The organism is Streptomyces albicerus, from assembly GCF_008905045.1.
Lineage (GTDB): Bacteria > Actinomycetota > Actinomycetes > Streptomycetales > Streptomycetaceae > Streptomyces > Streptomyces albicerus.
Genome location: NZ_VWMY01000007.1, coordinates 9601 through 67271, shown reverse-complemented (window position 1 = coordinate 67271; position 57671 = coordinate 9601). Strand labels below are relative to the sequence as shown.

41 protein-coding genes and 1 tRNA gene (1 of these 42 running past the window's edge) are annotated in these 57671 nt (G+C 71.2%); 11 read left to right on the top strand and 31 right to left on the bottom strand.

The window, feature by feature from the left end; translation table 11 throughout:
• A protein-coding gene (locus GAS53_RS07600) for a FadR/GntR family transcriptional regulator (RefSeq protein WP_151476686.1) crosses the window boundary here: on the top strand, positions 1-394 show its 3' portion. 278 nt of this gene lie to the left of the window's left edge; only the last 394 of its 672 coding nucleotides appear in the window; its start codon lies off the left edge, out of view; it ends in the stop codon at positions 392-394.
• Between the two features lie 86 nt (positions 395-480).
• On the opposite strand, the gene GAS53_RS07595 is transcribed toward GAS53_RS07600, so the two are convergent.
• Genes GAS53_RS07595 through GAS53_RS07580 form a run of 4 tightly spaced genes read right to left on the bottom strand, consistent with a single transcriptional unit; the run spans position 481 to position 5436 of the window.
• The gene (locus GAS53_RS07595; RefSeq protein ID WP_151476685.1) at positions 481-1500 is read right to left on the bottom strand and encodes an ABC transporter permease; all 1020 of its coding nucleotides are present in this window, start codon (positions 1498-1500) and stop codon (positions 481-483) included.
• A gap of 36 nt (positions 1501-1536) precedes the next feature.
• Positions 1537-3081, bottom strand: a complete 1545-nt coding sequence (locus GAS53_RS07590) for a sugar ABC transporter ATP-binding protein (protein ID WP_151476684.1) — start codon at positions 3079-3081, stop codon at positions 1537-1539.
• 1 nt (position 3082) lies between these two features.
• Positions 3083-4114 (bottom strand): sugar ABC transporter substrate-binding protein, encoded by a 1032-nt coding sequence (locus GAS53_RS07585; protein WP_151476683.1) that lies wholly within the window; start codon positions 4112-4114, stop codon positions 3083-3085.
• A gap of 14 nt (positions 4115-4128) precedes the next feature.
• Positions 4129-5436, bottom strand: coding sequence for an enolase C-terminal domain-like protein (locus tag GAS53_RS07580; protein ID WP_151476682.1), 1308 nt, complete (start codon positions 5434-5436; stop codon positions 4129-4131).
• A 275-nt stretch (positions 5437-5711) separates the two neighbouring features.
• Here GAS53_RS07580 and GAS53_RS07575 point away from each other — a divergent pair, with 275 nt between their 5' ends.
• Positions 5712-6755 (top strand): PAC2 family protein, encoded by a 1044-nt coding sequence (locus tag GAS53_RS07575; RefSeq protein WP_151476681.1) that lies wholly within the window; start codon positions 5712-5714, stop codon positions 6753-6755.
• Between the two features lie 97 nt (positions 6756-6852).
• On the opposite strand, the gene GAS53_RS07570 is transcribed toward GAS53_RS07575, so the two are convergent.
• Positions 6853-7815, bottom strand: a complete 963-nt coding sequence (locus tag GAS53_RS07570) for an SMP-30/gluconolactonase/LRE family protein (protein ID WP_151476680.1) — start codon at positions 7813-7815, stop codon at positions 6853-6855.
• A 359-nt stretch (positions 7816-8174) separates the two neighbouring features.
• Here GAS53_RS07570 and GAS53_RS07565 point away from each other — a divergent pair, with 359 nt between their 5' ends.
• On the top strand, positions 8175-9923 hold the full coding sequence (locus GAS53_RS07565; RefSeq protein WP_151476679.1) for a S8 family peptidase: 1749 nt from the start codon (positions 8175-8177) through the stop codon (positions 9921-9923).
• A 59-nt stretch (positions 9924-9982) separates the two neighbouring features.
• Positions 9983-10762, top strand: a complete 780-nt coding sequence (locus GAS53_RS07560; RefSeq protein WP_225858791.1) for a hypothetical protein — start codon at positions 9983-9985, stop codon at positions 10760-10762.
• 72 nt (positions 10763-10834) lie between these two features.
• Here GAS53_RS07560 and mshC read toward each other — a convergent pair whose 3' ends face one another.
• The 4 genes from mshC to GAS53_RS07540 all read right to left on the bottom strand — a co-directional run bounded on the left by mshC (position 10835) and on the right by GAS53_RS07540 (position 14345).
• Positions 10835-12064, bottom strand: a complete 1230-nt coding sequence (mshC, locus tag GAS53_RS07555) for a cysteine--1-D-myo-inosityl 2-amino-2-deoxy-alpha-D-glucopyranoside ligase (RefSeq protein ID WP_151476678.1) — start codon at positions 12062-12064, stop codon at positions 10835-10837.
• A 121-nt stretch (positions 12065-12185) separates the two neighbouring features.
• Positions 12186-13001 (bottom strand): SCO1664 family protein, encoded by an 816-nt coding sequence (locus GAS53_RS07550; protein ID WP_192583007.1) that lies wholly within the window; start codon positions 12999-13001, stop codon positions 12186-12188.
• Positions 12965-13555, bottom strand: coding sequence for a DUF3090 domain-containing protein (locus GAS53_RS07545; protein ID WP_151476676.1), 591 nt, complete (start codon positions 13553-13555; stop codon positions 12965-12967). The genes GAS53_RS07550 and GAS53_RS07545 overlap by 37 nt, the downstream gene beginning before the upstream one ends.
• Positions 13556-13658: 103 nt before the next feature.
• Positions 13659-14345, bottom strand: a complete 687-nt coding sequence (locus tag GAS53_RS07540) for a histidine phosphatase family protein (protein ID WP_151476675.1) — start codon at positions 14343-14345, stop codon at positions 13659-13661.
• A gap of 107 nt (positions 14346-14452) precedes the next feature.
• Here GAS53_RS07540 and corA point away from each other — a divergent pair, with 107 nt between their 5' ends.
• Positions 14453-15451 carry a magnesium/cobalt transporter CorA gene (corA, locus tag GAS53_RS07535; protein ID WP_192583006.1) on the top strand — a complete coding sequence of 333 codons (999 nt, stop codon included), beginning with the start codon at positions 14453-14455 and terminating at the stop codon, positions 15449-15451.
• 64 nt (positions 15452-15515) lie between these two features.
• Here the strand turns inward: corA and GAS53_RS07530 are convergent, their stop codons facing one another.
• Positions 15516-16307, bottom strand: coding sequence for a ferritin-like domain-containing protein (locus GAS53_RS07530; protein ID WP_151476674.1), 792 nt, complete (start codon positions 16305-16307; stop codon positions 15516-15518).
• A gap of 229 nt (positions 16308-16536) precedes the next feature.
• Complete coding sequence (locus GAS53_RS07525) at positions 16537-17592, bottom strand: LLM class F420-dependent oxidoreductase (RefSeq protein WP_151476673.1); 1056 nt, start codon at positions 17590-17592, stop codon at positions 16537-16539.
• Between the two features lie 152 nt (positions 17593-17744).
• Here GAS53_RS07525 and GAS53_RS07520 point away from each other — a divergent pair, with 152 nt between their 5' ends.
• Positions 17745-18728, top strand: a complete 984-nt coding sequence (locus GAS53_RS07520) for an aldo/keto reductase (protein WP_151476672.1) — start codon at positions 17745-17747, stop codon at positions 18726-18728.
• The gene (locus GAS53_RS07515; protein ID WP_151476671.1) at positions 18725-21175 is read left to right on the top strand and encodes a helix-hairpin-helix domain-containing protein; all 2451 of its coding nucleotides are present in this window, start codon (positions 18725-18727) and stop codon (positions 21173-21175) included. Before GAS53_RS07520 ends, GAS53_RS07515 begins: the two co-directional genes overlap by 4 nt.
• A gap of 97 nt (positions 21176-21272) precedes the next feature.
• Here the strand turns inward: GAS53_RS07515 and GAS53_RS07510 are convergent, their stop codons facing one another.
• Positions 21273-22001, bottom strand: coding sequence for a hypothetical protein (locus GAS53_RS07510; RefSeq protein WP_151476670.1), 729 nt, complete (start codon positions 21999-22001; stop codon positions 21273-21275).
• A gap of 47 nt (positions 22002-22048) precedes the next feature.
• On the opposite strand from GAS53_RS07510, the gene GAS53_RS07505 reads away from it, so the two are divergent.
• Positions 22049-22237, top strand: coding sequence for a DUF5703 family protein (locus GAS53_RS07505; protein WP_033323315.1), 189 nt, complete (start codon positions 22049-22051; stop codon positions 22235-22237).
• A 134-nt stretch (positions 22238-22371) separates the two neighbouring features.
• On the opposite strand, the gene GAS53_RS07500 is transcribed toward GAS53_RS07505, so the two are convergent.
• The 3 genes from GAS53_RS07500 to GAS53_RS07490 form a co-directional block, all read right to left on the bottom strand.
• Positions 22372-23127, bottom strand: a complete 756-nt coding sequence (locus tag GAS53_RS07500; protein ID WP_151476669.1) for a chaplin — start codon at positions 23125-23127, stop codon at positions 22372-22374.
• A gap of 191 nt (positions 23128-23318) precedes the next feature.
• Positions 23319-23552, bottom strand: coding sequence for a chaplin ChpH (gene chpH / locus GAS53_RS07495; RefSeq protein WP_151476668.1), 234 nt, complete (start codon positions 23550-23552; stop codon positions 23319-23321).
• Positions 23553-23733: 181 nt separating this feature from the next.
• Complete coding sequence (locus GAS53_RS07490) at positions 23734-25059, bottom strand: M20/M25/M40 family metallo-hydrolase (RefSeq protein ID WP_151476667.1); 1326 nt, start codon at positions 25057-25059, stop codon at positions 23734-23736.
• A gap of 200 nt (positions 25060-25259) precedes the next feature.
• Between GAS53_RS07490 and GAS53_RS07485 the strand changes: the two genes are divergently transcribed.
• From GAS53_RS07485 to GAS53_RS07475, 3 genes are all read left to right on the top strand, one after another.
• Positions 25260-25344, top strand: a tRNA-Leu gene (locus tag GAS53_RS07485).
• 339 nt (positions 25345-25683) lie between these two features.
• On the top strand, positions 25684-29559 hold the full coding sequence (locus GAS53_RS07480; protein WP_151476666.1) for a Pls/PosA family non-ribosomal peptide synthetase: 3876 nt from the start codon (positions 25684-25686) through the stop codon (positions 29557-29559).
• Positions 29547-31007: a M1 family metallopeptidase gene (locus GAS53_RS07475; RefSeq protein ID WP_151476665.1), complete on the top strand. Its 1461-nt coding sequence runs from the start codon at positions 29547-29549 to the stop codon at positions 31005-31007. The genes GAS53_RS07480 and GAS53_RS07475 overlap by 13 nt, the downstream gene beginning before the upstream one ends.
• A gap of 95 nt (positions 31008-31102) precedes the next feature.
• Here GAS53_RS07475 and GAS53_RS07470 read toward each other — a convergent pair whose 3' ends face one another.
• From GAS53_RS07470 to GAS53_RS07395, 16 genes are all read right to left on the bottom strand, one after another.
• Positions 31103-32005, bottom strand: coding sequence for a peptidoglycan-binding protein (locus tag GAS53_RS07470; protein ID WP_151476664.1), 903 nt, complete (start codon positions 32003-32005; stop codon positions 31103-31105).
• A complete protein-coding gene (locus tag GAS53_RS07465; RefSeq protein WP_151476663.1) occupies positions 32005-33555 on the bottom strand; it encodes a DUF6519 domain-containing protein in 1551 nt (516 codons plus the stop codon). Before GAS53_RS07465 ends, GAS53_RS07470 begins: the two co-directional genes overlap by 1 nt.
• Before the next feature lie 111 nt (positions 33556-33666).
• Positions 33667-35808, bottom strand: a complete 2142-nt coding sequence (locus GAS53_RS07460; RefSeq protein ID WP_151476662.1) for a hypothetical protein — start codon at positions 35806-35808, stop codon at positions 33667-33669.
• Between the two features lie 55 nt (positions 35809-35863).
• Positions 35864-39775: a putative baseplate assembly protein gene (locus GAS53_RS07455; RefSeq protein ID WP_151476661.1), complete on the bottom strand. Its 3912-nt coding sequence runs from the start codon at positions 39773-39775 to the stop codon at positions 35864-35866.
• Positions 39772-42918 carry a putative baseplate assembly protein gene (locus GAS53_RS07450; RefSeq protein WP_151476660.1) on the bottom strand — a complete coding sequence of 1049 codons (3147 nt, stop codon included), beginning with the start codon at positions 42916-42918 and terminating at the stop codon, positions 39772-39774. The genes GAS53_RS07455 and GAS53_RS07450 overlap by 4 nt, the downstream gene beginning before the upstream one ends.
• Positions 42915-43301, bottom strand: coding sequence for a GPW/gp25 family protein (locus GAS53_RS07445; protein WP_151476659.1), 387 nt, complete (start codon positions 43299-43301; stop codon positions 42915-42917). Before GAS53_RS07445 ends, GAS53_RS07450 begins: the two co-directional genes overlap by 4 nt.
• Positions 43298-43651: a hypothetical protein gene (locus GAS53_RS07440; RefSeq protein ID WP_151476658.1), complete on the bottom strand. Its 354-nt coding sequence runs from the start codon at positions 43649-43651 to the stop codon at positions 43298-43300. Before GAS53_RS07440 ends, GAS53_RS07445 begins: the two co-directional genes overlap by 4 nt.
• Positions 43652-43671: 20 nt before the next feature.
• A complete protein-coding gene (locus tag GAS53_RS07435; protein ID WP_151476657.1) occupies positions 43672-44208 on the bottom strand; it encodes a phage baseplate assembly protein V in 537 nt (178 codons plus the stop codon).
• A 66-nt stretch (positions 44209-44274) separates the two neighbouring features.
• Positions 44275-45414: a hypothetical protein gene (locus GAS53_RS07430; protein WP_151476656.1), complete on the bottom strand. Its 1140-nt coding sequence runs from the start codon at positions 45412-45414 to the stop codon at positions 44275-44277.
• Positions 45407-45787, bottom strand: coding sequence for a hypothetical protein (locus GAS53_RS07425; RefSeq protein WP_151476655.1), 381 nt, complete (start codon positions 45785-45787; stop codon positions 45407-45409). Before GAS53_RS07425 ends, GAS53_RS07430 begins: the two co-directional genes overlap by 8 nt.
• 9 nt (positions 45788-45796) lie before the next feature.
• Positions 45797-46519: a hypothetical protein gene (locus GAS53_RS07420; RefSeq protein ID WP_151476654.1), complete on the bottom strand. Its 723-nt coding sequence runs from the start codon at positions 46517-46519 to the stop codon at positions 45797-45799.
• Entirely contained in the window at positions 46516-47220 is a 705-nt protein-coding gene (locus GAS53_RS07415; RefSeq protein ID WP_151476653.1) for a hypothetical protein, read from the bottom strand. The genes GAS53_RS07420 and GAS53_RS07415 overlap by 4 nt, the downstream gene beginning before the upstream one ends.
• Before the next feature lie 50 nt (positions 47221-47270).
• Positions 47271-54089, bottom strand: coding sequence for an eCIS core domain-containing protein (locus GAS53_RS07410; protein WP_151476652.1), 6819 nt, complete (start codon positions 54087-54089; stop codon positions 47271-47273).
• Complete coding sequence (locus GAS53_RS07405) at positions 54086-54370, bottom strand: hypothetical protein (protein ID WP_151476651.1); 285 nt, start codon at positions 54368-54370, stop codon at positions 54086-54088. The genes GAS53_RS07410 and GAS53_RS07405 overlap by 4 nt, the downstream gene beginning before the upstream one ends.
• Positions 54361-56427, bottom strand: coding sequence for an ATP-binding protein (locus GAS53_RS07400; protein ID WP_151476650.1), 2067 nt, complete (start codon positions 56425-56427; stop codon positions 54361-54363). The genes GAS53_RS07405 and GAS53_RS07400 overlap by 10 nt, the downstream gene beginning before the upstream one ends.
• 33 nt (positions 56428-56460) lie before the next feature.
• Positions 56461-57411 carry a DUF4255 domain-containing protein gene (locus GAS53_RS07395; RefSeq protein WP_151476649.1) on the bottom strand — a complete coding sequence of 317 codons (951 nt, stop codon included), beginning with the start codon at positions 57409-57411 and terminating at the stop codon, positions 56461-56463.
• Positions 57412-57671: the final 260 nt, after the last annotated feature.

Genomic DNA, 57671 nt, shown 5'->3' with positions numbered 1-57671 from the left:
TCTCGCGGTGCGCCGCATCCTGGAGCCGGCCGCGACGTCGATGGCGGCGCTGCGGATCAGCGAGCAGCAACTGGACGCGCTCACCGCCCAGTTGGACGCGCTCGGCGCGGAACCCTCCGTGGAGGAGCTGGTCGCCTGCGACCTGGAGTTCCACCGCGGCATCGTGCAGAGCTCCGGGAACTCGGTGCTGTGCTCCCTGCTCGACGGTCTCTCCGGCCCCACGACCCGCGCCCGGATCTGGCGCGGGCTGACCCAGGAGGACGCGGTCAGCCGCACGCTGCACGAGCACCGCGCGATCCTCAGCGCGCTGCGCGACCGCGACGCGGAGGCGGCCCGCTCATGGGCGACCGTGCACATCGCGAGTGTGGAGCAGTGGCTTCGCTCCACGCTGTGACCGCACCGTGACCGCATTCTGAGCGACCAGTCCCGTCGGCCCTGTTCGTCCCTGTTCAGTTCCGTTCAGTCCTGCTTCTCCCCGCTTCAGTCCTGCTTCTCCCCGCTCGCGAACCGCGAGATCACCAGCGCCACGATGATGATCGCTCCGTTGAGGAACTGGTTCCACAGCGCGGGCACGCCGCCGAGCGTCATGACGTTGACGACGAGTTGCAGGGTCAGTACGCCGGTGAGGGCGCCGAACAGCGTCCCCCGCCCGCCCTTCAGGCTGATCCCGCCGATCACCGCGGCCGCGAACACCTGGAAGATCCACCCGTTGCCCTGGGTGGCCGCGACCGAGCCGTAGTGGCCGGTGTAGAGGACGCCCGCGAAGGCGGCGAGCAGGCCGCCGATGGCGAGGACGATCCAGGTGATGCGGTCGACACGGATGCCGGCCGCGCGGGCCGCCTCCGGGTTGCCGCCGATCGCGTACAGCGCGCGCCCGTGCCGCAGCCAGGCGAGCGCGCAGCCGCCGACGGCGAAGAGCGTGAGGCAGATCCAGACGGCGGCGGGGGCGCCGAGCCAGTCCGTCTTGCCCAGGTAGCGGAAGGACTCGGGGACGTCGGTGATCGACTTGCCCTCGGTGATGCCGATGTGTAGGCCGCGCAGCATGGTGAGCATGCCGAGGGTGGCGATGAAGCCGTTGACGCGCAGTTTCAGCATCAGGAAGCCGTTGACACCGCCGATCAGCAGGCCGGCGAGCAGGCAGACCGGGATGGCCGTCCACACCGGCAGCAGGTCCAGGCCCGCGAAACGGCTTCCTTCCGTCGGCAGCACCAGCCACATCGCGATCACCGGTGCGATGCCGATCGTCGACTCCAGCGACAGGTCCATCCGGCCGCAGATCAGGATCAGCGCCTGGCCGAGCACCAACAGGCTGAGCTCGCTGGACTGCTGGACGACGTTGATGAGGTTCGTGGAGGTCAGGAACACCGGCGAGACGATGTAGCCGATCACCATCAGGACGAGGATCACGGGCACGAGGGAGAGGTCGCTCCAGCGGACGTACCGCACGAACTGCGGCGTGCGTGTCTTCTGCGCCGTCTCGGGCCGCAGGGTCTCCGTCATGGACTCACCTTCCCCGTCATGACCGCTCCCTCTCCGTCATGGCCCGTCCTCCCGCTCGGCCACGCCCTCCCCCTCGGCCACGCCCTCCATCGCGGCCACGCCCTCCATCGCGGCCACCAGTTCCCGGTCGGTCCAGCCGACGCCGTACTCGCCCACGACGCGCCCGTGGAAGAGCACCAGCAGCCGGTCGCACACCCGCAGATCGTCGAGTTCGTCGGAGACGATCACCGCGGCCCGCCCCTCGTCCGCGACCCGGCGTACGACTCCGAGCAGCGCCTCCTTGGCACGCACGTCGACCCCCGCGGTGGGCCGCAACGCCACCAGGACGTGCGGGCGGCGGGCCAGTGCCCGGGCCACGACGACCTTCTGCTGGTTGCCACCGGAGAGCCCGGAGACGGGCTGGTCGGGCCCGCGGGTCTTGATGTCGAGCGAGCGGATCATCGTGGCCGCGAACTCCCTTGTCCGGGACGGGAGTACGGTCCCCCAGCGGCCCAGCTGGTCGGTCACCGTGAGCGTGGCGTTCTCGGCGACGCTGCGGTCGACGACGAGGCCCTGGCGGTGACGGTCCTCGGGGATGTAGCCGATGCCCGCTTCGAGGGCGTGCGGCACACTGCCGGTCCGAACGCCCCTTCCCCGCACGGCGATTGAGCCCGCCGTCGGGGCCCGCATGCCCACCAGCGTCTCGCCGAGCGCCGTGTTGCCGCTGGCCGCCGCGCCCGCGAGGCCGAGCACCTCGCCGGGGCGCACCGCGAAGTCGAGCGGCTCGAACTGCCCTTCCAGGGCGAGCCCTTGGGCCCGCAGCAGCGGCTCACCGGTGTGCGCGGAGCGCTTCGGCTCCCAGTCCGGTACGACCGACGCGTCCTCCCCCGTCATCGCCGCCACGAGGTCCGATTTGGCCAGCCCCGCGACCGGAGCCGTCAGCACCCGGCGGGCGTCCCGCAGCACCGTCACGGTGGCGCACAGCTCGTACACCTCCTGGAGGTGGTGCGATATGTAGAGGAACGCGACGCCCTGCGCCTGGAGGTCGCGGAGCTTCTCGAAGAGGCGTTGGATGCCGCGTGCGTCGAGCTGTGCGGTCGGTTCGTCCAGGACGATGAGCCGGGCGCCGCAGGAGAGGGCCTTGGCGATCTCGACGAACTGCCGTTGCTCAACGGCGAGTTCCTTGGCCCGCAGGCCCGGGTCGACGTCGACTCCGTACTCGGCGAGGAGAGTTCGCGCGCGTGCTCTCAGCTTCGACCACCGGATGAACCGGTCGTGTTCGTCGAAGCGGTTCAGGAACAGGTTCTCGGCGACGGTGAGTTCGGGCACGACCATCGACTTCTGGTAGACGCAGGCCACCTTGGACCGCCAGGCCGCCGTGTCCCCGAAGGAGGGAGCCGGTTCGCCGTCGAAGCGCACCCTGCCGGACTCCGGCCTGTGCAGCCCGGTCAGCACGCCCACCAGGGTGGACTTGCCCGCGCCGTTGCGCCCGACGAGCGCGTGCGACTCGCCGGGCCGGACGGTGAGGTCGACGCCGTCGAGCGCGAGGGTCGGCCCGAAGCGTTTGAGGATGCCCTGTGCCTCGACTGCCGGTGCGGGCATGTCACTTCTCCAGCTGGTTGGCCCACAGCTTCGGGTCGTCCACGTTGTCCTCGGTGACCAGGGGCGCCGGCAGCTGGTCCTCGAACCCGCCCGGAATCTTGATGATGGTGGAGTCGTGGTCGGTCGGCCCCGGCTTGACCTCCACCCCGTCCAGGGCCTGCTTCGCCCAGTGGAGTGCGTACTTGGCGTACAGGTCGACGGGCTGCGAGACCGTCGCGTCGATCTTTCCGTCGCGGATGGCGTCCAGTTCCTGTGGGATGCCGTCGTTCGAGATGATCGTGATGTGCCCCTTCGATCCCGGCGGCTTGAGCAGTTTCTTCTGTTCGAGGAGGGCCAGCGTCGGCTCGAGGAAGACGCCGCCGGCCTGCATGTAGATGCCGTTCAGATCGGGGTGGGCGGCGAGCGTCGACTGGAGTTTCGCCGACGCCACCTCGCCCTTCCACTCCGTGGCCAGCTCGAAGACCCTGATGCCGGGATAGTTCTTCGTCATGCACGCCTTGAAGGCCTCGGAGCGGTCCCGCCCGTTGATGGACGCCAAGTCGCCCTGGAACTCGGCGACCTTGCCCTTCCCCTTCAGCTGCTCGCCGAGGAACTCGCAGGCCTTCTGGCCGTACGCGCGGTTGTCGGCCCGCACCACCATGTAGACCTCGCCCTTGTCGGGGCGGGTGTCGACGCTGACCACCGGGATGTCCTTCTCCGCGAGGTTGTTGAGGGTCTCGGCGACGGCTCCGGTGTCCTGCGGGGCCATCACGACGGCCTTCGCACCCTGGTCGGTGAAGGTCTGGACGTTGGCCGCGAGCCGCCCGATGTCGTTCTGCGAGTTGGTGAGCGGCAGGGCGTCGATGTCCTCGGCCTTGATGTCCTTCTTCACGTAGTCCTGGTAGGAGTTCCAGAAGTCGCTGTCGTTGCGGGGCATGTCGATGCCGACCTTGCCGCCCGAATCCCCGCTGCCCGAGTCCCGGTTGCAGGCCGTGAGCACGGTCGAGGCCAGAAGTGCGGCACAGGCGACGGCAGTTGGCGTACGCAGTCTCATCGGGGATCACTCCTTCACGAAGGATGCTTCGGGGTCTGCCAGACGGGCCCGTCCGGATAGGTGTGCGCGGCCACCGACTCGGGGCGCATGCGGGCCGAGAACCCCGGTGCGCCCGGCGCCCGGTAGCGCCCGGCCACGACGACGGCCGGGTCGGTGAAGTGCTCATGGAGGTGGTCGACGTACTCGACGACCCGGTCCTCGCGGCTGCCGGAGACGGCGACGTAGTCGAACATCGCGAGGTGCTGGACCAGTTCGCACAGCCCGACACCGCCCGCGTGCGGGCAGACGGGCACCCCGAACTTGGCGGCGAGCAGCAGGATCGCGAGATTCTCGTTGACGCCCGCGACCCGGGCCGCGTCGATCTGCACGAAGTCCACGGCGCCGGCCTGGAGGAGCTGCTTGAAGACGACGCGGTTGGCGACGTGCTCGCCGGTGGCGACGCGCACCGGCTGCCCCGCGCGCACGGCGGCGTGCCCCAGGACGTCGTCGGGGCTGGTGGGTTCCTCGATCCAGTACGGGTCGTACGGCGCGAGAACGGCCAGCCACCGCAGTGCTTCGCCGACGTCCCAGCGCTGGTTGGCGTCCACGGCGATCCGTATGTCCGGGCCGACCGTCTTGCGGGCCAGACGCAGGCGCCGTACGTCCTCGTCGAGGTCCGCGCCGACCTTCAGCTTGATCTGCCGGAAGCCGTCCGCGACGGCCCGCTCGGCGAGCCGGACCAGCTTGGCGTCGTCGTAGCCGAGCCAGCCGGGGCTGGAGGTGTATGCGGGATATCCCTCGCGCAGGAGCTTCCGGGTCCGCTCGGCGCGTCCCGGCTCGGCCGCGCGGAGGATGTCCAGGGCCTCGTCCGGGGTGAGCGCGTCGCTCAGGTAGCGGAAGTCGACCAGCGCCACCAGCTCCTCCGGGGTCATGCCCGACAGGTATCGCCACACGGGCGCCCCGGCCCGCCGCGCCGCCAGGTCCCACGCGGCGTTGACGACCGCGCCCGCCGCCATGTGCATCACGCCCTTCTCGGGGCCGAGCCAGCGCAGCTGGGAGTCGTGGGTGACCGCGCGATGGACGGCGGCGAGATCCGCGGCGGTACAAGGCACGGGGCGCCCCACCACGTACGGGCGAAGCGCGTCGATGCCCGCCGCCACGACCTCGTTGCCGCGCCCGATGGTGAAGCAGAAGCCGTAGCCGGCCGATCCGTCGGAGGTGTGCAGCACCAGATACGCCGCCGAGTAGTCGGGGTCGGGGTTCATCGCGTCCGAGCCGTCCAGCCGCTCCGACGTGGGAAACCGGATGTCGTGGACCTCGAAGCCGGTGACGGTCGCCCGCATGCGCGCCCTCATCCCCTTGGTAGGCCCGGGATCCCCTTGGTAGGCCCGGGAACATCGGACCTCTGGCGGTCATCCGACGTATATCGCCGCTCCCGAACAACGTCCAGGCCCGCGGTCGAAGTTGGCCCGGGACAGCTCGGATGACTGCAGGGTGTTCCGAGGTGGCGAACGGGGCAGTCATCCGGTCACTCCCCCATGCAAGGGGGCTGCGGGCGCCCCCTGCGCAAGCCGTAAGGTTGGGGCGTACGCGAGGGCACGTCGGAAGGAGGCGCTGGGTGATCGAGCTCGAGGGGGTTCCCGAGCTGGTCGACCCGGTCATGGTGGCCGCGTTCGAGGGCTGGAACGACGCCGGCGACGCCGCCTCCACCGCGGTCGCGCATCTGGACAGGGAATGGAAGGGCGAGGTGTTCGCGGCGCTCGACGCCGAGGACTACTACGACTTCCAGGTGAACCGGCCCACCGTGTGGCTGGACGGCGGCGTACGCAAGATCACCTGGCCGACGACAAGGTTGTCGGTGGTCCGGGTCGGCGGGGAGAAACCGCGTGACCTGGTGCTGGTGCGGGGCATCGAGCCGTCGATGCGCTGGCGCTCGTTCTGCAACGAGATCCTCGGCTTCGCCCATGAGCTGGGCGTGGAGCTGGTGGTGATCCTGGGCGCCCTGCTCGGCGACACCCCGCACACGCGTCCGGTCCCGGTCAGCGGAGTCACGTCCGACCCGGACCTGGCCCGCACCATGGACCTGGAGGAGACCAAGTACGAGGGCCCCACGGGCATCGTCGGCATCCTCCAGGAGGCGTGCACGCACGCGGGCGTACCGGCGGTGTCACTGTGGGCGGCCGTGCCGCACTACGTCTCGCAGCCGCCGAACCCGAAGGCGACGCTGGCCCTCCTGAACCGCCTGGAGGACCTGATCGACATGCGGATCCCGCTGGGCGAGCTGGCCGAGGACGCGCGGGCCTGGCAGCTGGGCGTGGACCAGTTGGCCGCAGAGGACAGCGAGGTCGCCGAGTACGTGCAGACGCTGGAGGAGGCCCGGGACACCGCCGAGCTGCCGGAGGCGTCGGGCGAGGCGATCGCCCGCGAGTTCGAGCGCTATCTGCGCAGACGGGACGGGAGTGGTCCGGCGACACCGCCGGGCGGCCACGCCACGGAGAGCGGCGAGTCCGCCACGTTCCTCCGGGACAACCCGGGCGGCCGGACCCGGCCGCCGAAGCCGCAGCGGCCGGAGACCGCCGACGGCGTCGACGGCAACGACGGCACTTCCAATGACTCCTCCGACGACTCCTCCGACTCTCCCGAGGACTCCTCGGAGGACTGAAACGGGCGAGGAAGCCGAGCGGGCGGGGAAGCCGAGCGGGCGGGAAGGCTGATCCGGCGAAGGGGCGATGCGCGTCGAGCGCACCGCCCCTCACCCGTCACACCTGACGCACCGCCACCGCGTCGTACTCCGTGTCGGGCGTCGGCTGCTCGACGTCGAAGCGCGCGTTCGGCAGGTACAGACGGTCGCCCCACGCCGCGGCCGTCGTCGGGATACGGAAGCGCGGGTCGGTGATCCGCGCGATCGCCGTGCCCCTGGTGCCGGCCGCGTTCAGCCGGAACACGTCGATCGCGTTCTGCTGTTGCTGGACGACATAAAGGATCCTGCCCAGGAGCAACAGCCCGTCACCGTTGGGGATTTTGGCTCCGCCGAGGTCGACGGCGGTGGCGACTCCGGTGCGCGGCTCGACACGCATCAGCGTGCCGCCGTCCACGAAGATGTTCACCACCAGGAGCGCACTGCCGTCCGGTGTGCGCTCGATGCCGTTGGCGGTGAAGTCCGGGCCCTGCGCCCAGTCGCGGCTCAGCGGCACGGTCGTGACGGCTCCGGGCTTCCCGTGCCGGTCGAGCGCGAGCCGGTAGAGCTGGGGCTTGAACGAGTCGGTGAACCAGGCGGCGCCCGGAGTCAGGATCACGTCGTTCACGAACGTGCCGCCGACGTCGTACACCTTCTCGATCTTCCCCGTACGGGCATCGACGGTGCGCAGTTCGCCGCCGCTCCCGCCGCCGATGAAGAGCCGGCCGTGCCGGTCGATCTTCAGGCCCACGCTGGGGTGTCCGGGGCCGGGCCCCTTGCTGATGACGGAGCCGCGCCCGGTGGCGAGGCTCGCCCGGTAGATGTCGCCGTTGGCAAGTGATCCGAAGTAGGCGAACGGGGCGGAGCCGATGGCGATGCCCTCCGGCTGGAAGCCGTTCGGCAGCGGGAACTGCGTGGGCCGGCTCTTCTTCGTCTTCGGCGTTTCGGCCGCGTGGGCCGTGCCGCCCAGTAGTGCCGCTCCTCCCAGGGCCGCGGCCGTGGTGAGGAGTCTTCGACGTGCGAAGGAACGTGCTGTGGGTGCCACTGTGCGTCCTTCCGCGAAACGGCCGACGCGTGGCCGGCCCGACGGTCAACAGACGCTCTCACCCCATCACATGACAACCGTCTCCGCAGCGTTTGGCCGGATTGTGCCGTGACATCGTTTTCCGGACGGATTGCGCACGGTACCCAATTCAACTTGTTTTCAAACACAGTTGGCGAACTCGGGGGTGGACGAGTCGGCTCGGGAGGAGCAGGGTGTGCCCCGAAGGCCCGACCGGAGGAACGCGGCCGGAGCAACGCGACCGAAGGAAACACAGCAGTAACAGATCGCCGCACAGCGACAAGTGGACAGCGGATTTCGACAACTCCAGCACCTGCACGGACCGAAGGGAGCGGCACGCGATGACCGACCAGGTACAGCCGGCGCAGGGCCCGGGAGCGTCCGGGCCAGGGCCCGACGGAGCGGGATTCAGTTACCGAGGAGCCGAGCAGGAGCTGATCGTCGTCGCACGGCCCGCGGCCCGGCTGCGCGCCGAGGCCGAGGGTGTCCGTTCGGCGGCCGGCGCCGACGTGTCGGCACTCAATATGTTCCTCAGCGACGAACAGCTCGCCCTGGAACCGTTGTTCGGCAGCGAGGAGCGGCTGCAGTCCGCGGCGCAGCCGCCGGGCTCGGGCGCCGAGACGCTGCCCGACCTCGGGCTCTTCTACCGGGTACGCGGCGCCGACGACCGGGCCCAGGAACTGCGTTCGCGGATCTCGGCGCTGCCGGAGATCGCCACGGCGTATGTGAAGCCCGGTGCCGTACCGGCCTCGGTGGGGTCCGTCGGCCAGAGCACCGACGAGACCCGGCGGCGCAAGGAAGGCGCCCCGGTCACACCCGACTTCACCAGCCGCCAGGGCTACTTGCGCCCCGCGCCCGAGGGGGTGGACGCCTACTGGGCCTGGCAGCGGCCCGGTGGATCCGGCCAGGGCGTCACCGTGATCGACGTGGAGGGTGCCTGGCAGCTCGGCCACGAGGACCTGGCCGCGAAGCTCGCGGGCGTCGTGGTGGGCACCCCGATCCAGGACGTGGCCTGGCGCAACCACGGCACCGCCGTCATCGGCGTGATCGGCGGCGACCGCAACGAGTACGGGATCACCGGCATCGTCCCGGACACCGTGACCGCGGCCGCGTCCTTCCAGGGCATCGGCACCGCGGCCGCGATCCACGCGGCGGCCGACCGGCTGAACGCCGGCGACATCATCCTGATCGAACTGCACCGCCCGGGACCGCGGTTCGACTTCGAGGTGCGCGACGACCAGCGCGGCTACATCGCGCTCGAGTGGTGGCCGGACGACTACGCGGCCATACGGTACGCGGCCGCCAAGGGTGTCCTCGTGGTGGAGGCCGCGGGCAACGGCGGCGAGTCGCTCGACGACGCGGTGTACGAGCGCCGGCCCGACGAGTTCCCCGAGTGGTGGCGCAACCCGTTCAACCCGTCCAACCAGTCCTCCGGCGCGGTCCTGGTCGGCGCGGGCGCTCCACCACCCGGCACACACGGCCGCGACCACGGCCCGGACCGCTCACGTCTGGCGTTCTCCAACTATGGGGCGCGCGTGGACGCGCAGGGCTGGGGCCGTGAGGTCACCACGACCGGCGGCTTCTGGGACAGGCCCGGTGATCTGCAGGGCGGCGCCGAGGAGATCGCCTGGTTCACGGACACCTTCTCCGGGACCTCCTCCGCCTCCCCGGTGGTGGTCGGCGCCCTGGCCGCGCTGCAGGGCATGCTCAAGGCGGCGCAGCAGGAGCCGATGTCCCCGGAGCGCGCCCGTGCGGTGCTGCGGGCCACGGGTTCGCCGCAGCAGGACGCGCCGGGCCGGCCCGCGTCCCAGCGGATCGGGAACCGGCCGGACATCAAGGCGGCGGTCACCCGTCTGCTGCCGGAGGCGGTCGGCTCGGGCCAGGCCGAGCGGTACTGGGACGAGCTGCTGCCGTATCCGCGTGAACTCCCGCCGAGGCTCCGGCTGTTCGTGGCCGGTGACTGGCGGAGCCTGAACAACCCGTCCGCCGAGATCCGCCAGGCGGTGCACACCGCCTTCGCGGGCGGACGCCCCGACGTACGTGTCTGGTTCTCGGACGACGAGATCGTCGGCCTGGTCATCACGGGCTGAGGCCCTGTCGTCAGGGACCGACGGACCGCAACCAACCATTGACGGAAGGTGGCACCCGCATGAGCATCACCCCGCAGATGGGCCAACAGGGACAGCAGGGACAGCAGGGACAGCAGGGCCAGCAGGGCCAGCAGGGACAGCAGTTCCCGAGCACCTCGCCGTACCAGCAGCCGTTCGGACAGCAGGGTCAGCAGCAGCAGCCGTTCGGACAGCAGGGTCAGCAGCAACAGCCGTCCGGGCAACAGGGTCAGCAGCAGCAGCCGTTCGGGCAACAGGGTCAGCAGCCCTTCGGTCAGCAGCAGCAGCCGTTCGGACAGCAGATGCAGCAGCCCTACGGACAGCAGCAGCAGCCGTTCGGACAACAGGGCCAGCAGCAACAGCCGTCCGGACAGCAGGGCATGCCCGGTTCGCTCGAGCAGCTCCAGCAGCTCGGCCAGCAGCAGCCCTACCAGCAGCTGCTCCAGCAGCTCGGCCAGGAGCAGCCGCTCGGGCAACAGGGCCAGCAGCAGGACCAGCAGGCGCAGCAGGCCGAGCAGCAGGCACAGCAGCAGCTGTACCAGGTCTCGCAGGCCGCGCTGCAGCAGATGGCCCAGCAGGTCTCGAGGCAGCCGCTGGCCTCCGGTGTGGCGAACGGTTTCATCGACATCGTCCACCCGCTCCAGGGGCAGCCGCGACAGATCTTCCTGCGCATCAACAACCAGTTCCGGGTCCTCAACAACCCGACCCCCCAGGCCCATGACGAGATCCAGGAGGCCTTCGCGTTCGGCCACCAGGTGGTGGGCGTCTGGGACACCCAGTCTCCGAACATCCTGCGGAGCGTCCGGGTCCAGAGGATCTGACCGCATGTGAACGCAAGGGGCGCTTCCTCCGCGCGGAGGAAGCGCCCCATTCCGTGAATGCCGCTGTCTAGCTCACAGAGCCACGCCCAACAGGGCGTCCACGGCACGCGACACGACGCCGGGGGCGCCCTCGTCCGTGCCACCCTCGGTGTGCTGCCGCACGGCCCAGCGATCGACCGCGGCGAGCGCGGCCGGCGCGTCCAGGTCGTTCGCGAGGGCCTCGCGGATCTCCTCGACGAGTGCCTCGGCGGACGGGCCGTCGGGGCGCGACACCGCGGCCCGCCAGCGGTCGAGCCGCGCGAGGGCGTCCTGGAGCACCTGGTCGGTCCACTCCCAGTCGGCCCGGTAGTGGTGCGAGAGCAGGGCGAGCCGGATGGCCGCCGGGTCGACGCCGTCACGGCGGAGTGCCGACACGAAGACCAGGTTGCCCTTGGATTTGGACATCTTCTCGCCGTCGAGCGCGACCATGCCGGCGTGCACGTATGCCTTGGCCATCGGGAACTCGCCGGTCAGCACCTGTGCGTGGGAAGCGCCCATCTCGTGGTGCGGGAAGACGAGGTCGGAGCCGCCGCCCTGAACGTCGAAGCCCATGCCCAGGTGGTCGAGCGCGATCGCGACGCACTCGATGTGCCAGCCGGGCCGGCCGCGGCCGAGTGAGGCGCCGTCCCAGCTGGGCTCGCCCTCGCGGGCGGCCATCCACAGCATCGGGTCGAGCGGGTTCTTCTTGCCCGGACGGTCCGGGTCGCCGCCGCGCTCGGCGGACAGCAGCCGCATCGCCGCGGCGTCCAGGTTGGACACCTTGCCGAAGTTCGGGTCCGACTCGACGGAGAAGTAGACGTCGCCCTCGAGTTCGTACGCGGCTCCGGCGTCCCGCAGCCGCTCGACCAGCGGGACGATCCCGGGTATGGCCTCGACGGCGCCGATGTAGTGCTTCGGGGGCAGCATCCGCAGGGCGGTCATGTCCTCGCGGAAGAGGGCGGTCTCCTTCTCGGCGAGACCGACCCAGTCGATGCTGTCCCGCGCGGCGCGCTCCAGCAGCGGATCGTCGACGTCCGTCACGTTCTGGACGTAGTGAACCTGCCGCTTGGTGTCGAGCCACACGCGCTGCACGAGGTCGAACGCGTTGTAGGTCGCCGCGTGACCGATGTGGGTCGCGTCGTACGGAGTGATGCCGCAGACGTAGATACGGGCGACGGGACCGGGGTCGAGGGTGACAGGATCCCCGGACGCGGTGTCGTGGATCCGGAGGTCGCGGCCCTTGCCGGGCAGGGCGGGGACCTCAGAAGCGGGCCAGGCATGCATGTCTCGAGCCTAACCGGACGGATGTTCCGTATACGAACCGGACCAGGCCGATGGCCGGGAAGGCACTCTTGCGTACGGGTCCGGAGTGTGCGTCGTCGACCGACCGGACCGTTCCTGGTGGTTATACGGGCGGCCACGGGATCGCGGGCCACTCCCCCGAGGGCTCCGGGTGCCGTCCGGATCTGAGGAGAGCGGCTACACGCGCGCGCGTGGCGTCCAGTTCGGCCTCGGTGATCAGCTCCCCCAGCCGCACGCCCAGCGTCCCGCCCAGGGCGTCCCTGAGCCGCTCCAGGACCTCGACCGCCTCGGGGGTGAGCTTCTCCCCCGCCCAGCCCCACAGCAGCGTCCGCAGCTTGTTCTCGGCGTTGAAGGTGACCCCGTGGTCGATCCCGTACAGCCGGCCCTCGGGCGCGGGCAGCAGGTGCCCGCCCTTGCGGTCCGCGTTGTTGATCACCGCGTCGAGGACGGCGAGCCTGCGCAGCCGCTCGTCGTCGGCGTGCACGAGAAGCGCCGTCCGCCCCTCGCCGATCTCGGCGAAGCCGACGGCCTTCCAGCCCTCGCCCGGCTCCTCGCCGTCGACCAGCGCGAGCAGCTCCGCACCGCCGGGCTCCGGTTCGATCCACAGCTGGCACATGCCTTCGCCGTACGGCCCGTCGCGCAGGACGGTGGTCGGGACGAGCCCCCAGCCGGTCGCCTCGGACACCTCGTACGTGGCGACCTCCCGCTGGGCGAGGGTCCCGTCGGGGAAGTCCCACAGCGGGCGCTCACCGGCGACCGGCTTGTAGACGCAGGACACCTTCCGCCCCTCGTACGTCACATCGCACAGCAGTACCGCGTTGGAGGCCTCACGGATGCGTCCGCGCACCGTCAGCTCGCCCTCGGCGAGCAGCTCGGCCGTGGTCACGCTTCGCGGCGGTATCCGTTCTGGCGCGGACATACGTGTCCTTCCGGGTCGAGCGGGAGACTGCACAGCGGACAGGGCGGCCGGCCGGCGTTGACGACGTCGAGGGCGCGCTTGGCGAAGGCGCGGGCCTGGGCCCCGGTGAGACGGACCCGCAGCATCGGCGGACCGTTCTCCTCGTCCTGCAGAAGCCTTTCCTCGGCGGCGGCGAGGTCTTCGTCGGTGTCGGCGTCCAGCTCCACGAGCGCCTGCGCCTCGACGATCATCCGCTGTTCGTCGCCGTCCCAGGCGAGCGCCATGGTGCCGACCCGGAACTCCTCTTCCACGGGAGTTTCCAGAGGGGCGGTGTCGGAGACCTCCGCCGGGGCCATCGCCGGGACGGGAGCGCTGCCCCCGGTACGCCGTACGACCTCGTCGAGAAGCTCGTCCATCCGTTCAGCGAGCGCCGCGACCTGCGTCTTCTCCAAGGCCACACTGGTCACCCGGGGTCCTGTGGAGGCCTGCAGGAAGAAGGTACGGCGCCCTGGCAGCCCGACCGTGCCGGCCACGAAACGGTCCGGCGGGTCATAGAGGAACACCTGACGGGACACGTCCTGTCTCCATTGGATCGATCGACTGCTTCTGCCGTCGACTGCGTCTGCTGCTGACAACTGCTGCGCTGCTTCGACCGCTTCACCCTACTGCGGCCGACGATCACGGTGCGCCCGCACCGCCCCCGACCGTGGCGTCGCCGCCCGGAGGCTCCTCGCGCGGCGCGAGTGACGTCAAATCGCCGGTGTCCCCGAGGCGAACGAGAAATGGCCGCAGTCGTGTGTAACGGATCGCGGTGATGGAACACGGTTCTACGGAGATCCGCTGGAAGAGGTCCAGATGAAGGCCGAGCGCGTCCGCGACAAGGGACTTGATGATGTCGCCGTGCGAGCACATCAGGTACACGGCGTCACCGCCGTGATCGCGCTCCACGCGCGCGTTCCACTCCCGTACCGCCTCGGCGGCCCGGGTCTGCATGGCCCGCATCGACTCCCCGCCGGGGAACGCGGCCGCGGACGGATGCGTCTGGACGACCTCCATCAGTGGTTCGTCCCTCAGCTCGGCGAGCTTGCGGCCGGACCAGTCCCCGTAGTGGGCCTCGCCGATGCGCTCGTCGGTGTGCACGCGCAGCTCGGGGCGGGCGTCGAGGAGCGGCTGAATCGTTTCCTGACAGCGTTGCAGGGGGCTGCTGACGACCTCGGCGATCGGCAGTTCCGCGAGGCGCCCGGGCAGCTCGGCGGCCTGTGCGGCGCCGCGTTCGTCGAGGGCGACGCCGGGTGTCCACCCGGCGAGCAGTCCCGCGGTGTTGGCGGTGGAGCGTCCGTGCCGGACGAGGATCAAGGTGGGCATGCCGCCCAGAGTAGGTCCTGCCGTGGCGGGGCAGACGGGAGTGCGGCGACAGGACCCGGGCGGCGGCCGGAGTGCACTGCGGGCCGAACGGCGGGAGAATACGCTCCGTGATCGTCGACTGTGCCATCTACCGCGACGGGCGCCGGACGGAGGGTCCCGAGGACCTCTCCGAGGCCTTGGCACAGTGCCGCTCCGGGCGGGACGCCTTCGTCTGGATCGGTCTGTACGAGCCCACGGAGAAGGAGTTCGACCGGGTCACCGAGGAGTTCGGGCTGCACCCGCTGGCCGTCGAGGACGCCCTGAAGGCGCATCAGCGCCCCAAGCTCGAGGTGTACGACGACTCACTGTTCATGGTCCTCAAGCCGGTGGGGTACGAGCCGAAGAGCGACATCGTCTCCTCCGGCGAGGTCATGGTCTTCATCGGCGACTCGTTCGTGGTGACCGTGCGGCACGGTGTGGAGTCGCCCCTCGCGGCCGTGCGGCACCGGCTGGAGGACGAGCCCGAGATGCTCCGGCACGGCCCCACAGCGGTGCTGTACTCCATCGCCGACGCCGTGGTCGACCACTACGTGGATGTGGCGGGCGAGCTGGGGACCGACCTGGAGGAGCTGGAGGCGGAGGTGTTCTCGCCGGCCGGCGGGGGCTCGCGGCACTCGGCCTCCAGGATCTACGCCTTCAAGCGGCAGATCCTGGAGTTCCGCAGGGCCACGGGCCCGCTGGCGCAGCCGCTGACCCGGCTCTCGGGCACAGGTCTGTTCACCACCGGCGTGCCCTTCGTCCACGACAAGGCACAGCCCTTCTTCCGTGACGTCAGCGACCATCTGACGCGCGTGAACGAGTCCGTGGAGGGCCTGGACCGGCTGGTCTCGGACATCCTGTCGGCGCATCTCGCGCAGATGAGCGTCCGGCAGAACGACGACATGCGGAAGATCTCCTCGTGGGCGGCCATGGCCGCGGTCCCCACGATGATCGCGGGCATCTACGGCATGAACTTCGACCACATGCCGGAACTGCACTGGCAGTGGTCGTATCCGGCCGTGGTGCTGGCGTTGGTCCTGCTGGAGATCGGGCTCTTCCGGCTCTTCAAGCGGCGCGGCTGGCTGTAGGCGCGCTCTTCGAGCTCCACGCGCGCGTGCCGCGTACGAGGCCGCACGCGCGCGTGGAGCACGATCACGCGAACTCGGGTGCCGCCGACGACGCCGGCCCGCCCAGGGCGTCGCGCCGCTCCGGCATCGTCAGCGAGACCATCCGCCGCCAGCCGAAGAAGCGCTCGTACAGGTACATGGCGTGGATGCCCGCGGCGAGCACCGCCGCCTTGGGCTTCGGCCAGCCGAGGATGCGCCCCATGTGACTCATCACGGCGAGGCTGACGTCCCGGTAGATGCGGACCTCGGCGAGCGCGCACTCGCGCAGCGTCTTCTGGATGGCCCGGCCGTGGCCCGCGTATGCGAAGCGCAGCAGCTCCTCGTGGCAGTACGCGAGGTGGTTGTCCTCGTCACCCGAGATCATCCGCACGGCCTTGCCGACCTCCGGGTGATCCCCGAAGTCCTTGCGCAGCATCACCATCTGGTCCACGGCGCGCTGCTCGGTGACCCTGCTGTGGGAGAGGTAGGTGACGATGTCCTGCACGGTGAGCGGCTCGTCGCGCTTGAGCTTCTCGTGCGCGAGGCCGATGCCGTGCTTTTCCAGGAGCATCGTGTAGTCGGTTTCGGGCGGGACCTCGACGGGTGTAAGGCCCCGCTTCTTCATGAGGGCGTTGAAGATCCGCCCGTGCTTGTCCTCGTCGGCGCCGTGCCGGGTGATCTTGGGTGCGAGCGCGCGTTCGCTCTCCGGGACGAGGGCCGCGATCCGCGCGTTCTCCCAGCCGCCCTGTGTCTCCCCGCTGGCGGCGATGGAGCAGAAGAGCCGGAACGACTCGTCGTTGTCGATGATCTCCTGGAAAAGACTCTTGGCCGAAAGCATGACTGCCACCTCTCATGCAGGACTCCGCAAAGAACGAGTCAAATGGGCAGCCAGGGGTGCGGCAACATCTGTGTCGGACAATTCCGCCGAACGATGGACGCGAGGGGCATGAGAGGCGCGTAACCGAGCGGGCCGTGGCGCGTTGTTCTCCGTGACGGCCGTGGCGGGGAAGACCCCCCGAGCCCCCACCACGGCCGCAGAACTCTCTCGTCCCGTCTGTTGACCGGTGTTACGCGAGCCCGGCCCGCTCCAGGGCGTCGGACCCGGCCCGGAGCGAGGCGATCCGCTCGTCCAGCGTGAAGCCCGCGGGGGCCAGCGTGAGCGTGGTGACCCCGGCGGCCGCGTAGGCCTTCATCCGGTCCGCGATGCGGTCCACGGAGCCCAGCAGCGTGGTCTGGTCGATGAGCTGCTGCGGAATGGCGGCGGCCGCGCCCTCCTTGTCGCCGGCCAGGTACTTGTCCTGGATCTCGGCGGCCTCCTTCTCGTAGCCCATGCGCTGGGCGAGCTGGTTGTAGAAGTTCTGCTTGCGGCTGCCCATGCCGCCCACGTAGAGCGCGGTGTAGGGGCGGAACATGTCGGCCAGGGCCGGCACGTCCTTGTCCTCACCGAGTGCCAGGGGCAGGGTCGGACAGACGTCGAAGCCGTCCATGGTCAGGCCGGCCTTCTCGCGGCCCGCACGCAGGTGCTTGATCGCGGTGTCCTCGAGGTGGTCGGCGGACGGGAAGATCAGCAGGGCGCCGTCGGCGATCTCGCCGGTCTGCTCCAGGTTCTTCGGGCCGATCGCGGCGATGTAGAGCGGGATGTGCTCGCGCTCCGGGTGCACGGTCAGCTTGATCGGCTTGCCCGGTCCTCCGGGCAGCGGCAGCGTCCAGTGCTCGCCCTCGTACGACAGACGCTCGCGCGTCATGGCCTTCCGTACGATCTCGACGTACTCACGCGTGCGGGCCAGCGGCTTGTCGAACTTGACGCCGTACCAGCCTTCGGAGACCTGCGGACCGGAGACGCCGAGGCCGAGGCGGAAACGGCCGCCGGACAGCGAGTCGAGCGTGGCCGCGGTCATCGCGGTCATCGCGGGCTGGCGGGCCGGGATCTGGAAGATGGCCGAGCCGACGTCGATGCGCTCGGTCTGGGCGGCGACCCAGGTCAGTACGGTGGCCGCGTCCGAGCCGTACGCCTCGGCGGCCCAGCAGACCGCGTAGCCCAGGCGGTCGGCCTCCTTGGCCACGGCGAGATTGTCCGCGTCCATTCCGGCGCCCCAGTAGCCGAGGTTGATCCCGAGCTGCATGGCCGATTCCCCTTACTGATCAGTAACGTCCCTTGTGCGGCACCCTAGCGCGCTGGTGGGCCGAGCGGCAGGGACGGGGTTCGGGATCATGTGATCCCGGTTGTCCACAGGGCCCCCCACACACCGACTTCTGGCCAGTAATCTCAGCCCACATGGAGCAGAGGCATCTCGGCCGTACCGGCCTGCGCGTGTCCCGGATCGGACTCGGCACCCTCACGTGGGGCCGGGACACCGACGAGCACGACGCCGCGGACCTGTTGAAGGTGTTCTGGGAGGCGGGCGGGACCCTCGTGGACACGGCCGATGTGTACGGGGACGGGGAGGCCGAGTATCTGCTCGGACAGCTCATGGAGGGGCTGGTGCCGCGCCGGGACCTGGTGATCTCGACCAAGGCGGGCAGTGTGCCGGACCCCGACCGCCGCTTCGACGGTTCGCGGGGCCATCTGCTCTCCGCGCTCGACGCCTCGCTGGCGCGGCTCGGCACGGACTATGTGGACCTGTGGCAGGTCCACGCCTTCGACCCCGACTCCCCGCTGGAGGAGACCCTCCAGGCCCTGGACCTCGCGGTCAGCAGCGGCCGCGCGCGCTATGCCGGGGTGTCCAACTTCTGCGGCTGGCAGCTCGCGAAGGCGGCGACCTGGCAGCTCGCCGCGCCCGGTATACGGACGCGGCTGTCCAGTACGCAGATGGAGTACTCCCTGCTGCAGCGCGGCGTCGAGCGCGAGGTGCTGCCGGCGGCGCTGGACCTCGGCATCGGCCTGCTCCCGTCCTCGCCACTGGGCCGGGGCGTGCTGACGGGCAAGTACCGGCACGCGACGCCCTCGGACTCGCGGGGCGCGTCGGAGCATATGGCGCCCTTCGTCGCGCCGTACCTGGACGACGCGGCGAGCGGCATCGTGGACGCGGTCGCGACCGCCGCGGACGGCCTCGCGGTGACCCCGCTCCAGGTGGCCCTCGCCTGGGTCCGCGACCGGCCCGGCGTCGCCGCGCCCATCGTGGGCGCGCGCAACGCGCCGCAGCTCACGGCCGCGTTGTCAGTGGAGACCCTTAGTCTTCCTGACGAGATCTGCCGAGCGCTCGACGACGTGTCGGCGCCCGTGCACCACTATCCCGATCACGACTGGAGCACGCTGTGACCACGGATCCCGCTGCCGCGGAGGAAGCCGAGCCGGGGGCCGGCCCGTCGCCCGAAGGGCCCGGGGCCGAGGGCGAGACCGTCGAGGAGGCCGGGGACGGGAGCCGCGCCCCTGCCGAGCCCGGCGACGAGGCCGCCGAGGGCGGCGAGCCCGGTTCCAGTGAGGACGTCGGCGTGGGCGACGAGGTCGGCCGCGACGAGACGGGTGGTGTGAGCGGCTCGGCGGAAGCAGGCGCGGCCGGGGGCGGCACGGGCAGCGGTGAAGGCGCGGACGGCAGCACCACCGAAGGTGCCGCGGCCGGTGAAGACGCAAGTCAGTTGTCCGAGGCCGAGGCCGAGTTGGCCGCGCAGCGCGAGCTGCGCGAGCGGATCGAGCAGCGGAAGGCCGAGAAGGCGGGGCCGGTCCAGGCCGGGGCGAGGCTGAGCGGCAAGGCAGCCGATCTGCTCGCGGCCGTACGGGCCGTGGAGAGCGGGGAGAAGCCCCCGACGAGCGTCTTCAGCGAGCCGGAGCCCGCACCGCGCAGGCCCGCGCCCGAGCCGGCGCGCCGCCCGCAGTCCGTGCCCGCCGGCGCCCCGGCGCCGGTGGCGTCCGAGGCCGCCGACGCCGTACGGGCCGTGCTCGTCGAGGGCGGTGCTCCCGACGCGCTCGCGCCGCAGGTCGCCGCGGTTCTCGGCGAGGGAGCGGACCTGCTGCTCCGCGAGGATCCCTGGCAGCTGCTGCGCGTGACGGGGGTGCGGCCCGAGCAGGCCGACGGGTTCGCCCGGGCGCTGCTCGGCGCGGAGTGCGGGCCGGACGACGAGCGGCGGGGCCGTGCGGTCACCGTATGGCTCCTGGAGCAGGCGGCTCTCGCCGGGCACACCGCCCTGGAGGCCCCGGCGCTCCACGCGGCGCTCGCGCAGCGCTCGGTGCCCGACCCGGACGCCGCCGTGCAGAGCACCCTCGCCGAGGGCGACGCCCTGGTCTTCCAGGACGCGCTGGACGAGCCGGGCGCGTCCCCGGCCCCCCGGCAGTCCGAGGAAGGAGACGAGAGCGAGGAGGGCGAGCAGGAGGTCCCGGTCCGCGTCCTCATCGGCCTGGAGCGGTACGCGCTCGCTGAGGAGAGCCTCGCCGACGGGCTCGCCCGGGTGGTCAACTCGCTGCCCAAGGAGGACCGTTCGGCCGCGGACTGGGAGACGGCCGCGACCGGCTCCGCCGCCGAGCTGATCCGCGCCGTCGCGGGCCACGGCCTCGTCCTGCACACCGGCGGCGAGGCGTCCCGCGCCGAACCGGCGGCCTTGGTGGCTGCCGCCCGGGCCCTGGGCCTGCGGGTGTGCGCGGCCGCCCACAGCCCGGACGGCCGCCGCCGCTTCAGCGCGCTGCTCGCCGCCGCGGAGGGTGCGCGGGGCGCGGCCACGGGTACGGATCCGTCGGCACCCGGCCCCGGCGCGGAAGGCGGCGGGGGTGCACCAGGTGCACCGGGCGAGCCGCACGGCAGCCCGGCCGGGACCCACGAAGCCGTGACCACCGTCGCCGGACTGCTCTCCGGGACCGAAGGCCCGGGGCGCGACGCGGACGGGATGCTCGAGACCGACCTCCTGGTCGTGCTCGACGCACCGCAGCTCGACGTCGAGAGCGCGGCGATGCTGGCCGAGTCGCTGCCCGACGGAGCCCGGCTCGTGCTGAGCGGGGACCCCGGTGTGCTGTGGTCGGCGGGACCCGGGCGGGTCTTCGCGGATCTGCTCGCCGCGCGGGTGTGCCCGCAGATCGTCTCGCGGACCCCGGACCCCGGACCCGTGGGCGAGCTGGTCTCGGGCATCGGCGTCGGCGAGCTGAACCAGGTCGCCGCCCCGGGCAAGGAAGTCGTGATCGTCCCGGTCCGCGACGCCGGAGAGGCCGTCCATCGCACCGTGCAGCTCGTCGCGGACTCGGTGCCGCGGGCGATCGGCATCCCGGCCGAGCAGACCCAGGTGATCACTCCGGGCCACGGCGGAGCGGCGGGCACGCGTGTGCTCAACGCCGCGCTGAAGGAGCGGCTCAACCCCGGCCCGGGCCGCTTCGGCGGCTTCGACCCGGGCGACCGGATCGCGTACTCCCCCGCGCCGGGCCGTGCGGTCCCGGGCCGCGTGGTGAAGGCCGACACCGACGGGCTGCACCTGGAGTGTGCGGGCGTCCCCGTCGTCGTACCGAAGGAGCGGGTGGAGCAGACCGTGCGGCACGGCTGGGCGCTCACCGCGCACCAGGCGGTCGGCATCCGCTGGCCCGCCGCGGTCGTGGTCCTCCCCGGCGACGCCGCCCAGGCGCTCTCCAGGCCCTGGATCTACACGGCCTTCGGCCGCGCCGAGCAGCACCTCTCCGTGGTCCACGGCGTGGAGCAGGCGCTGCCGCGCGCGGTGGCGGAGGTCGCCGCGAAGCCCCGTACGACCCGCCTGCCGGCCCTGCTCAAGGCCCAGGTTCCGGCGGCCGGCTGAGTCCCGCCGCGGACCGGGGCCTCAGGGCCCCGGACGCACCGGTGGCGGTCACCGGGCTGACCCGCCCCGTGACCGCCACCGTACGAACCGGCGGACCTCAGCGATCCGCGTCCAGCGGCTCCAGGTCCTCGTCCTCGTCGAGCGCGCCGCGCAGACCCGGCGCGGCGTCATCGTCCGGCTCGTCCGCCACGTCGTCGAGATCGTCCTCGGTCTCGTCGTCGAAGACGGCGCTGACGTCGAAGCGGCACACCACCTGATGGGGATCGGCCTGCTCGAACGGGGCCTCCAGCCACTCACCGGGCTCGGCCGGTTCGTCCGAGGCGGTGACCCACAGCGTGGAGTCGCCCTCCTCCAGGCCGAACTCCTTGTGCCGGGAGGCGATCTCGTCGGGCTCGAACTCGCCGAAGAGGACGCCCAGCGCCCCGTGCACGGTGCCGGACGCCGCGTCGAAGCCCGCGGTGGTGGCCCCGGACTCCTCCACGGCCTCCACCCGCTGGGCCTGCGCCAGCAGCCGCTGCGGCTCCACCACCGCGTAGTCCCGGCGGATCAGCACGCTCAGGGCATTGGGCTCCTCGGGCCCGGTGTACGGCGGCAGGGCCTCTTCCGTGCCGGGAATCTCGAAGGGAGTGACCTCGTCATAGCGGTCGTAGAGAAGCTCGTCGTACTCCTCGGCGGCCGCGGCCAGCTCGTTGAACGCCTCGTAGACGGCCGGATCGTCCTCACCCGACCTGCGCTCGACCGCCGCCAGGTGGCGGTCGAGCGCAGCCTTGACCGCCTCGGCGGCGGCGCGTACCTCGGCAGCGGTGGGCTGCGCAGCATCAGACATAGTGCAGACGCTATCCGTACACGGCCTCCACACGCACAATAGATGCGATGCCGGAATACGAATTTGTCGACGTGTACGTACCGCGCGGGGTCTCCCGCAAGGAAACGACACGCCTGCTGACGGACCATGCGGAGTACGGACACTGGGAGTTGGACCGCCTCAGCCTGCACCCCGACGGCAGCCGCCGAGTGCGGTTGCGCCGACGGATCATCCGCCAGGTGCGTGCCACGTGGTGACGCGGGACGGCTGAAACGGAGCGGGCCCCGCACTCGCGGGGCCCGCTCCGTTCGACCTGCCGTGGGGACGTGTTCATCTGCCCCTGGGGGTCTTTGTTGTGCCATGACACCGTTTATGGCGTCATGGTGTGGGGTCACGCCGAGGCGCGTGCCTTGCGGTAGAGCACGGCGCCGACCAGCAGTGCGCCCGCACCCACCGGCAGCGCGACACCGAGCGGCAGGTCACTGCCGGTCTGCGCGAGCTGCGCGGAGCCCTTGGGCTGGGTGACGACCTGGGTGCCGGGGTGGTTCGGGTTCGAGGCACCCGGGTCCTCGTCTCCGGCGGACGGCGGCTGACCGGGCTCACCGGGACTGCCCGGCTCACCAGGCTCCCCCGGCTCCTCGGGGTTGCCCGGCTGACCGGGCTCGCCGGGAGGGTTCTCCCCGTGCCCGGGAGGCGTCGTCCCGTGCCCGTCCCCGGTGTTCTCGCAGTCATTGCCCGTGGCCGCGTTCCCGACACCGCCGACGGAGACGCTGTTGCCGCAGACGTTCACCGGCACATCCACCGGAATCTGCACGTGGTTGCCGGAGCCCACGCCGGGTGAGTCACTGGTGTGCCCCCCGGCCTGCGAACCGCCGCCGTCGGACTCGTGGTGACCGGAGCCGCCGCCCTCGTTGGCGCAGCTGTTGCCCTCCGCCGGGTTGAGCAGCCCGACCACGTTCACGGTGTTGCCGCAGACGTTCACCGGTACGTGCACCGGCGCCTGTACCGAGTTCCCCGAGAGCACGCCCGGGGAGTCCGAGGCGGTGCCGTGCGCCCCCGAGTCGGCGTGCGCGTAACCGCCGGTGGCGGCCAGAACGCCCGTCGCGGCCGCCACCGTCATCAGGCCTTTGCGGGTGACCTGTCGCATAGCTTTTCCCTGCCTTGTAAGCCTCGTAAGCCTTGCAGCTTCAGGAACGCGCACACGCCGGGATGCGTGTGCGCGGAATGCGGAATGTCGGCGGCCCCGGAGCGCATGGCGCGCACTCCGGGGCCGCGGACTCAGACCCTCATGGGTTCAGACCTTCATGGGGCGCAGACCCTCATGAGGTGAGCACAACGTCAGGCGTTGGTGCAGGTGTTGCCGAAGGCAGGGTTCAGCAGCCCGATCACGGAGACCGTGTTGCCGCAGACGTTCACCGGCACGTGGACGGGCGCCTGAACGACGTTGCCCGAGAGCACGCCGGGCGAGTGCACGGCAGCACCCTGAGCACCGGCGTCGGCAGCCGCAATACCCGCACCAGCGAGAACGATGCCACCAGTGGCAGCAGCAGCGGCGACGATCTTCTTGATCATTATTCCTCCTTGTTGGCAATGCGATCCCAGCCGCGGATCACATCACCTGTAACGAGGAGGGAGTAATAGGGCTACGAGCCTATGAGCGCATTCACCCTTCTCAGTCGACTCCGTACGCGCTGGCGATTATTGGAGTGTCGTTTCAGCGGGTTAATTCCGGACGCTTCGAAGAAGCGGTGGTTCAGGACGCTTCGATGAAGCGGTCGAGCACCCGCACGCCGAACTTGAGGGCGTCGACCGGCACCCGCTCGTCAACACCGTGGAACATCCCGGCGAAGTCCAGCTCCGGCGGCAGCTTCAGCGGGGCGAAGCCGAAGCAGCGGATGCCGAGGTCGTCGAAGGACTTGGCGTCGGTGCCCGCGGAGAGCATGTACGGCACGGCCCGCGCGATCGGGTCCTCGGCGACCAGCGCGGTCTGCATGGCGTCCACGAGGGCCCCGTCGAAGGTGGTCTCCAGGGCCTTGTCGGCGTGCACGTCCTCGCGCTTCACGTTCGGGCCGAGGATCCGGTCCAGGTCGGCGAGGAACTCCTCCTCGTAGCCCGGCAGATAGCGGCCGTCGACGTGCGCGGTCGCCTGGCCCGGAATCACGTTGACCTTGTAACCGGCGCCCAGCTGGGTCGGGTTGGCGGTGTTCTGCAGCGAGGCGCCGATGAGCTTGGCGATGCCGCCGAGCTTGGCGAGCGTCGCGTCCATGTCCTCCGGGTCGAGTTCGGTGCCGAGGGCGTCGCCGAGCTCGTCGAGGAAGTGCCGCAGCGTCTTGGTCACGCGCACCGGGAACTTGTGCCTGCCGAGCCGCCCCACCGCCTCGGACAGCTCGGTGATCGCGTTGTCCCGGTGGATCATCGAGCCGTGCCCGGCGGTGCCGTCCACGGTCAGCTTCATCCAGTGCATGCCCTTCTGCGCGGTCTCGACGAGATACAGCCGCAGCTTCTCGTTGACCGTGAAGGAGAACCCGCCGACCTCGCCGATCGCCTCGGTCACGCCCTCGAAGAGGTCCGGGTGCTTGTCGACGAGGTGCTTCGCGCCGAACTTGCCGCCGGCCTCCTCGTCCGCCAGGAAGGCCAGCACCAGGTCCCGGGGCGGCTTGCGTCCGCCGCGCAGCCGGTCGCGTACGACCGCGAGGGTCATCGCGTCCATGTCCTTCATGTCGACCGCGCCGCGGCCCCACACACAGCCGTCGGCGACCTCGCCGGAGAACGGGTGGTGCGTCCAGTCCTCGGCGTTGGCCGGTACGACGTCGGTGTGGCCGTGGATGAGCAGCCCGGGCCGCGAGCGGTCCTCGCCCTCGATCCTGACCACCGTGGAGGCGCGGCCCTGGTGCGACTCGAAGATCTGCGGTTCGAGCCCCACCTCGGCGAGCTTCTCCGCGACGTACTCGGCGGCCCTGCGCTCACCCGGGCCCGAGTGGTCGCCGTAGTTGCTGGTGTCGATCTGGATCAGCTCGCGGCAGAGGTCGACGACCTCGTCCTCACCCGTGATGCTCCTGGTCGTGTCCGGCTCGCTCACGCTGCTTCCTCCCACGCTGCCTGCTGCGGTGTTCCCGCTGGCGGTCCCTCTCATCCTCCCTCTCCGACCCTCCCCACCCCAAGGCCGGACCCGGCCCGTCACACGTCGTTCACGCCCCACGGCCCGTGATCGGGGGTCCTCGAAAGCCTGGTAATGTTTCCTCCGTCGCCGCGAGGGGAACCCCGCGCGACAGACACCTTGTCCGGGTGGCGGAATGGCAGACGCGCTAGCTTGAGGTGCTAGTGCCCTTTATCGGGCGTGGGGGTTCAAGTCCCCCCTCGGACACACGAGATGAGCGAGGGCCGCGACCGACTGGTCGCGGCCCTCGCTCGTTGCGTTCGGTCTCCGTTTTCGTTGCGATCGGACCCCGTTCGCCCCCAGTTGGACCGTGTTACGGCCATGTGTGGGGCAGATCTCGTCAGCATGACATACCTCCACGTCAGAGCGCCGGAGCGAGTGCTTCCAGATCCCTCCGGAGGCCTCCTCACATGGCTGAAGCCCAGGTCCGAGGCTAGCGTCGCATTAGAATTCAACGCTTGTTCGGAGCTGGAGCGGAATATCCCCAGGCGTACCTGCGGGCCCACCAGCGCCCCCGGCCTTCCGGGAACGACACGTGAGGACCCGATGGCAGCCCTCGAGCAAGGCCCCGCACTCGCGCTGTTCGACGACGAGGTGCGGGCAGAGTTCGGCGACCCGGCGCGTTTCTCCGCCGCGTCCGCCGCCTCGCCGCGCACGCTGGTCGACATCCTCGACGCCTCCGTACGGGCGTACCCCGACGAGCCCGCGCTGGACGACGGCCACCGCTGCCTCAGCTACCGCGCCCTCGCCGTCGAGGTCGAGGCCCTGCGGCGGCGGCTGAGCGCCGCCGGGGTGGGCCTCGGCGACCGGGTCGGCGTCCGCGTCCCGTCCGGGACCAATGAGCTGTACGTCGCCATCCTCGCCGTACTGGCCGCCGGCGCCGCCTATGTGCCGGTGGACGCCGAGGACCCCGACGAGCGGGCCGAGCTGGTCTTCGGCGAGGCCGACGTGCGGGCCGTCATCGGGGCCGGGCACGAGCTGACCGTCAACGGGCGGAGCGAGACTCCCGCCGCGCGCCCCGGTGTCGAGCACGACGCGTGGATCATCTTCACCTCCGGCTCCACCGGGAAGCCCAAGGGCGTGGCCGTCAGTCACCGCAGTGCCGCCGCCTTCGTGGACGCCGAGGCCGGGCTGTTCCTCACCGACGACCCGATCGGGCCCGGCGACCGGGTCATGGCGGGTCTGTCCGTCGCCTTCGACGCGTCCTGCGAGGAGATGTGGCTGGCCTGGCGGTACGGGGCCTGTCTGGTGCCCGTGCCGCGCTCCCAGGTGCGCAGCGGCGCGGACCTTGGGCCCTGGCTGGTCGAGCAGGAGATCACCGTCGTCTCCACCGTGCCGACGCTGGCGGCCCTGTGGGAGCCGGAGACCCTCAACGAGGTCCGGCTGCTGATCTTCGGCGGCGAGGCCTGCCCGCCCGAGCTGGCGCAGCGGCTGGTCACCGAGGGACGCGAGGTGTGGAACACGTACGGGCCCACCGAGGCCACCGTCGTCGCCTGTGCCTCGCTGCTGACCGGCGAGGAGCCGATCAGGATCGGGCTGCCGCTGAACGGCTGGGAGCTTGCCGTCGTCGACGAGGCCGGCGAGCCGGTGCCGATGGGCGGCAGCGGCCAGCTGGTGATCGGCGGAGTCGGGCTCGCGCGCTATCTCGACCCCGAGAAGGACGCGGAGAAGTACGCGCCGCTGGAGTCCCTCGGCTGGGAACGCGCCTACCGCAGCGGTGACCTCGTCAAGGCCGAGCCCGAGGGGCTGATCTTCCTCGGGCGGGCCGACGAGCAGATCAAGCTCGGCGGCCGCCGGATCGAGCTCGGCGAGGTGGATGCCGCGCTCCAGGCGCTGCCCGGTGTCGCGGGTGCCGCCGCTGCCGTGCGTACGGCCCGCAGCGGCAATCAGCTGCTCGTCGGCTATGTCGTCATCCAGGACGGCTGGGACCACGCGACGGCCGTCGAGAAGCTGCGCGCCGAGCTGCCCGCCGCGCTGGTCCCGTTGCTCGCGCCCGTCGCCGAACTGCCGACCCGGACCTCCGGCAAGGTCGACCGGAACGCCCTCCCCTGGCCCCTGGAAGGCCTGGAGACCGGCGGTCCCGCCGAGCAGCTGTACGGCACCGAGGCCTGGCTCGCCGAGCAGTGGAGCGAGGTGCTCGGCATCCCGGTGAGCTCCGCGCGGGACGACTTCTTCTCGATCGGCGGCAGCAGCCTCGCCGCCGCCCAGCTCACCACCCGGCTGCGTACGCGCTACCCGAGCGCCGCCGTGGTCGACATCTACCAGCAGCCCGTGCTGCGCAAGCTCGCCCGGCACCTGGAGAAGTCCGCGCAGGGCGACGGGGCCACCCGCGAGATCGCGCCGGTTCCGCTGCGGGCCAAGGTCGTCCAACTGCTGCTGCTCGTCCCGCTGTTCACGCTGCTCGGGCTGCGCTGGACCGTGGCGCTGGCCGCGCTCGGCAACGTACTGCACTGGTTCGGGCCGTATCCGTGGGCGCCGACCGCCTCATGGTGGCTCGTGGCCGCCGGGGCCGCGCTGCTCTTCAGCCCGCCGGGGCGGCTCGCGATCGCGGCCGGTGGTGCGCGGCTGCTCCTTCGTGGCGTGAAGCCCGGACGGTATCCGCGGGGCGGAAGCGTGCATCTGCGGCTGTGGACGGCCGAGCGACTCGCCGAGTTCAGCGGGGCGACCTCGCTGACGGGGTCCTGGTTGGAGCGGTACGCGCGGGCACTCGGCGCCAAGATCGGGCCCGACGTGGATCTGCACTCGCTGCCGCCCGTGACCGGCATGCTCAAGCTCGGCCGCGGTGCCGCCGTCGAGTCCGAGGTGGACCTGTCGGGGCACTGGCTGGACGGCGACCGCCTGGAGATCGGCCCGGTCAAGGTGGGCGCGCACGCCGTGGTCGGCACGCGCAGCATGCTCTTTCCGGGTGCGCGTGTGGGCAAGCGGTCCGAGGTGGCCCCCGGTTCGGCCGTGTCCGGGCACGTCCCCACCGGTCAGCGGTGGGCCGGCGCGCCCGCGGTCAAGCTCGGCAAGGCGAAGCGCGACTGGCCCAAGGAGCGTCCGCAGCGGGGGACGTACTGGGCCGTGATGTACGGCGCGACCGGGTTCGCGCTGACGGCGCTGCCGCTGGTCGCGGGCCTCGCCGCGCTGTTGGCGGCGAGCGTGTTCGTCTCGCCGGACGCCGGGCTCGGCGAGGCGTTGCGGGGTGCCGCGGTGGCGCTGGTGCCGGCGACGCTGGCCTTCGGCCTGGCGTACGCGCTGCTTCTGCTGGTCGCCGTGCGGCTGCTCAGTCTCGGTCTGCGGCCGGGTACGCATCCGACGCACAGCAGGATCGGCTGGCAGGCCTGGACGGTCACCCAGCTGATGGACCGCTCGCGCGAGACGCTGTTCCCGCTGTACGCCGGTCTGGTCACTCCGGTGTGGCTGCGGCTGCTGGGGATGCGGATCGGGCGCGGTGCCGAGGTGTCGACGGTGCTCGCGCTGCCGAGCCTGACGACGGTCGGCGAGGGCGCGTTCCTGGCCGACGACACGCTGACCGCGCCGTACGAGCTCGGGGGCGGCTGGATGCGCATCGGGCGGGCGGAGATCGGGCGCCGGGCCTTCCTGGGGAACTCCGGGATGACCGGGCCGGGCCGTTCCGTGCCGGACGGCGGCCTGGTCGGGGTGCTGTCCGCGACGCCGAAGAAGGCCAAGAAGGGCAGCTCGTATCTGGGGCTGCCACCGGTCAAGCTGCCGCGCTCCACACAGGGCGGCGATCAGAGCCGTACGTACGACCCGCCCGCGCGGCTGCTGTGGGCGCGCGGGCTCGTCGAGCTGTGCCGGATCGTGCCCGTCTTCTGCTCGGCCGCGCTGGCCGTGCTGACGGTGGCGGCGCTGAGCGTGCTGGGGGCGTGGGCCTGGCTGCTCGCCGGGGTCGTGCTGCTGGGCGCCGGGGCCGCCGCGGGGCTGCTGTCGGTCGTCGCGAAGTGGCTGCTCGTGGGGCGGCACAAGACCGGTGAGTACCCGCTGTGGAGCGGCTTCGTGTGGCGCAACGAACTGGCCGACACCTTCGTCGAGGTGGTGGCCGTGCCGTGGCTGGCCGGATCCGTGCCCGGTACACCGGTGATGAACCTGTGGCTGCGCGGCCTCGGCGCCCGGATCGGCAAGGGTGTGTGGGTGGAGAGCTACTGGCTGCCCGAGACGGACCTGGTGACGCTTCAGGACGCGGCGACGGTGAACCGCGGCTGCGTCCTGCAGACCCACCTCTTCCACGACCGGATCTTGCGGACGGATACTGTGGTCCTCCGTGAGGGCGCCACCCTGGGCCCGGGCGGAATCGTTCTGCCCGGCAGCACCGTCGGAGCGCGCAGCACACTGGGACCCGCGTCCCTCGTCATGGCGGCGGAATCCGTTCCCGACGACACCCGTTGGCTGGGCAACCCGATCGAGGCATGGCGTTCCTAGGCGCGGCCCGTACGGCGTCCGGGAATGGTGCACCGGCACGTCGTACGAGCACAGCGCAGGGAGCAGACACTTCAGTGGTTCAGCAGACAGTGGGAGCGGACCCGTACTTCCCGGCGAACGGTGATCCCCGTTACCGGGTGCATCGGTACGAACTCGCCCTGGACTACCGTCCGGGACCCAACCGGCTGGCCGGCACCGCGCGACTGAACGCCATCGCGGGCCGGTCCCCTCTCACCGAATTCCATCTGAACCTGGCCGACTTCAGGATCGGCCGGGTCCGGGTCGACGGCCGGGCGCCGCACTACACGCACCGGGGCGGCAGGCTGCGCATCCGCCCGGCGAAGCCGATCCGTTCCGGGGCCGCGTTCACCGTCGAGGTGCAGTGGTCGGGCAATCCCAAGCCGGTTCGCAGCCCGTGGGGCGGGCTCGGCTGGGAGGAGCTGGAGGACGGGGCGCTGGTGGCCAGCCAGCCGGTCGGGGCGCCGTCCTGGTACCCGTGCAACGACCGCCCGGCGGACAAGGCCTCGTACCAGATCTCGATCACCACGCCGTCCACGTACTCGGTGGTGGCGGGCGGCCGGCTGCTGACCCGGACGACGAAGGCGTCCACGACGACGTGGGTGTACGAGCAGTCGGCGCCCACCTCGAGCTATCTGGTGGGGCTGTCCATCGGGAAGTACCAGACGGTGCTGCTCGGTGATCCGGGTCTTGGCGGTGTGCCCCAGGCGGGGCATATTCCGGCGCATCTGCTCACCCAGTTCTCCCGGGACTTCGCGCGGCAGCCCGCGATGATGGAGCTGTTCGAGGAGCTCTTCGGTCCGTATCCGTTCGGCGAGTACGCGGTGGTCGTCACCGAGGAGGAGCTGGACGTCCCTGTGGAGGCGCAGGGTCTTTCCCTGTTCGGCGCCAACCACGTGGACGGGGCGCGGGGTTCGGAGCGGCTGGTCGCGCACGAGCTGGCGCACCAGTGGTTCGGCAACAGCGTGAGCATCGCCGACTGGCGGCACATCTGGCTGAACGAGGGGTTCGCGAAGTACGCGGAGTGGCTGTGGTCGGAGCGGTCGGGCGGCCGCACCGCGCAGGCGCTCGCGGGCATCGCGCATCGCAAGCTGTCCGGGCTGCCGCAGGACCTCCGGTTGTCGGACCCGGGTCGCAAGTTGATGTTCGACGACCGCCTTTACGAGCGGGGCGGGTTGGTGTTGCACGCGGTGCGGTGCGCGCTGGGTGACGAGGCGTTCTTCCGGATGCTGCGGGCGTGGGCTGCGCTGCACCGGGGTGGCGCGGTCACGACCGCGGCCTTCACGGCGCATGTCGCCCGCCATGCGGCTGGCGCCGAGCCGCTGGACGAGCTGTTCTCGTCCTGGCTGCATGAGACAGCGCTGCCGGCGCTGCCGTCCCGCTCCGCGGCGATTCCGGCTCGGCCGCCGTATCCGCCCCGGAACGCCTAAGAGCTCGGCTGGGATGGAGTTACGGCGGCTGCGGGCCGTCTGTGGCTGGTCGCGCCCACGCGGCGGAGCCGCATATCGGCACAGCCCCGCGCCCCTTACGGGGCGCTCTTGGGCACCCTCAGTTTGTCCCAGCTGAACTTGCCCGGGATGCCGTCCGCGTCCTTGCCCTTGAAGCGCAGCTTTTCCTGCCAGGCCGCGTAGGACTTGCGGTCGGCGTCGGTCCACTCGGGGCTCGGACCGTGCTCGTAGCGGCCGCAGCCTTCGTCGACCAGGCGACGGCCCATGGCCGTGATGATCGGGGACTTCTGGCCGATGTGGAAGAAGCCGCCGCCGGGGAAGGGCTCGTACGACGGTTTGGGCTGGGGCTTCGGTTCGGGGGCGGGGGCATCCTTCCCGCCGCCGCCCTTGCCGCCCAGCCGCTCGCGGATTCGCTTGCGCATGCCGTCCATCGTGAAGCCGCGCGGGTCCTGCTTGCCGGGCTGCCACTCCTTGTGGCCGATGACGGAGCGCTCGGTCCAGCCGTGGGCGCGGCAGATCGCGGCGGAGACCTTCTCGATGGCCTCCTTCTGCGCCTCGGGCCAGGGGTCCTTGCCGTTGCCGAGGTTGATGCACTCGAAGCCGTAGAAGTGGCGGTTGCCGTCGGTGTCGGCCTCGTTGTCGGGCGGCAGCTTCGTCTCGTTGATCACGGCGCGCAGGACGTCGCCGTCGCCGAGGCCCGCGTGGTTGGCGCGGCCGTTGCCCACCAGGTGGACATGGCCCTTCTTGTCGATGACGCCGTGGCACAGGGGGCCGGGCAGGCCGGAGTAGCCGTCGTAGCAGATGTCCACGGAGGCGTTGGTGCCCGAGGTGACGGTGTGGTGGATCATCACGCCGTTCATCGGGCCCCAGGGCCCCTTCGAATTGCGGTTGTGGCGGCGCCAGTTGCGTACCTCGTGGACCGTCAGGCCCTCCGCGCGCAGGATCTCCACCAGCTTGGACGCGGTCAGCGGCTTTGCCATCACTCGTCTCCTTCCGCGGCGGCCTCCGCCTCGGCGGTGGTCTGCGACCTGCCGCCGGAGGGATCGGTCTCCGCCGCCTGTTCCTCTTGGCGCGCGCGGGCCTCCGCCGCGAGCGTCGCCTCGTCCGCCGCCGGGATGCTGCTGGCGAGGGGGCCGAAGGCGAGGCGCAGGTCCACGGCTCCGGACTCGCCCTTCACCAGGGCGAGGGGCGCGAAGTGGCGGGCTATGCCGGCCGGGCCCCGGAGCAGAGGCCTGCGCGCCGGGTCCACCGGCCATTCGACGCTGCCCGTGGCGGTACGGGCGGGGATGATCCAGTGGTCGCCGGTGCGGTAGGTGCCGCCCTTGGCGAAGTAGACCTCGATGCCGTCCTCCAGGGGCAGCCACTCCCCCTCCGTGACGGGTACGGCCCCGCCCCGCAGGGCAGTGGTACGGCCCTTGCGCTTCGGGCCCTCATGGTGGTCCCAGCGCCGCAGGAACGGGTGCAGGTGGGGCAGCCGTCCGACGCCCGGCTCCGGCTCGGCGGAGAGGCGTACGCGGCGGCCGGGCAGGTCCAGTTCCTCGACCCTGAGCAGCGGCAGGGGTTCGAGGCGGGAGGCGTACGCGGTGTCGGTGAACTCCACGCGGTCGCCGACGTCCAGGTCCAGCTTGTCGTCGTGGCCGAGGGACGCCAACTGCACCCACGTACCGTCGAGTTCGTCGACCGGGAAGACCACGGAGCCGTTCTCCCGGGACCACTTGAAGGTGGCGTCCTCGGCCTCGCCGCCCTCGTGGACCTCCACGCGGTACAGCTGGTTCTCCGGGCCGCGGTAACGGGCGTCGGGCTTGACCAGGCACGGGTCCTCGTCGGCGTGGTCGGGCCGCTCGCTGCGGGCGGCGAGCCGGGCCGAGGAGGTGGCCTGCTTCTGGGCCCAGCGGGTGAAGGCCGCGCGGACCACTTCCTTGGACGGCTCGGTCTCCTCGGTCTCCAACTCGTCGAGGGCCAGCGGCAGGACCTGCCAGACGACCTTGGCGCGGGCGGCGGTGTCCGGCATCGCCGCGCCGAGCGCGACCTCGCGCAGCGCCGGGTCCTCGGCAGCGGTGACCGAGCGCTCCCACACGTGCAGATAGACGACGAACGGGGCCTGCGCGGGCGACGGCAGCCGGTCGCCGGGCTTCTCCGGGTCGCGGAAGCCGTCCGGCTGGTCCCAGTAGGTCCAGTGCTCGGGCGGTCGCCCGGACTCCTGTTCCTCCTCGGCCTCGTCCGGTACGGGCACACCGGGCGCGGGGCGGTCCGCGTCGCACAGGATGCCGTCGACGTAGTAGCGGCCGCCGTGGATGTGGAGGGTGTCGATGTCGTGCCTGCCGCCGACGTACTCGATGCGGAAGCCGGCAGCGTCGCGCGGCCCGCCGTGCTGCCCGATCAGGTCGGCGGTGAGGGTGCGGGCCTGGTGGAGCTGGATCGCGGTCTGTTCGTTGGCGTCCGCGTCGAGCTGGACGCGGCCCTGCTGGGCGATGACCGCGGAGTAGTGCCGCTCCGGGCGGAACGTGGAGCGGGAGAGATCTGCGTGCATGAAGGGGGTCCCCCTGGTTCGGGAATGTGCGGGTTCACAAAGTCATCGGTCGGGGCGGCCGGTTCGGTTCGCGCGGCCGGGCTCGGATCACGTCTCGCATCACGTCTCGGCTCACGTCACGAAGAAGATCCCCGCGTCCGTCCCCGCGGGCGTGTACTCCGCGAGCCGCGCCCGCAGGCTGTCCTCGCGTTGCGGCCGATAGAGGTCGTGGAAGGCGCCCAGTTCGGCCCCGTCCTCCGCGCCGCGCCGGATCTCCTCGGCACACCGGTCCGCCAACAGCCCGTACCAGGGCGTCCCGTAGCGCTGCGACGTGAAGAGCGGTCGTACCCGGGCGGCCTGCGCGGGGCCGACCAGGTCGGGCTGGCAGCGGTAGCGGCGCGGCGTACGCGACCCGCCGGGCACGTACGAGAAGCGGATGCAGCCGATGCCGCGCCGGGCCACGTGCAGCCGCCCGGTGAAGACCGAGTTCTCGGCGATCTTCACCGCGTGGGTGTGGATCTCGCCGATCACGGTCGTCCGGTGCAGGTGCAGGACGGCGTGGGCGTGCCGGCAGTCGGGTGCGGAGAGGGCCTCGCGGTCGTCCGCGGTGGCGTCCAGAATGCTGTCGCGGAGGTGGATGTCGAGGGGCTCCTCGGAGACCTCGTCGCCGATGACCTCGATGGTGCCGAGGATGCTGTGCTCGACCTGGAGGCAGGCGGCGGTGCGGTCCAGGACGATGCTCGGCTCCTCGGGCGAGTGCGGGTCGCACTCGGGCTCCAGGGACCAGCCGGGCACGAGCGTGCAGTGGCGTACGACGACGGCGCCCATCTGGCCGGTGACGTTGATGCCGCGGCCCGCGACGAGCAGTCCGTCGAGCACGATCCGCGGACGCTCGGCAGGGGCGCAGTCCTCCGACACCGCACGGATGTTGAGGGCGTCGGGGCGGTTGCTGTACCAGTCGAGCAGGCGGATCACCGGGCGGGTGCCCTCGGCCGCGCGCAGTTCTAGCCGGTCGCCCGGGTCGAGGTCGAAGTCCAGTTGCTCCTGGTAGGCGCCGCTGTGCGTGATCTCGATGATGCCCTCGGGCCCGCAGCGGCCGGCCCGGCGGTCGTTCTGCCAGTCCCGGTACGCGTCCATGATCTGCCGGTACGTCTCACCGGGACCGACCCGGTAGACCTCGGCGTCGGGGCGAGGTTCGCGGTCGCGTACGTACTCGCCGCCGCCCATGTCGGCGCCGAACCCGTAGTGGTAGTCGACCCACACGCCCTGCCGGGGCGCGGACCGCGAGCCGAACGCGATCCGGCCGAGTTCCGGGTCGACCGCGACCTGACCGCGCCCCGGCCGGTAGCGCCACTCCGACAGGTCGGCGACCACGATGTCGGAGAGCGGTACGGGCTTGTCCTCGCCGTCGCGCCGGATCACGAAGCTCTTGCCGGGGCCGTAGTAGTCGGCGAGGCGGTCGTGGAGCTGGTGACGGCGGATGAACGCCGGGACGTTGTCGATCGTCGCGATGTGCGTGGGCGAGGGCTCCGGGACCGGCTTGGTGACCAGCGGGGTGTCGTTGCCGAGGATGGAGAAGGTGTAGAGGTTGCGGGCCCGGTCGATGCAGTACGCCGGTGAGGACGTCAGCGAGTGCGCCTTCAGCCGCCATACGAAGAGTCCGACGCCGGCCGGGGTCCAACCCCCTTGCCGGTGACGGGAGTCGGCCCTGCGGACGTCGACCGAGCGGGCCACCTCCCCGAAGGGTCCGCCGGCCAGGTCGAGCGCGGAGCCGTCCCTGAGGTCGGCGAGACGACCACGTGTTCCGCGGTGGGCACCCCCGGTCCCGTACAGCTTCACCGGCTGCTGGTGGGAGACGTGCCGGGAGAGTTCGACGGCTCGTGCGGGCCAGTCGGCGACCTTCTCGGAGAGTTCTTCGAGGAGGTGGAGCGTGCCCTTGCGGCGGCGGTTGGCGACCGTCGCGGCGACGTCGCCGCGCGGTGCGACCGCCTCCGTGAGCGCGGCCGAACTCCCGCCGCGCAGCCCGGTGGTGAGGACACGCTCGTAGCCCGGCAACGTGCGGTAGCCGACGAGGTCGCCGAGGTACGGCAGCACCCAGGGGGCCGCCGTCTCGACGAACAGGTCCTCGTAACCCTGCTCGACTCCGCTGCGTACGAGGTCGATCTGCTCGGCCATGACGGCGAGCAGGGCGCGCAGCGGTTCGCCCTCCTGGGCGTCGCGCAGCCGGTGCCACTGGGGCAGCAGCTCGGCGAGTCCGTCCGGTTCCCTGGACATCACACGGCCTCCGTCTCGAACTGGACGTCCGGGAACATCGCAGACATCGCGGCCATCACTTGACCTCCGTCAGAATCAGGGTGTCCGCGGCCTTCGGCGACAGCAGTGCGAGCTGGGCCGGGCGGATGCCGCGGAAGACGTACACCGAACGGCCCTTCGCAAGGCGCCGGGTGTCGGTGATGTCGGGGTTCAGGCGCAGGAGTTCGGCGAGCGGGATGCCATGGCGGGCACAGACCGCCGACAGGGTCTCGCCGTCCTTCTTGCGGACGGTGTGGATCTTCTCGTCGTACGTGGCTCCGCGCGCCGGGACCGAGGCCTTCGGCAGGCCCGGGTTCGCGAGCACCCCGGTGAGCTCCTCGGCGGTCGCGGAGGCGGGGACACCGGTGAAGACGTCGACGTCCATGTAGTCGACGCCGGGCACCTGGTGCGCGGTTGCCAGGATCTCGGAGAGGCGGGCGGGTTGGCCCAACTCCCTTCCCTCGAAGCCGAGTCGGCGCAGGAGGGCCTGGCGCAGGCGGGGTCCGACGACCTCCCAGGTGTGGTCGGGCGCCACCTTCACCTTCGCGGCCACCAGCAGCGCGACGAGTTCGCGGACGTCCACGCGGACCGGGAGGTTCGGGTCGCCGTACTCGGTGAGTGCCCCGCGCAGTGCACGCAGAAGGTCCGAGTCCTCGGCGATGGGCACGTCGTCCGTGCCCGCGACCGTCACGTGCAGCACGCGCCGCCGGCCGTCGAAGAGTTCGCGCGCGGCGGCCCGGCCGATGCCGGCGCGGGAGCGGGCGAAGTCCTCGTAGTCCGCCTCCGAGACCAGGCGGTCCAGGGCCGAGACGGCCAGCGGGACCGTACGCCGGGTCAGTGCGGGCCCGTCCGCGTCGGCGCCGCCCGTGGCCGGGCGCGGGTTGGTGACCGCGGTGACGCCGAGGGGGCGGGTGAGGGCCTGGGTGATGCGGCCCTCGGCGACGTTGGCGGCCTTGCCGGTGCCGAAGCGGTAGCGGGCGCGCACGTTCTCGTGGCCGCTGGGCAGGCGGGCGCCGTGGACGCCGTCGCCGAAGGTCACGGTGGTGCGGCCGTCGGCGGTGGTGCCGGTGATGTAGACGCGCTCGCGCGGGCCGCGTCCGGCGAGGCTGTCGACCTCGTGCCAGAGCACTCCGTCGACTCTGACCTCCAGGACGGGTGTGGCACCCAGGGGGTTGTCGTCGGCGAGCCAGGTGAGCGGCGACTGCCAGAGCGCGAACGTCTGGTTCGTACGGTCCGAGTCGCCGCTGCCGACCGGCTCGTCCCTGCCCTCGCCGTGCGTCGCCTCGACCACGTTGCCGAGGATCCGCACGGTCTCGCGGCGGTAGCGGTACGCGAGGTCCGCGGTCAGCGTCAGCTTCGTGTGGACGTGGTCGCCGGGCAGTTGGGGATCGACGGCGGGGTCGGCGGCGGCGATGGTGACCACCTCCGTGGCCCGCACGGCGGCGGTGCCGGGGATGTCGCTGCGCTGACCGCCGACGATGAGTGTGCGGCCCGGCCGCAACCCGTCGTACAGCTGGGCGAGTTCGATCTCGTTGCCGTGCACGTCCTCGCCGAGCGGTTCGTCGGCGAGACGCAGGGGCTCGCCCGCCGCGTGCACGGTGGTGTCGCGGATGTGCGAGAGCAGGACGTCGAACTCGTCCAGCCAGGGGTCGGCCAGGACGAGTTCGGTGCCGCGGCCGGTGATGCCGTAGTTGGTGTACGCGGCTGTGCGCGCGGCCACGACCTTCGTGGTGACGAACGCCAGCTTGGCGTCGCCGGGGACGCCGCCCTCAACTCCCTTGGTGGGCCGCTGGATCGCCACCCAGCTGCCGACCGTGATGCCGTCGTGCACCCGGTCCAGCTGTAGCACGCGGCGGTTGGTGGGCGCCGGCTTCGACGCGATGACGACCTCGACGTTGGGCGCGGCGCTGCCCACGGTGTACGTGAGGCTCACCTCGTACTCGCCGTGCGTGAACTGCTCCGGGACACCCGGTCGCAGGGCGATCTGCTCCGACGTGCCGTTGTGCACGCCCACGTGGACCAGACCGTCCTCGTCCGGGCGCGACACGAAGAGGGTGCGCTCGGGCAGGCCCGAGTGGAGGACCGCGGTGACACCAGGTTCCTGGGAGTCGGTGGGGCGGCGGTTCAGCCAGCTCAGCTCGCGGTCCTGGCCCGCGCGGGTGGACAGGTCCACCTGGCCGGTGCCGAGGCGGAAGTTGACGGGCTGCGCGACCGGCAGGTTCTCCGCGCGCTGGTCGGAGCTGCTGCCCTCGACGTACTGGAACTCCGCCCGCACCGGGACCTTGCCGGCGGTGTCGAACACGACACGCATGCTGACCAGGGTGGCGCCGGTGAGGGGCCAGTCCGCGGTGCGGATGACCCGGCCCCTGTCGTCCTGGACCGGCTTGAGCGGGGCCATCGCACCGAAGGGGGCGGCGGTCACGCGCATCGCGAGGAGTTCCCGCAGAAGCTGCGGGGTGCCGGGGGCGGCGGCCGTCCGCCAGGCCGGGTAGAGACCGGTCAGGCCAGGGTTGAGGGCCGACAGCAGCCGGGCCGTGTCGGCGCCGGGGCGGCGGGGCTGTTCTGCTCCGGTCGGCGCGGGGGCCTTGCCGCGGAGTGCGGGCAGGACGGAGCCGAGAGCTTGGAGGGCGGCTTCGCGCTGGCCGAGGGGGCTCGGGGCGGTGAGGCCCGTGGAGCTCGGTGCCGCGGTGGCTGCCGGGCCCTGTGTTGCGGCTGCGCTCTGGCCTGGGGCTGCCGCGGGGCTGTGCTCGCCCGTTGCCGATCCGCCCGGTTCGCCCGTTGCCGACACACCCTGTTCGTCCGTCGGCGGCAGCGGCTGCGCGGGCGCCAACTCCAGGGCGCGCTCGGCCAGTTCGGCCAGTACGGCCTCCAGCTGCTCGAACCACGCCGCCACGTCCTCGTACGGCGTGGCGAGGACCTGTGTCTCGCCGAGGCGTTCGACGGGCTCGGCGAGGCGGACCGCGAGGCGTTCCGGGGTCTTGATCCCGTCCAGGTCGGCCCGCAGCGGGGCGAGGACCTGGTCGTCGAAGTCCTCGATCAGGCGGCTGACCGGGCGCGGGTTGGGGACCTCCGGGGTGGGCGGCTCGTCGCCGGGCTCGCCCGGGGCCTCGGGCTCCGAGGTCCACCGCCGTACCTCGTCGACGAGCTCCTTGAGGGTGGCCGGGGCCGACTGAGGCAGGCCGATCGCCGTGATCTCGTCGTCCCGGTCGATCCGTACCTTCGATACGGGCAGCAACTTGCGTACTGCGCCCGCCTGTTCACCGAAGACGAAGAGCAACTGGTCGCCGGTCTGGAGAGAGTTGGCGGTCCCCTCGACGAAGAGCTCCGAGCGGCGCTCCAGGTCCTCCGGGGTGACGAGGGAAGGACGGCGACGGCGGACCTTCAGCTCGTTCCAGTCCCAGCGGGCCGTCAGGTCGCGGCTCGTCTCGAAGGTCTGCGACTCCTCGTCGGCGGACGCGGGCACGCTGTGGCTGCGCGCACCGCGCGGGATCACCACGGGCAGGGTCTCGGCGCGCGGATCGCGTTCGAGGCTGTACGCGAGATGGGTGGAGGCGGCCACGCCGGGACGCGGGCGGTGGCCGACCAGACGGCCGAGCAGCGCGAGCGAGCGATGTTCGTTCGCCGTCCGCAGATAGGCCTCGTCCGCGATCCGCTCGGAGTGGAAGGTGAGCAGGTCACCGAGGACGGCGGTGGCGTCGAGCAGGCCGATCGCCGGGTCGTCGGGCGTCCGGACGGTCAGGCTGCCGAGGGCCGGGTACGCGGGCGAGGCGAGCCGGTCGAGCTGGGCCGCCAGGAAAGAGCCGTAGTCGCCGACTCGGTAGTCGAGGGCGGTGCGGCCGGGAGGGTTGTGGAGCGGGGCGGGGGCGAGGCGCTCGTCGTGGCCGCCGCAGGCGCCGCCACCGGACGCGCCATCGCCGCACGTGCCGCCGCAGGTGCAGTCGTCGCTCATCGGGCACCTCCGAGGGATATCGCCAACTGGCCGTTCTCCGGCCGGTCGGGGTCGTTGTCGCAGGTGGCGATCTCCAGCGGGCCGAGCCGCAGCACGCCGTCCTCCCTCTCTCCTCGGTCCTCGTGGAACAGCCTTCGCAGCCGCGTGACATGGACGCTCTCGACGCCCGGCACGGCGGCCGCGGCGGCGACCAGGCGGCTGAGCCTGACCGGTTCGCCGAAGGTCAGCGCGTCCGGGTGGAAGAAGCCGAGCCGCCCGCCCGGAAGGCGGCCGCTGCCGAGCACGCGGTACAGCTCGGCCAGGATCTGCCCGTGCTGGTGGCCGGGGATCGCGCACACCTTCAGCGCGATGTCGAGGGGTACCAGCCGGGCCGGGCCGACGACGAGGTCGTGGCCGATGCGCCGGTAGGCCTCCAGGGCCTGCGCCACCTCGTCGAGCAGCTTGCCCGAGGGGGCGCCGGTGCCGTACGCGTCCACGGCGATGTGGGCCTCCTGGACGCTGCCGGTCCAGCGGATCTCGGCGGCGGCCCGCTGTACGCCGGGCAGGGCGGAGGCGAGGGCCGCGTAGTCGTCGGCGGTGACGGCGCGCAGGCGGGTGCGGCGCAGGTCGAGCGGGGCCAACTGGCGTACCTGCTCGACCGGTTCGGGCACCGTGCCGCCGACGGCGGGCAGCGGGTTGCGTACGCCGGCCACCGGCGGCTCCTCACGATCGCCGTCGCCATCGCCGTCGCCGCAGATCACCAGGTGGTTGATGGCCTCCGCGCCGACATTGCCCGCGGTGCCGCCGCCGAGCCGGTAGCGGAGTTCGAGCCGCGCACCGGGCGTCGGACGCGCCCCGTGCCGGCCGTCGCCGAAGCGCAGGGCGAGCCGTCCGTCGTCTTCCAGTTCGCCGACGAAGTGCCGGTCGCGGGAGGTGCTGTCGAGCAGATCGCGGCGCGGCTCCCAGGTCAGGTCGCCGTCGTGGAGCCGTACGGCGGGCAGTGCCTGTCGTGGGTCGTGCCGGAGCGCCGCCGAGGCGGGGCCGCGGAGCACCAGCTCGTCGGGGTGCAGCCCGGCCGCGTACGCGGGACCCCAACTGTGCGCGATCTCCCAGGCGATGTGCCCGTCGAGGACCGTGCCCGCGCGCGCCCGTGCCGTCAGCACCTCGACGCGGCGCAGCTTCGCGTCGAGCAACGAGTCGCTGCGGAAGAGGAGTTCACGCAGGGCACGGACCGGGTGGAGGTGGAGTTCGAGCCGCTCCAGGACCTTCAGGCCGTAGATCACGGTGAGTTCGGCGATCTCCTGCTCGCCGAGCCCGTCGCGGTCGCGGGCACTGCGCCACAGCTCGACGAGGCGCTGCCTGACCCGGCCGGGGATGGCGGCGATGCGCTCGGCCTGGCCTGCGGCGACGGTCCGCGGGTCGGGGAACGGTACGGCCTGCGCCACGGGCGAGCGGCCGAGGACCGGCCGGAAGCGGGGCGCGATGCCCGGGTAGGCGGACTGGGCGAGCAGGGTCCTCAGCGCCGCGGCCTGGGCGTACGCAGTGCCCGGCACCACCCTCTCCTGCCGCTGCCCGGCGAGTTCCAGGCCGAGTCCGGCGCGTACGGTCGCGTCCTCGCCGACGACCTCGAACAGCTCGCGGATGTCGTCCGGGGTGAGCGCGTTGCCGCAGTCGGCCTTGTCCGTAAGGGAGTTGACGAGCCGGGCGGGCGCGTTGCCCTCCTCGTGGTCCCGGCAGCCGAAGGCCGGGAGGTCGCACGAGCCGGCGACGGCGGGCACGGGCGGCACGGTCACCGTCTCCGGCAGGCTGTCGCCGCACCAGTTCAGCGAGCGGCCGTGGTCGACGAGGACGACGTTGCCGCGCGCGATCGTCACGTCCTCGACGGGCTCGCAGTCGCGTCCGCCGCGGGTGGTGAGGCAGAACGGGAAACGCAGCGCGTCCTCGGCGGCCCAGGTGACCTCCAGGACCGGCTGGTCCTCGATTCGGTCGAGGCCCGGGGTGACGGAGGTCAGGCGCACGACCTGCCGGTGGGCCGGGTCGGCGTCGCCGGGGGTGCCGGTGCGCGGCCCCTTCACTTCCTCCAGGACGAGCAAGTCCCCTGGCTTCAGGTCGAGTTGCCGCTCCTCGCAGGTCTCCGCGTCGCGCCACTCGTCGCGCAGGGTCGCGGCGGTCGCCCCCTTGGGCAGGGAGCACACCTCGCCGCCCCAGGTCCACAGGCGGATCGCGTTGTGCGCGGCCCGCAGCTCCAACGGGTCGGCCGACGCGACCGGTTCGAAGACCTCCACGGACCCGCGCTCGTCGAGCTCGGCGAGGTCCCCGTCGCCGATGACCGTGCCGGGCTCCGGTCGGTCGTGCGGGTCGAGGGTGCGTACGTCGACGGAGGCGAAGCGGTACGTGCCCGGCAGCAGCGTGTGCTCGCCGGCGGTCTCCACGGTGACGTAGGCCCGGGCGTTGCAGCCGTCGTGCATCGCGTAGTCGATGAGCCGGACGTGACGGCGTACGGAGACCCGGCGGCGGGCGGTGTCGAGGTACGCCTCCGTGGCGACCGCGTCCTGCTGGTAGCTGATCTGGTCGCCGGTGTACGCGAGCAGCTCGACGAGCGTCATGCCCAGGTCGGCGGGGTTGCGCTCGACCCAGTCGGGGGTGGTGAGCGCGAGCCGGTCGAGGAGCAGCTTGCGGATGGTCTCGTAGTCGCGGGCGGTGTAGTCGACGACGGGCGCTTCGGGGAAGTCCGGCGTCAGCCGGTCGTCGTCCTTGCAGTCGAAGGGCGTGGGGCAGTCGGGCCGGAAGGCGAAGGACGCGCTGTGGTAGCGCTGGTCGAAGCCGCGGAAGGGTTCCGTGCCGGGGCGTCCGTACGGGTCGGTCTCCACGAGGGAGAGCCGGTAGCGGGAGGTGTCGCCGGCCTTGTCGAGGGTGACGTACAGCCGGTCGTCGAGCTCGGGGTCCTCCTCGCGCTCGACGCTCACGTCGACGGCCTCGATGCCGGTGACACGGCGGCCGCCGTCGATGCGTACGTTCTCGGCGCACAGGCCGTGCGGGGCCTTGCCGAGGAACGTGACGGTGAGCGTCAGCCCGTCGTCACCGACCTCGACGGCGTCAACTCCGTTGAGCTGGGCGGCTCTTACCTTCGTCCGCCGGGAGGTGGTCGTGCTCGTGCTCGTCATGCGGCGGCCCTCCCTTCGAAGACGTCGTCGCGGCGCGTCCCGGTGGAGCGCACGGCGTACGAGAGGTACACGCGGATGACGTTGTCCTCGCTGACCACGTCCAGGGCCTCCACGTCGATGAGGTCGCCGAGCCAGCGCTGCAACGAGGCCTGCACGGACAGTTCGAGGGTGCTGGTGAGTTCGGGGCTGTTGGGGGCGAACACCAGGTCGAGCAGTCCGCAGCCGAAGTCGGGGCGCATGACGCGCTCGCCGGGGCTGGTGAACAGCACCTGCTCGATCAGGTCGCGGACGTGCTCGTCGTGGCGGGCGTGCGCGGTGCGGCCTCGGCGGTCGGCCCGGAAGGGGAACGCGATGTCGGTACGCGGGCGGGTGCGTGGGCTCATCGGACGGTCACCTTTCGCTGCGCGGCCTGGACGACCGGCGGGCCCTGCGGCACGAAGGCCGCCGTGAAGCACTGGGCGGCGGCGGTGTCGAGCAGCACGGGCGCGCCGTCGACCGTGACGCCGGTGCCGTCGGCCGTCCAGCGGACGGAGACGCACGGCACGGGCACGCGGTCGACGGTGTGCGGGCAGCCGGTGACGACGTAGCCGTGCGCGGCCGTGGCGACGGGCATGCCGTCCATGAGCACCGCGGAGGTGGATGTGGTGGCGGTGGTGGCGCGGCCGCCGTGCGGGCAGCTGATCACGGCACCGGTGCCGAGCAGACTCCCGGATGCGCCTGTTGCGCTGGACACTTGATTCGTCCCCCGTCTTCCTATCGCTTCGAGAGCACGGTCAACTGGCCCTCGTTGATCGTCACTTGGTCGCCGCGCAGCAGGACCTCGGCGCCCGCGCCGGTCGCGATGACCACGGCTTCCTTGGTGATGCGGATGTACGCGCCGCCCTGGGCCTGGAGCAGGATTCCCTGCTCGGCGCCGGGCGTGTCGTTCATCACGAGCTTGTGCGCCTGGGGCGTCTGCACGACGACCGGCTTGTTCGGCGAGGACGCCTGCAGCTCGCGGCGTGCGTCGGGCGGCAGCTCCTCGGCGGCGCCGTACCAACACCCCGTCCACACCGGGAAGCTGGGGTCGCCCTGCTCGAACTCGACCCACACACCCGCTCCCGGAGGCGGCACCACGAACTGCCCCGACTCCGGTCCGGTGAACGGCAGACAGGGCAGCGCCCAGGTCGACGGCTCGTCGCCGAGCACGTCCGGGACCTCGGCCGTGATCCGCCCGATCCGCAGCGGGTCGTTGTTGTCGACCACCCGGCCGCGGAACTTGCCGAGGTAGCGATTGCTGGGTACCGCCATGCTGAACTGCTCCTGGTCTGTGGGGTGTTGCGTGGTGCTGCTTGGGGTGGCTCGGCTCGGTGTGTGTCAGGGCCTGACGTAGGCGCTCCGCGCTTCGAGGCCCTCCCTCGAGACGGTGAAGTTCTGCTGGTACGAGCCCGGGCGCAGGGTGTGCGTGACGGACTTGACGTAGTAGTCGCCGTCGTACGCACGTCCCGCGCCGCGCACGCCGACCAGCTGTCGGGGCTGGAGGATGTAGCCGTGCCGGTTGACGTCGAGCGAGCCGGAGCCCGAGATGACGTCGGCGGACACGGCGGCCCGGGCGAGGAGTTCGGCCTCGGCCTGCTCGCGCTGCTGCTTGGCGGTGCCGGCCAGAGTCCTGCGCTTGAGCGCCGGGGTGGGCCGTTTGCCGAGGGGCGGGCGCAGCGGGCTGATCGGCGGTTGGGGCAGGAGGGTGGACTGCCGGGTGCCGGGGTCCTGCCAGCGGGCCTGCGGCTCTTCTCTCGCGGTGCCGTCGTAGGAGAACGTCAGCTGATCGACGGTGGAGTTGGCGTCCATGTTGACGTTGAGGGCGTGCTGACGGATACCGAGGCGCACCTCGGGCCCCCAACGGGCGGACGACTGGCCGGGGTTGGGGCCGGGCTCCAGATAGAAGGTGTAGCCGTTGGCGCGGGCCAGCTCGTTGACGTACTGGAGGTCGGTGCCCGTCTGGTAGTGGACGCGGAGGTCCTGGTGCGGGGGCTGGGACACCTTCTCCGTGTAGACGTCCGGCCGGATGCCGTAGTCGGAGTACCTGCGCAGGATGGCCAGCACGCGCTCGGACGGCGGCAGGTTGGGGTAGCGGTCCGTCCGCTCCTCCAGGTCCATCAGCAGCGACAGGTCCTCGCCGGTGACGGTGAGCGTGGAGTGGCCCGGCTGGTTGCTGGCGCCGACCTCCTGCCGCACGATCAGACCGTCGAGGAGCACCTCGGGCGTGCCTTTCACACTCACCGAGACGATGACGCGGGTCTTCGGGTCGAAGAACCCCTCCGGGAGGAGGGTGCGGTTGATGAGCCCGTTCTTGGTGAGGTCGAAGGCGAGCTGGAAACCGCTGCGCTCCCCCGCCGTGGCGGTGATCTGGGCGGAGAGCAGGGCTTCCGTCACCTCCGCGGGGACGGGACGGGTGAGCTTCGGTCCCATCTGGAGGGTGATGTGTACGGGGCCCCGCCCCACGGGGAGTTCAGACACGCCGGTCTCCCCGGTCCGCCCGCGGGAAGCCGCCGGCGAGCGGCACCTCGATGACCTTGCCCGCCTCGTCGGTCAACTCCCGCGGGTCGAGTACGGGGTTGGCGTCGGCGATCTGCCACCACTGGGCGGGGTCGCCGAAGTAGCGCTGCCCGAGGAGGTCGGGGCGCTCGCCGCTGCTGACGGTGTGGTCCTGGCCCTCGTCCTCCCTCTCGGCGAGGGGTGGCAGCAACCGGCGCTTGGTGTAACGGACTTCGGTGCCGTCGGGCTGCCGGTGGATTCCGATCTCGGCGTCGTGGTAGCGGCTGGTACGGGGGTAGGGGTGGGCGCCCGGGATGGCGTCCAGGGCGTTCTCGTAGGGCTCGATGTCGGCCATGGTGCTTGCTCAGCGCCTTCCGCTCAGGGTGCCGCCCGCTGTGCCTGCCGCACCTGTTGTGCCGGCGTCGGCGCCGGTGAGCCCGAGTCCGCCGAGGCTGCCGCGCCGCGCGGCTGACGCGAGGCGTTCCTTCTGGGCGAGGTGGGCCATGTAGAGGTCGGCGCCCCGGTGTCCGGCGGGCAGGTCGCTGACGGTGAGCACCTTCAGGCCGATGCCGAGGGAGGCCCGGATCGGGTTGAGGTTCACGTCGAAGGCGGATTCATTGATGGACAGTTCGGTGAGCCGTACGGGCATGACGCGCTTGCTGCCCCACGTGAACAGCGTCAGCGGCATCTCGATCGGGCTGATCTCGATGGTCCCCTTCTGCGAGAGCCGCGAGGCGTCACGGATCTGCGCGGTCGTGGGGTGCACCAGCATTTCGAGCGTGGCGAGCTGCGGGTGGATCCCGTCGGGCGCCGCGACCTCGAACTGATCGGTCGCGTCGATCTCGGCGGTGAACTTCCAGGTCTCCTGGGCGGGGCCCTTCAGACGCAGAGCCTCGTTTCTGTCCCCGCTGCCGCTGCCCCCTCCACCGGAGTCACCGCTGCCTCCGGCGGACTGGGGCGAGAGGCTGCGTTCCAGAGTGTCCGGGTTGAATTGGAGGATGATTATTCGTTGGGGGGTGCCGCGTTCAGGGTCGATCACGACTATTCCGGAACGGATGGGCTTGGGGATGTCGGCGTAGCGGGTCACAGGCGGGCCTCCAGGCGGCTCGTCAGGGTCGCGTAGTCGTGCTGCGGGAACGCGGAAGGGAATGTCTCGAGCATGTTCGTGAGGTTTTCCACGTGCGTCCGGAATCCGCTGTCACGCAGAGAAGCGTCGACGAAGAGCATCTGCCAGCCGAAAGCGCCCTTGGTGAGGCGCAGAGTGTCCAAGTACTCGCAATAGCTGAGTTCCATTCTGAGGAAACCCTGTGTGTTGCTCTGCTCGTCGAACAGGTATCGGTCCTGGTACCAGATCTCCAGCGTGTCCTTGTGCGGCTCGAGTCGGATGAACGCGGCTTCACCCGTGGCCCGACGGGGAGCGGAGTCGATCATCCGGAGGCCGGTGAGCAGAGCGCGCTCGCTCTCGGTGGCCAGGTCGTTGTGGAGCGGCGGGTCCCTGGTGATCGCCAGGTAAAGGTGGGGAAGGCTGAACTCGCCCGTGAGGTTCCGGTCCTGGGACGCGAAGGACCATTCGCACGAGAGGGACACGAACCGCAGCGCGCACTCCTTGAGCTCATCGCTGAGCCTCACATCCGCCCACTCCGGGTTCTCGTCCGACAGCGGGTCGAAGGTCGCCAGCGGGAATGTGACGTCCTCCTGCTCGTACGTCGCATCGAACAGGGGGTTTTGCACGAGTTCCTTGATGGCAGCGATCTGCAGGGTCTCGCTTTGTGTCAGAGGATCCGTCATGGTTCACCTTCGGGCAGAGCAGGGTCGAGGACAGAAAAGAGCGTGCGGCTCTAGAACCGTAGACGGCCTTCGCCTCGCAGCTTGATGAGGCGGCGCTGAATCTTGATCAGCTTGAATCGCGGTTGGTACTTCTGCAGGCGGTCGATCATCTCGGTCTCGTTCGTGAACCGCTGTTCGTCGCGCAGTTTCAGGATGGCCCGCATATGTGTATCCCGGGCTTCGAGAGCGAGTTTGAGACGGTACGTGTCCTTTTCATCGTTCACTGCGACTTCTGGGGCCACTCCGCTTGCCGGAGGCTCTTCCATGTCCGGAATCGACACCTGGGTCACGGAGCGTCCCCGATCCCAGTGCGACTGACTCTCGCCGCTCTTGCCCGGCTTGCGCGTGTACTTTCCCCAAGCCGTGTTCAGCTTGTTCGGGAACCCCTGGATGGGGTCGCCTCCACCGGGGTGGTCCTTCTTCGGGTGGTAGGTGATTTGCACTTCATACCAGGCGATCCGGGTCCCGTTGGCTATCCACTTGCCGGCAGGCCCCTCGGTCACCCTGAGCTTCATGTTCTGGTAGTGCCTCGCAGGAACGAGGTTCTGGTTCTTGACGTTGCCGCCGAGCTCGTACGGCAAGAGGTGTGTCCTGTCCCATCGTTCGCTGTCCTTCAGATTCGTCATCGTGTTGAGATACCGGAATCCGAACGGCTCAGGTGTGCGTTTTGTGTTTCGGTCTCCTTCGGCCAGGGCGAACTTCTGGTTCAGGTATTCGGACGTGAAGCCGGAAGCCAGCTTGTTGTCATCGAACTTCGGCGAGTTCACGGGAGGCAGCTTCTTGTCGCGATGAGTGTCCTCGAGCCAGTCGACCGGGATGGTCTTGTCGCCCTTGTCGAAACCGGCGTTGTCGAAACCCTCCTCCGGGACTTCCCTGCCGCTGATGACACTGCGGGCGGGGTTGAGCCTCGCCACGACCTCGAACCGCGGAGGGTGCTGCCGGGTGAGCTCGGTGAGGCCGTACCACCGCCGCATGGACTCCAGCTCCGCCTTGTGGTCCTCCCGGGTAACTCCCTTGCGCAGCCTGCTCTCCTCGATCGGGCGGATGCGGGCCACGATCCTGCGCAGGCGATCGTCCTTCGAGTCCTGCGAGTTCTCCTCCTTCTTCCGGTTGTCCTTGCTCTGCCGGCTCTTCGGCCTGCCGGGCTTGTCGCCGTCCCTGCCGGGCTTCTTGCGTGTCGGCCCGTCCGGGCCGTCCTTGCCGGGCTTCTTGCCGTCCTTGTCGGACTTCGGTTTGCCAGAAGTGTCCCTGTCGGACTTCGGCCTGCCGGGCCCGTCCTTGTCCGGCTTCGGTTTGCCGGGTGCGTCCCTGTCCGACTTGGGCTTGCCCGGGCTGTCCTTGTCCGACTTGGGCTTCGTGGGGCTGTCGTTGTCGGATTTGGGCTTGCCGGGGCCGTCCTTGTCGCCGTCCTTGCCCGTGGGCCTGGTCGGGTCCTGGTCCTTGGGCTTGTCCGGGGTCTTGTCGTCCGGCTTGGGCTTGGTGGAGTCCTGGTCTGCCTTGGGCTTGGTGGTGGTGTCGTCCTTCGGGCGCGGGCGCGTGTCCGGTTCGGACTTCGGCTTCGGCTTGGGTGCCGGTTGCGGCTTGGGCTTCGGGGCCGGTGTCGGACGGGTGTCCGGCCGGTCGTCTTCCTTGTCCTTCGGCCTGCCGTTCTTGTCTTTGCCGGTGGGCTTCTTGACGTCGACCGGGGCCTTGGGCGCACCGGGACCGTCCTTGGCCGGACCCGGCGTCGCGGGCCTCTTCGGGGCGGTGGTCGCGGGCCTCTTCGGGTCGGGTGTGCCACCGGGTCGCGGCGCGGTGGTCGTCGGGCGAGTGGTCGGCGTGCCGGTGGTGGGCCTGGTCTCGGTGCCGGGCTGGGCCTTCCTGTCTCCGCCCTTGCCACCCCGGTCGTCCGAGCCCTGCCCCGCCGGTGGCCTGCCGCCGCCCGTGCCTCCCTTGTCCTTGCCCATGTTCGCCGCCACGCCCTTCAGACGGCGGCCCACCTTCGCCACGTACTTGCCGATCCCGCTCAGCAGGAACTCGTAGGCGAGTTCGAGGAGGGCGACGATGCCTGCCGCCACGGCCTTCGCGAACAGGATGCCCGCACCGCCCTGCCGGACCGCCTTCAGCCAGGTGATGACCGCGCCGATCGCGCGCAGGATCTCGCTGAGGGCACCGATCGCCGTGCGGATCGCGTCGATGACCGCCATCGCCCAACCCGCGCCGGGGATGATCTTCGCGATGACCTTCGTGATGACCAGCTCGCCGATGATGAAGGGGAGTTGGGGGACGATCGCGTCCCACGTCTCCTTGACGATCCGCTCCAGGGTGAAGCCACCCTTGATGAGCTTGTCGATCATCGCCTTCGGGATGCCGATGATCTCCTCGATCTTCGACTGGAACCACTGCTTGACGGCCGCCTGGACCTCGCGGAAGAGGTGGTTCTTCGCGCCGTCCACCGCGGAGTTCTTGGCGCCGCTCAGCCAGCCGCCGGGGTCGGACAGGAAGTCGACGGCGATGAGCATGAACTCGCCGAGCGCGCTGAGGAGTTTGGAGGCGTATTCCAGGACCGTCTTGACCGCCGCCACCACGGCCTTGATCACATCGAGCAGCATCTTCTTCAAGATGTTCAGGATGCTGCTCAGCAATTTGCCGATGGCGTTCAGCAGATCGGTGATGATCTGCTTCAGCATTTTGGCCAGCCGGTTCACCATGGCGATCGCCGCCGAGATCAGCGAACTGATGAACTTCCGGATGCGGTTGGCCAGTTCGATGATTCCCCGAACCAACGCCTTCGCGAATTCGATCAGGTCATTGATGAGGTTCTTGACCGCGTCGACGATGAACTTGCGGGCCTCGTTGATCCAGCGCTCGACCGTTTCCTTGAAGTTCTTGATGAAGCCGACGACCGCGTCACGTGCCGATTTGATGACGCGGACGATCGCGTTCTTGATCTCGATGACCTTCTGTTTGATCCAGTCGAAGGCCTTGCTGATCCAGTTGCCCGACTCGTTGACGCTCTCGTCGCGCTTCTTCTCGGCGTCCTCTTCGGCCTTGGTGTTCTCGTCCCGGATCTTCTTGTCGCCGCTCTCCTTCTCCTTGGCGACGTCGTCGTCGGTCTTCTTCTCCCTGTCCTGGACGTCCTTGCGGACCTTCTCGTGCCGGTCCGTCTTCTTCGTACCGAGGTTCTTGAGCTCCTCGTCCTGCTCCTTGCGCCAGTCGGCACGCTGGGCAGTGACATCGCTCAGGGCCTTCTCGCGCTCGCCCGCCTGGCTCTCGGTGTTGGCCGCGACCTCGGCGTCGACCTTCTGCTTGTGCTTCGCCTGTGAGTCCCGGAAGTCCCGGTCCTTGGTCTGCCGACCCTCGGACATGCCCTTCTGGCCGTCGCTGAACGCGGCCTTGAACTGCGGCCCCCGGTCGTGCTCCGCCACCTCGGAGGCGGCCTCCGGAGGTACGGCTCCCGTAGACGCGCCGCCCTCTGGCACACCACCCTTGCCGCCGTCCTGGCCGGGCACCTTCGCCTTCAGCTGCTCCTTGGGAGCGTCGGGGTAGACCTGGTTCTCGCCCATCGGGCGGGCCGCGTCGTCCCGGCCCGTCGTGACGGTCTCCTGGCCCTTGGTGTCGACCGCGGCGCCCTGTTCGCCGGCCGTCTGCTCCGCGTCACCCTGCAGCTCCACACCCGGCGCGTTGCCCGCCTGGGCCTGCTTGAGCGCCTCGTCCTTCGTCGGCAGCCCGGCGAACTTGGCGGCCAGTTCCTGCGCATCCACCTCGAAGCCGAGCTTGTCCGCGATCCAGCCGATGCCGAAGCCCAGGGCCATCTTGAAGGTGTCCCAGCCGCCCGGCTCCTCCGCCTTCTCGGCCTCGATCTGCCCCTCGGGCTCCTTGGCGCCCTTGACCTCGGCCTTCTCCTCCTCGGGGGCCTCGGACTTCTGCGCCGGGTCCTGGGCGTACTGGGCCGGGGCGTCGGCCTTCGGCTTGCCCTGAAGGGTCTGGGGCGCGCCGGCGGGGCGCTGCATCGAGGGCGGCGCGGCCGCGAGCGCCTTGTGTTCGTCGCCGACCGTACGGTCCACCGAGCCGCCGACGCCGCCCATCGCCTCAAGTGCCTTGTGGGGCTTGAGGTTCGAGGCGGTGGACAGGCCTGCTTCCGGAGACACCTGCGAGAGGTTCGGAGCCGGTCCCGAGTCCTTCTTGCCCTTGCCCTTGGCGGCCGGTACGGCCGCGCTGCCGCCGCCTCCACCGCCTCCTCCACCGCGCGAACCCTTCGCGGCGGGAGCCGACTTGGCCGCCCTGGCCTTCGGCGCCGGTGCGGCCTTCGCAGCGGACGCCGCGGGCGCGGGAGCCACAGTGGGCTCGGCCGGGGCCGGCGCCTCAGGGGCCTTCGTGGGTTCCGGTGCGGCGGTCGCGGGCGCGGGCGCGGACTCCTGCGCCGCCGGGGTCTGCGCACTCGCCCCGCTCGATCCGCTCCCCCCGCTTCCTCCGTCCGACGACTGGCTCTGTCCCCCGCCGCCCGCCGCACTGCCGGAGACATGACTGTCGCGTGCGGACGAGGGTGCCTGCGACTCCGCCGTCGGCTCGCCCTTGCCCGCCGAGGCCGCCGAACCCGCTGAGGCCGACGAGGCCTCAGAACCCGCCGATCCCGCCGATCCCGTAGAAGCCGCCGCACCGGAACCCGAAGCCGAATCCGCCTTCTTCTGGTCCTGCCCGGTCGCGGCCCCGGACCCGGCCGTCCCCGACCCGCCTCCGGCCTGCGGAGAGGCCTTCTCCTGCGCTCCCCCGGACTTCTCGCCACCGGCCGGCGTGCCCTTCTCCTCCTTGGCGGCCGTCTCCTCTACTTCACCGCCGCCCTCGGACTTGCCCGGGGCTTCCTGCACCGCCGTCTGCGCGGCAACGGGCCCGGCCTTGGGGTCGGCGCCGCTCTTCGGGTCCTTCGGCACAGAGCCCGATACGGACGGCGCTGCGGCCTGCTCCGACGCGAGACCGCCGAGCTGCCCGTCCCCCGGACCGCCCTCTTCCGCACCGGCCGACGGCTCCCTGTCGGCGAGCGCGGCGCCCCCGTCCACTTCGGACTCGGGCTCGGATTCGGCCTCCGCCGCCGCGTCCTCGGCGTCCTCCGCGTCCCGCTCCGCCTGCACCTTGTCGGCCTTGGTCGCCGGGGGCGCGGAGAACGACGGCACGGCCGCCCCGGCTGACGACGCGAGGTCCGACTCGTCCGCGGTCGGTACGCCGGACACGTCGGGATCCTGCTCCGGAATGAAGTCCTCCGGCTGGAGCTTGATGTCCCAGGCGCTCTTCTCCTCGCCGCCGGCCTCGACCTCCGACTCGCTGCCGGAACCGAAGGGGTCCTCGTCGGCCGTCTCCTCGGGGCCTTCGAGATCCTGGTTGCGTACGCCGTCGAGCCTGCTGAGCGGACCGGGCAGCCGGGTGTCCTTGCCGAGCGTGGGCGTACCCGTCGACTTCTGCCGGCCCGCCTTGTCCTCCGGCTTCGCCTTCTGCCCCGCCACCAGCGCGTCGACCGCGCCCGGACGGTTCTTGGCCGCGGACTCCTCCTCGCTCGCGGCCGGTGCGTCCCGCTCGTCGGCAGCGTCCTTGTCGGCCTTATCGGCTTTGTCTGCCTTATCGGCCGCGTTTCCCTTGTCCCCCTTCTCCCCCTTGTCTTCCTTTGCTTCCTTCTTCTCTTCCTTGCTGCCCTGCTCGGAGCCCGCGGAAGTCTTCTCGCCGGTCTGCTGCGCGCCTTCCGACTTGCCGCCAGATGCCTGCCCGGCCTCAGGCGATGACGGCTGCTGCCCCGCGCTGCCACTCCCTGTGCCCGTATCGGTGCCCGGACCGCTACCCGTACCGCTGCCCGGAGTCTGCTCCCGCTCGCCACCCGGCGCGGCGCTCCCGTTCTCCGGCGTGGACCCGGCGGCCCCCTCCGTACCGGCCGGTTCCTTCTCCGGCCCCGGAGCCGCACCGGGCTTGCTCTCCTCTTCCCGCTCCTCCTCGGCCGAACGCTGCTCACTCGCCCGCTCGAACCTCAGCTCCTCCGCCGCGTCGGCCTCGACGACCGGCGCCTCGAACGAGTCGGGCTCCTCCGAGTCCCCCTCGGACTCGATCTCCTCGACCAGATCGAGCACCCGGTCGTGCTCCGAGCCGAGCAGCCTGTCCTCCAGGCGGTCGAGGACTCCGTCCAGCAACTCCTCGGGCAGCCGGGCGAGTTGCTTGCGCGTACGCCGTGAGCGGTCCTCCGGGTCGCCGCGCAGCGAGCGCACGACCGAGTTCGTCAGGCGGTCCACGAGGGTCGCCGGATCGATCTGCTCCAGCCGGTTCCGGTCGGCGTCCACGGTGGCGTACCGCAGCCAGCCGGGCGTGGCCTGGCCGGCCTCCACCTCTGGTGCGGCCTCCTGGGCGGCCGGGCGTACGAGGTCCTGGGCGGCCGACTCCGCCTCGCGCTCGATCGCCTGCTGGGGCAGGCTCACCGCGCCCAGGTCGCGGCCGGCGCGCAGGGCGCCGAGGCCGTCCGGGTTCTGCACGGTGTGCAACAGCTCGTGGGCGAGCAGGCGTTGGCCGTCCGCCGTGCCGGGACGGTAGGCGCCCTCGCGGAAGAAGATGTCCTGGCCGACCGCGACCGCGTCCGCGCCGAGCAGCTCCGTCAGCTGCCCGGCATCCCGCCCGGTGTGCAGCCGTACGCGACTCAGGTCGTGGCCGAGCTGCTCCTCCAACTCCCTTCGTACGCCGACGTCGAGAGGCTGCCCGGCGCCGCTGACGACGTCCTTCGGCTCGGGCGTACGGGCCTTGGCCGCGCGCTCCTTGCGCTTTCGGCGGCGCTGTTCGGCGGCCTGGTCCGAACGGGCGTCCTGCGTCGGCGAGTTACTCACGGCATCACCTCCCCACGGCCGGAGAGTCCCGCGTGCACGGCCCGCGCCAGCTCCTGGCCGAGCCGTCGCGCGGACAGCCCCGCGGGCAGGTGCGGCAGCCCGGACAGCGCGTCGACGGCCACCGCGCCGTCCGCCGCCAGCGGCACGCCGCGTTCGCGGACCAGCCGGCTCAGCTCGCGCTCGAACTCGGCGGACACCCGGTCCGGATCCACCCGGAAGCCGTCGAGGACGAGTTCACCGATGTCCACCCTGATCTCGGCGGGCTGCTTGCTCACACCCATCCCCGGACCTCCCCAGGCGTCAGGGAACGCTCCAGCTTGAGGTACTCGGTGCGGGCCGCCGCGAGCATGTGCCGCATCTGCAGCCGGTCGCCCTCCTCGGCGGCGAGGAAGGCGCCGGACAGGGCGATGTTGCGGATCGAGCCGCCCGCGACGGTGAGTTGGGCCAGCAGCTCGGGCTCGATGCCCTTCACCGGGGTCTGCGGCGGCAGCACCCGGCGCCAGATCTCGGCGCGCTCGTGCTCGGCCGGGAACGGGAAGTCGACGACGAAGCGGATCCGGCGCATGAACGCCGTGTCCAGGGCCTTCTTCATGTTCGTGGTGAGGATCGCGAGACCCCGGTAGGCCTCCATCCGCATCAGCAGATAGCTGACTTCGAGGTTGGCGTACCGGTCGTGGCTGTCCTTGACCTCGCTGCGCTTGCCGAACAACGCGTCGGCCTCGTCGAAGAGGAGCAGCGCGCCGCCCTGTTCGGCGGCGTCGAAGACCTTGCGGAGGTTCTTCTCGGTCTCGCCGATGTACTTACTGACCACCTGGGAGAGGTCGATGATGAAGAGGTCGAGGCCGAGTTCCTTGGCCATGACCTCGGCGGCGAGGGTCTTGCCGGTGCCGGAGCCGCCGGCGAACAGCGCGGTGACGCCGAGGCCGCGGCGCAGGGTCGCCGCAAATCCCCACTCCTGGTGGACAGTTGCCCGCTGCCGCACATGGGCGACGATCTCGCGCAACACGCTCGTCTGCCGCTCGTGCAGCACGAGGTCGTTCCAGCCGGCCTCCGGCTCGATACGGCGGCCCAGCTCGTCCATGCCGATCCGGGCCTCGTTCAGCCCGGCCCGCCAGGCGAGTCGTACGGGGTCGGGCTCGTCCTCGCTGGGCAGATCACGGCGTACGGCCGCCGCGGCGGAACGTACGACATGGGGCGGCAGCTGGAACTGCGCGACCAGGGACCGCAGTTCACTCTCGCCGATGTCGACGACGTCCTCGAACGCGCCCGTCCACAGGCGGAGTTGCTCCTCGTCGTCCAGTCGCGGCACGGCCACCCGCTCGCCGTGCGGCCGGTCCGTCTGCCGCGGATCGGGGCTCGACACGACGACGGGTACCGCGGCACCGGCCAGGAACGCGTCGGTGGCCGCGTGCTGGTCGCGGTCGAGTTCGCCGGCCTCCACGAGCAGCGCTGCGGGCAGCAGGATCGCCTCGCGCTGCCACAGCCGGGCCAGCCGGTCGCGCTCGGTCGGGTCGGTGGGGATGTCCTCGGCGCTCATCGAGTAGAGGCCGAGCCCGGAGCGGGCGGCCGCCGCGGCGGCGATGTCGGCCCGGCTGCGCAGATCGCCGCCGACGACCTCGACGAGCAGCGGCGCGTCCGGGCGCGCTGCGGTCGTCCAGCCCGCGGCGACCCGGCTCGCGGCCAGGTCGTACGACGGCGGCAGCTCCTCCGGCACGGGAGTGCGCCGCAACTGGCCGTGCAGGCGGGCGTCCAGGTACGGCGAGCCGAGCAGGAAGTGCAGGATGCGCTCGTCGAGCCGCAGCCGCGACAGCGTCAGACGCGAGTCGTCGTCCAGCTCCACGACGCGCCAGCGCCGCAGGGGCGCGACCGGGGTCAGCGCGCTCCAGTGCGGTTCGGCGAGCGCGGCCAGGGCGAGCGAGAAGGTGGGGTACGCGCGCTGCGGGTCACCGCTCGCGGCGGCACAGCGGGCGGCGGTCGTGGCGTCCAACTCGTAGGCGGCGGTGAGGAGTACGAGGTCCCGCTCGAAGGCGGTCAGGCCGAAGCAGGTGACGAGGGCGTCGAGAGGCGCGGTCGCGGGGCCCGCCTGCTGTACGGGGTGGCCGGCGCGGTCACTCCCGACGGAGCTGTCCTCGGACTCCGATGCCGTGCCCGTTCCGGAACCAGTGCCGGTTCCCGAAGCAGTGCCCGTTCCCGAGCCCGTTCCCGCCCCGGCCGTGCGCGCCGCGTGGGCGTCGACGCGGGCCAGGACACGCTGGATCTCCGCGGTCAGCGTCGGGCTGCCGCCCGGTGCGTCCGCCGCGGCCGTCGCGTTCGCCGCGCCCGTCTCGTACGTCCCCATGTCCTCACCTGCCCCCGTCGCCGTCACGCCGCCTCAGCTCTCCGTGCTCTCGGGGCCGTCGCCGGCCGTCGGGGTGGCCGCGGAGGGGGCGGCACCCGTGTCCTTGGCCGCGCCGCCACGAGCGGATCTGGCGGACCGCTCCCCCTTGCTGGACTGCTGCGCCGCCTTACGGCCGCGGGCCGGTGCCTTGGCGGCCGCCTTCGCGGGCGTCCTGGCCGCGGCCTTCGCCGGTGTCTTCGCCACGGACTTGGCGGGTGTCCGGGTCTCCTCGGCCTGCGCGCTCCCCGCGGTCCCACCCTCCACCGGCACCGGAGCCGACGGGGGCCTGCCCTCGTCACCCGCCGGCGTACCGCCCGGCGGAACCGGCGCCCCGGGCGCCCCGAACGGCAGCACCCGTACCGCGGGGCGCTCCACCGGCTTCGCCGGCACCGGCGTCTCTCGGCCCTCGATGAAGACGAGAGCGGCCTGGTACACGACCGACAGCGTGTACGGAGTCTGGTGGAGCATCCCCCACAGCTTCGAGGTCTCGTCGATGTCCATCACCGTCGGCGTGAACCGCACCCGCTGCGCCGCCTCGGCGAGGTCGCTGCCCGCCAAGTAGGGCTTCTCCCCGGCCAGTTCGATGATGTCCTTCGGCAGGACGGGTATCTCGTGCAGCGTGCGCACCACGGAACCGATCAGCCGCTGTCCGACCAGCTCCGTCTCCTCCCCGTAGGCGCTGATCAGGAAGTGCAGGTCCAGCGCCGCCGCGGCCCGCTTGAGCAGCGTGCCGTCGGACGCACGGGTCGGCAGGTCGTTGTTGCGCTGCGAGGTGTTGGGCGTGACCTGGTACAGGAACACGGTGATGGTGGGCTCGGCCGGCGGATCGGCCGTCGGCTTGCGCGGCTCGACCTTGACGGCCATATCGATGTCGGGCTGCAGGTTGGCCTCGATCAGCAGGGCGAGGGCCTGGGTCACGTGGGCGATGGCAAGTGCGTTGCTCATGACGTCAGTTCCTCAGTCCCACTAGTTCGTTCCTCGGTCCCACCAGCCCGTTCCCCGGGCTTGCCGGCCTGTCTCCCGGGCCTGGCAGCCCGTTCCCCGGGCCCTCCGGCGCGTCGTACGTTCCTCACTCGCGCCCCCGCGCCAGGTACTCCGCCAGGCTCAAGGTCGCCCCCGGTCGCCCCGTGGCGGCCGGCCGGCGGCTCCCGCCGCCCGCAGGCGCTCCCGCGGCCGTCACCTCGAGCCGCCCGATCTGCACCTGC

Bases quoted from the DNA above. Each gene is read 5' to 3' on its own strand.
- GAS53_RS07595 (WP_151476685.1), bottom strand. From the start codon at position 1,500: ATGACGGAGACCCTGCGGCCCGAGACGGCGCAGAAGACACGCACGCCG.
- GAS53_RS07590 (WP_151476684.1), bottom strand. From the start codon at position 3,081: ATGCCCGCACCGGCAGTCGAGGCACAGGGCATCCTCAAACGCTTCGGG.
- GAS53_RS07585 (WP_151476683.1), bottom strand. From the start codon at position 4,114: ATGAGACTGCGTACGCCAACTGCCGTCGCCTGTGCCGCACTTCTGGCC.
- GAS53_RS07580 (WP_151476682.1), bottom strand. From the start codon at position 5,436: ATGCGGGCGACCGTCACCGGCTTCGAGGTCCACGACATCCGGTTTCCC.
- GAS53_RS07565 (WP_151476679.1), top strand. From the start codon at position 8,175: ATGACCGACCAGGTACAGCCGGCGCAGGGCCCGGGAGCGTCCGGGCCA.
- GAS53_RS07560 (WP_225858791.1), top strand. From the start codon at position 9,983: ATGAGCATCACCCCGCAGATGGGCCAACAGGGACAGCAGGGACAGCAG.
- mshC (WP_151476678.1), bottom strand. From the start codon at position 12,064: ATGCATGCCTGGCCCGCTTCTGAGGTCCCCGCCCTGCCCGGCAAGGGC.
- GAS53_RS07550 (WP_192583007.1), bottom strand. From the start codon at position 13,001: ATGTCCGCGCCAGAACGGATACCGCCGCGAAGCGTGACCACGGCCGAG.
- GAS53_RS07540 (WP_151476675.1), bottom strand. From the start codon at position 14,345: ATGCCCACCTTGATCCTCGTCCGGCACGGACGCTCCACCGCCAACACC.
- GAS53_RS07530 (WP_151476674.1), bottom strand. From the start codon at position 16,307: ATGCTTTCGGCCAAGAGTCTTTTCCAGGAGATCATCGACAACGACGAG.
- GAS53_RS07525 (WP_151476673.1), bottom strand. From the start codon at position 17,592: ATGCAGCTCGGGATCAACCTCGGCTACTGGGGCGCCGGAATGGACGCG.
- GAS53_RS07520 (WP_151476672.1), top strand. From the start codon at position 17,745: ATGGAGCAGAGGCATCTCGGCCGTACCGGCCTGCGCGTGTCCCGGATC.
- GAS53_RS07510 (WP_151476670.1), bottom strand. From the start codon at position 22,001: ATGTCTGATGCTGCGCAGCCCACCGCTGCCGAGGTACGCGCCGCCGCC.
- GAS53_RS07505 (WP_033323315.1), top strand. From the start codon at position 22,049: ATGCCGGAATACGAATTTGTCGACGTGTACGTACCGCGCGGGGTCTCC.
- GAS53_RS07500 (WP_151476669.1), bottom strand. From the start codon at position 23,127: ATGCGACAGGTCACCCGCAAAGGCCTGATGACGGTGGCGGCCGCGACG.
- chpH (WP_151476668.1), bottom strand. From the start codon at position 23,552: ATGATCAAGAAGATCGTCGCCGCTGCTGCTGCCACTGGTGGCATCGTT.
- GAS53_RS07480 (WP_151476666.1), top strand. From the start codon at position 25,684: ATGGCAGCCCTCGAGCAAGGCCCCGCACTCGCGCTGTTCGACGACGAG.
- GAS53_RS07475 (WP_151476665.1), top strand. From the start codon at position 29,547: ATGGCGTTCCTAGGCGCGGCCCGTACGGCGTCCGGGAATGGTGCACCG.
- GAS53_RS07470 (WP_151476664.1), bottom strand. From the start codon at position 32,005: ATGGCAAAGCCGCTGACCGCGTCCAAGCTGGTGGAGATCCTGCGCGCG.
- GAS53_RS07465 (WP_151476663.1), bottom strand. From the start codon at position 33,555: ATGCACGCAGATCTCTCCCGCTCCACGTTCCGCCCGGAGCGGCACTAC.
- GAS53_RS07460 (WP_151476662.1), bottom strand. From the start codon at position 35,808: ATGTCCAGGGAACCGGACGGACTCGCCGAGCTGCTGCCCCAGTGGCAC.
- GAS53_RS07455 (WP_151476661.1), bottom strand. From the start codon at position 39,775: ATGAGCGACGACTGCACCTGCGGCGGCACGTGCGGCGATGGCGCGTCC.
- GAS53_RS07450 (WP_151476660.1), bottom strand. From the start codon at position 42,918: ATGACGAGCACGAGCACGACCACCTCCCGGCGGACGAAGGTAAGAGCC.
- GAS53_RS07445 (WP_151476659.1), bottom strand. From the start codon at position 43,301: ATGAGCCCACGCACCCGCCCGCGTACCGACATCGCGTTCCCCTTCCGG.
- GAS53_RS07435 (WP_151476657.1), bottom strand. From the start codon at position 44,208: ATGGCGGTACCCAGCAATCGCTACCTCGGCAAGTTCCGCGGCCGGGTG.
- GAS53_RS07425 (WP_151476655.1), bottom strand. From the start codon at position 45,787: ATGGCCGACATCGAGCCCTACGAGAACGCCCTGGACGCCATCCCGGGC.
- GAS53_RS07415 (WP_151476653.1), bottom strand. From the start codon at position 47,220: ATGACGGATCCTCTGACACAAAGCGAGACCCTGCAGATCGCTGCCATC.
- GAS53_RS07405 (WP_151476651.1), bottom strand. From the start codon at position 54,370: ATGGGTGTGAGCAAGCAGCCCGCCGAGATCAGGGTGGACATCGGTGAA.
- GAS53_RS07400 (WP_151476650.1), bottom strand. From the start codon at position 56,427: ATGGGGACGTACGAGACGGGCGCGGCGAACGCGACGGCCGCGGCGGAC.
- GAS53_RS07395 (WP_151476649.1), bottom strand. From the start codon at position 57,411: ATGAGCAACGCACTTGCCATCGCCCACGTGACCCAGGCCCTCGCCCTG.